We start from the raw sequence: 54,245 nt of genomic DNA on the forward strand, positions 1-54,245 counted from the left end.
GTGTTGCGCGCCACTTCGGCCAGCTGGGCATCGACGTAGGCGCCGTCCACCGTCACCGTGCTGCCCATCCGATCCTCGGCGTTGAAGCTGACCTCTTCGAGCAGCTTTTCCATTACCGTCGAAAGCCGGCGAGCGCCGATATTCTCGATGCTGGCGTTCACTTCGGCGGCGATGCGCGCGATGGCGGCGATGCCGTCTTCGGTGAAGCCGATCTCGACGCCCTCGGTGGCGATCAGCGCGCGATATTGCTCGGTGAGGCTGGCGCGCGTGTCCGAGAGGATGCGGACGAAATCCGCCTCGGTCAGCGCCTGTAGCTCGACGCGGATCGGCAGGCGGCCCTGCAACTCGGGCAGCAGGTCGCTCGGCTTGGCGACGTGGAACGCGCCTGATGCGATGAACAGGATATGGTCGGTCTTGAGCGGGCCATATTTGGTGGCGACGGTGGTGCCTTCGATCAGCGGCAACAGATCGCGCTGGACGCCTTCGCGCGAGACGGAGCCGCCGCGCACATCGGAGACCGCGATCTTGTCGATCTCATCGAGGAAGACGATGCCGTTGCTCTCGGCATCGGCCAAAGCGACGCGCGCGACATCCTCCTGATCGAGGCGCTTGTCGGCCTCCTCCTCGACCAATTTGGTCCAGGCCGAACGTACCGGCAGCTTGCGCTTCTTGGTGCGCCCGCCGCCCAGCTTGCCCATGATCTCGGTAAGGTTGATCATGCCGACGCCGCCGGGCATGCCCGGGATCTCCATCGGCATGCCGCCGGTGTCCTCGACCTCGATCTCGATCTCCTTGTCATCGAGATGGCCGTCCTCGAAGCGCTGGCGGAAGGAGGTGCGGGTGGCTTCGCTGGCGTCCTTGCCGACGAGCGCATCGATCAGCCGCGCCATCGCCGCTTCCTCGGCCTTATCCTTCACGGCGGCGCGGCGGCGCTCCTTCTCGAGCCGGATCGCCTCCTCGACCAGATCGCGGGCGATCTGCTCGACGTCGCGGCCGACATAGCCGACCTCGGTGAACTTGGTCGCCTCCACCTTGACGAAAGGCGCATCGGCGAGCTTGGCGAGGCGGCGGCTGATCTCGGTTTTGCCGCAGCCGGTTGGCCCGATCATCAGGATGTTCTTGGGGCTGACCTCATCGCGCAGGTCGGGCGCGAGCTTCTGGCGGCGCCAGCGGTTGCGCAGCGCGACGGCGACAGCGCGCTTGGCGTCATCCTGGCCGACGATGTGGGCATCGAGGGCGGCAACGATGGCTTTGGGAGTGAGGGCGTCGTTCATTAATGTCCGTTCATAAACTCAGTAAGGTCGCCCATATCGCGACAGTGAAGTTGAAACGTAACGGGTCGGAAACGATCAGGCGGCGGCCGCGTCGTCGATCGTCTCGAGGGTGAGGTTGCCGTTGGTAAAGACGCAGACGTCGGCGGCGATCGCCATCGCCTTGCGGCAGATCGTCTCGGGATCATCTTCATAGTCGACCAACGCGCGGGCGGCGGCGAGCGCGTAATTGCCGCCCGATCCGATCGCGGCGACGCCCGCCACCGGCTCCAGCACATCGCCGTTGCCCGTCAGGATCAGGGTGATATCCTTATCGGCGACGATCATCAGCGCTTCGAGATTGCGGAGATATTTGTCCGTCCGCCAATCCTTGGCGAGCTCGACTGCGGCGCGCAGTAATTGGCCGCGATGCTGCTCCAGCTTGCGCTCCAGCCGCTCGAACAAGGTGAAGGCGTCGGCGGTGGCGCCGGCGAAGCCCGCCATCACCGATCCGTCGCCGATGCGGCGCACCTTGCGGGCGTTGGGCTTCATAACGGTGTTGCCCATCGAAACCTGGCCATCGCCCGCGATCACCACCTTGCCGCCTTTGCGCACGGACAGGATCGTCGTCCCGTGCCAGCCGATCTTGTCTTCGCTCATCTGCATCCCGCTCGTTGAGCCGGCGATATGGGGAGGGGGCGGGGGGTGTGCAATCTGTTGATAGGGTTCGCCGCTTTCGGTCCGTTGCGGTTTTCCGTCGATGGCCTTTAATAAGCGACCACGGTGCTCTCGCGCTTCGCTAGACCTAGTGGCATCTGAAGCCGAACCTGTCGCCGCAACGAAGCTGTTGCCCAGAAAAGAAGACGGTGGAAATCACCGGCATTAGGATTAAGCGGGCGATAGCAGCCGCTCTAAGATATAGGTAACTTGCTCGCGGATCAGCGGCGCATTGCGCTCAAAGAATTTGGTCAGCGAATAGCCAATTACGGTTTCAAAGAATGCGTAAGTACTTCGCGTATCGTCCTTGGTTAAATTACCTGTTAGGACAAGTAGCTTATTTTGACGATAACGTTCTATTACGACGGAGCTGACTTGGGTTGAAATCACAAGGATGACAGGCAAATACGCTTCATCGTAAGCGGCCAATCCAAAGCGAAGGTCGGCATTTTGGCGTTTGGAATCAGCACTTTTATACCCTTGCCTGACTTCGAATACGGCGCCCCTCGTGTCACGGTGCTGATTCACGTACTCGCTGGATCGTTTCAGCCAGGCCTTCAGCCGTTCGACGGCTTGGGGGTCGCCCAAGTGATCGCTGTCGATGCGGGCATCCAACGTCAGCCGTTGTTGGCGTCCATCCGATCGCAAGGAATCGTAACCCCAACGCACCTGCGTATCATCCAGCGATAACGAGTCCTGAATGACCCCCCGAACCAGGCGTTCGCAGCCGATGCCAATTTGCCGATAGATTGAAGTCATGCCACCGGCCGCTTTGTGGGCAGCGTACATCAACGGCGAATTGAGGCCCAACCAGCTATAGAGCGGGTCCGCGTCAAACAGACGGCGGAATCCGTCGAGCGTGATTTCCTCTTCGCCTCTGGCGGTGCCGAAGGCCGGTCGATAATTCGCGCAGACCCTGACGGGCTCCAACAAAAGTTCGCGATATCGCGCATCCGCCTCCGTCGCTCTGCTCACGATGCAAACCGTAACTTCGGCAACGCTTGCTCTCTGACACTTTCGAGAAAATTGACGATCGACTTTGTTACAGCATGCCCCACAATGGGGGGCACCGCATTACCAATAAGGATGACGTTCGGTCCTGCTGCGAACGGGAAAACAAACTCGTCGGGAAATGACTGTAAACGAGCCAGCTCGCGGACCGTCAAGCGCCGTTCCAACTCATAGTGAAAATGGATGCGGGCTTTGGCATTTGCGCGAACCGCATAGCCTACCTTACCGCGTTCCGAAGTCTGATCGCCTTGGCCTGCGCCAGCCGTCGCCTTGGTCGCGACAAAATATTGCGATTGGTTGGGAACGGATTCATCGGTGATGTCAATCAGATCATCAATCGCTTCATCAATCGATACATGCCGCATCACATGCGATGCCTGCGGTGCGGCAGGAAACCCGGGGATATCGTTCCGCACACAAATGATGAAGATGCGGCGGCGTGACGCTGGCAAGCCGTAATCGGGACAGTTCAGAAACCAATACTTCACCCGATACCCAACGTTCGTAAGATCACGAACGATCTGGTCAAGCAGAGCGCCTTCCTTCATACCCTTCAAAAGAGGCACATTCTCGCCGACAACGATCTTCGGCTGATGGATTTTCATGTAATCCACCATCTTCTGATACAGCATCCCGCGAGGTCCGGCGAAGCCTTGCTTATGGCCGCAACTGGAAAAATCCTGGCACGGGAAACCGCCGAACAAAATGTCTGCGGCCGGAACTTTCCTCATGTCGACCTTTGTTAGATCAGCGACATGGGCGTGATCTGAGATGTTGAGCTTGTAGGCTGCAACGGCCTTCGGATCGTTGTCGTATGCCGCCAAGATGTTAAACGGTTGCGGCTCGTAATATCGGTTGTGGTAAGTAAAGCCACCCAATGCCCCAAGATCCAAACCGCCGCATCCCGCGAAGAAGCTGACAACCGAATATGTGTCGGCAGGGAAGCCTTGCAGCGTGAGCATCGGATTCAGTTGATTGAATAGCGCCGGGTTATTGCGCATCCCATATGTGAAGTCCGGCATCCTGCGAAGCGACTTGCGTTTCGGCAGTCCAGATTTCGGCCGCATTCACCATCCCTTTGCTTTGACACCAGACCTATGGCCCCAACGGCCACCTCGCCGCAACCGCGCGGCCAAGCAGTCATACCCCATTAAGCCGTGAATCCCTAAGTCGCCCTCCGCATCCTGCGTGTGTATACTTAGGCTCGGCCGCTTTCGGTCCGTTGCGGTTTTCCGTCGATGGCCCTTAATAAGCGACCACAGTCATCGGCGAGGTAGGTGATGCAGGGGAAATATACTGCGTGGGGTCTCTACCGCGACCCCGACGATCCGCGCCTGATCGTGCCCAAGCCCATTCCGGCGATGGGCTGGACGATCAACGTCGGGCATCGGTTTGGCCCCCTCGTCCTGCTGGCGACCGGCGTTGGCGCCGTCGCTGCCGTCGGCATGACAATGCTTTACGGGTGATGCGTCCGAGGTGGCGGCGGCCGACCCGTTCGGATTTCCGTGACGGAGGATTGTTCTCGAAAAACGACAAAAAAGCCGCTGGCCATTCGACCAGCGGCTTCCCCCCCCCCCAACCCTCTGTAATCGCTACGCTAACTCATACTCTATTTTGTGTTGGTATTCCTTATAGCGCGCCCCCGGCGGCTATGACGGTGCTTTACCGCGCGATTAAGGCCCCGTCGATGACGAATCCGTACAAAAGGCCTGAGATTCCGCCATATCGGCATAGGAACCAGCGCGTACGATCCCGCTGACGGCCCCAGCCCTTTCGTGGCGGTCGCCATGTGGCGATCCGTTCGCTAATCCGGCCTGATGATCAGAAGCGGCAGCCTCGTCCCCGGCACCGATCCGGCCGCCTTTGGTCTGCCCGCCGGCACCGCTTTGCGGTACGAGCGCCCTGACCCGGTTCTGCAGCCGTTGTTGCCGAGCTATGCCGTGCTCGATTCCGATCCCGCCGTCTGGAAGGGGCCCGACGCTTGGGTGCTTCCGGGCTGGGGGCAGCTGTGGATCGTGCTGACCAGCGGCACCGTGACCGTCCGGACCCGCAAACGCCAGCCCACCCGGCTCGGCTCTGTCGTGCTGTACGGCAACAGCAGCCGCGCGATGCCGGTTACGTCTCAGGGCGGGGTGACGGTGGTCGTCGATCTTAGCCCTGCGGGATGGGCGCGTTTGATCGATCGGCCCGCGGACGACTTCCGCGATCAGATCGTGCCGCTCGATCGGTTTTGGCCCCCTGATCGTGTTCAGGACCTGCTGAGCCGCCTGCATGCCTCCGATCGGGGCGAAGGCGTCAAGGCGATCCTCGATGATTTCTTCCTATCGCAATTGCCCGAGCCGCATCGCGATGAGCCGGCGCTGGCGGATATCAGCCGGTGGGTGAGGGAGGTCGATACGCCGCCGGTCAGCGCGATGGTGAAACAGCTCGGCATATCGCAGAGCGCGCTGCTGCGTGTTGCCAACCGTCATCTCGGCTATCCGCCGAAGTTATTGATGCGCCGAACGCGCTTCCTGCGCGCGCTCACCGGGATGATGATGGCCGAGAGCCCCCCAGCCCAGGCGGGCATCCCGTCAGGCTATCACGATGTTCCGCATTTCCTGCGCGATGCGAACGAATTCCTTGGGACGACGCCCCGCCGCTTTCTCGCGCTGCCCATGCCCTATCTTCGATCGGTTTTGCGCGCGAGAGCGATGGTCATCGGCGCGCCATTACCGTTGCTTGATCCAGCGGATGCCCGGCGGAATCGTTAACCGAAAGCCGCCGTTCGGCTTCGGAAAGCAGGATCGCCACCCGCGCTTGCCGCGCGGCAGGAAGCGGCGATGGCCATTGCCGCCGTCTTGAACAGGTCCGAACAGAACGGCAGGAGCGGGCCATCGCCGCGCCCGCTTTATCCGATCGTGCGCTTGAACAGCGCGATCAGTTCGCGCCAGTGGCGATCGTCGGCTTCTTTGTTGTAGATCGGGAAATCGGTCTGGGTCCAGCCATGGCCCGCGCCTTCATAAAGCTCGTGCGTATAGGTCACGCCCGCCGCATCGGCGGCCTGCTTGAAGCGCTCCTGCATTTCGAACGGATAGCTGTGATCCTTCTCCGCGGCACCGACGTAAAGTTCGGCATCGATCCGGGGCAGAAGGAGGTGGGGGCTATCGGCATCGTCGGTGGCGAGATTGCCTGCATGAAACGCGCCGGCCGCGCCGATGCGATCGGGATAGGTGCCCGCCGCGACGATCGCGACGCCGCCGCCGAAACAATAGCCGGTGACGCCGATCTTGCCCGGCTTGACGTCGGCGCGCGCGGTCAGCGCATCGAGGTAGAAAAGCGTATCGTCGGCAGCCTGCTGCTTGTTCACCGCAGCGCGCATCGGCGCCGCCACTTCGGCGAAATTGCCGGAGGCGAAGGCGGGCTTGGGATCGATCGGGGCGTAGGGGCCGCGGCGATAGAAGAGATCGGGCAGCAGCACGACATAGCCATAAGAGGCGAGCCGCTCGGCAAATTCGATCGTCGCGGGCCGCATGCCCAAAATGTCGGTATAGATGATCGCGCCGGGCCAGGGGCCGGTGCCATCCGGCGCAAAGACATGGGCCGGGCAGGTGCCGTCGTTGGTTTTGATATCGAGCGTTTCGTGAGTCATGGGGGTCTCCTCGCCGCGCCTATTTAGGCAGTACGGGAACGAGGTCCAGCGCGGAACCGCGCACGCGGGCATACGCTTGGCAGGGATGACGGTGCGCATCTTCCATGTCTCGGACCTGCATTTCGGCCGGGAGGACGCGGCGGCGATCGCGGGTTTCGCCGAGATCGTCCGCGCGGAACGGCCCGACGTCGTCGTCTGCACCGGCGATCTGACGATGCGCGCGCGCCGGCGGGAGTTCGCCGCGGCGGGGGCGTGGCTGAAAAGCCTGGGCGTGCCAGTGACGATCGAGCCGGGCAATCATGATCTGCCCTATTTCAATCCGGTCCAGCGGCTGCTCGACCCCTATAAGCGCTATGGCCGGATCGAGCGCGCGATCGAGCGGCCGATCGCCTTGCCCGGCGTGCTGCTCGTGCCGCTCAGGACCACCGCGCGGATCCAGTTGCGCAGCCTGGCCTGGGGGCGGGTTTCCCAATCCGGGCTGAAGGCGGCGCAGGCGGCGATCTGCGCCCGCCCGCCCGGCACGCTGGCGATCGTCACCTGCCACCACCCGCTTGCCCGCGCGGGGTTCGAGGGGCATGGCGATACCGCCGGCGGTTCGGAGGCACTGCGGGCGTTGGCGGAAGCGGGGGCCAGCGCCGTGCTGAGCGGGCATGTCCACGATGCCTTCGATGTCGTATGGCCGACCGCGGCTGGGCCGATCCGGCTGATCGGCGCGGGCACGCTTTCGGAGCGGACGCGCGAAACGCCGCCATCGTTCAACGAACTGCACGACGCCGACGGTAAATTATCGTTACGGATACGATCCATTAATCACCGTGAGAAGCCGACAGCAACAAACTGAAAATAGGCGAAATTCCAAACTGAGGAGCCGTCGCAATTCTGTGTCTTTGAGGTGACATAGCTGGCTATATCACTCCGAAATACCATCCATTTTGCTTTACACCGCCGGAACGCGCCAACATTAACCATCAGTGCACAGCAAGCGCTGATGCGGTGGGTCGACAATCGGCCACGGGGCAAAGTGGGGCTTGGAATGACGAACATCGGTATCGCCACACGCGCCGCGCTCCTGTTGACGGGCGTCGTGGTGCCCGGACTGGCAGCCTTCGGGGCGGCTTCCGCCCAGGCCTTGCCAACCGCGCCTTCCCCCATGACGACCCCCGCCGCCGTTCCGGACGACAAATCGACGGAGATCGTCGTCACCGGCACGCGGATCGCCGTTCCAAACGCGGTTTCCGATGCACCGATCACCACGGTTACCGCCGACAGTCTGCTCCGCGCGACGGGATCGGTATCGGTCGGCGACAAGCTCAACGATCTGCCCCAGATCCGATCGACCTACAGCCAGCAGAATTCGACGCGCGGCATCGGATCGCACGGTATAAATCTCGTCGATCTCTACGGCCTCGGTACGCAGCGGACCTTGGTGTTGGTCAACGGCCGACGGTACGTCGGTTCGGACATCAATAACAACGGCGTCTCGGTCGACATCAACGATATCCCGCTTTCGCTGCTGGAGAGGGTGGATGTTCTGACCGGGGGCGCCTCGTCGGTCTATGGCTCGGATGCGATCGCTGGGGTCGTGAACTTCCGGCTCAAGGATCATTTCAGCGGGATCACCGCCAACGTGCGCAGCGGCGTCAGCAGCTATGGCGATGCCGGGTCTTATCTGGCCAACATCACCGCCGGCAGAAATTTCGCCGAAGGCCGCGGCAATATCGCCGCTTCGATCGATTATGCGCATCAGACCGACTTCTATGCTTCGGATCGCCCGACAATGCGCAGCCAGGGCGCCTTCGTGGTGGTCGGCACCGATCCGGCGGGTTCGCCGAATGGCGCGGCAGGCGGGCCAGACCGCTATTTCTTGAACGATGTCCGCAGCGCCACGATCTCGAACGGCGGGCTGGTGTCGTTCAACACCGGCCAGTGCGGGCGCGACGGCAACACGGGGGCGGCCTTTGCCTGCAAATATGTCTTCCAGCCGGACGGCTCCCTGGTTCCCGAGACCGGCACGCGCGTCGGCGTGGCGCCCAACGGCAATTTCATCGGCGGCAACGGCAGCAATTTGCGCGAAGGCAAACTGGTCGTTCTGCAACCGCGCCAGGACCGGCTGAACGCCAACCTGCTCGGCCATTTCGAGATTTCGCCCGCGCTGGTGCCCTTTTTCGAGGGCAGCTATATGCGTGCCCACACGCTTGGTTCGCAGGTCGGCCCGGCCTTCGTTCAGGGTGCGACGCTCAGCGCCTTCAAATATAACACCACCTACGAGCAACCCCGCCTCGACAATCCCTTCCTGTCGGATCAGGCACGCGCGCTGATCACTCAGCAACTCGCGCTGAGCGGAGTTACCGCAACGGGCGCGACGCGCTTTGCACTGTCACGCAACCTCGTCGATCTCGGCGTGCGCGACGAGGATGACGTGCGCCAGACCTTCCGCATCGTCGGGGGTGTCCGCGGCGATTTCGCGGAGACGTTCCACTACGAAATCTCGGCCAACTATGGCGAGATGAAGGAGCGGACCAAGGTCATCGGCAACCTCAACGGGCAGCGCTTCTTGCTGGCGATGGATTCGGCGCGCAATGCCGCGGGCCAGATCGTCTGCCGCTCCCAGATCGATCCCTCAACTGCGGCGCTCGCCCAACTGCCGGGCAGCAGCGCCGCGACATTGGCCGCCGACGTCGCGGCCTGCGTGCCGCTCAATCCGTTTGGCCAGGGCAGCATCAGCCAGGCCGCCCGAAATTATGTCACGCAGGATACGGTCTCGATCGGCAGGATCCGGCAGACCGACATCAGCGGCTTCGTATCGGGGGACAGCAGCCAGTGGTTTCAGCTTCCCGGCGGCCCGATCGGCTTTTCGATCGGCGCGGAACATCGCCGCGAGACCAACCTCTACCGTCAGGATCCGCTGATCTCGTCCGGCTACACTTTCTATAATGCGATTCCGGCGCTCTCCGCGCCCGCGTTTGAAGTGACCGAGGGCTTCGGCGAGGTGCGCGTGCCGCTGCTCAAGGATCTTCCGCTCATCAAGGAATTCACCGTCGCGGGATCGGCGCGTTATTCTTCCTACAAGGGATCGGCGGGCAAGGTCTGGACCTACAACGGCAATGCCGATTGGGCGCCGATCAGCGATATTCGCTTCCGCAGCACTTACTCACGATCGGTGCGCGCGCCGAACATTACCGAGCTGTACTCGCAGCAGAGCGCCAATTTTGCGACCTTCACCGATCCCTGCTCGGCGCGCAACATCGCCGCGGGCAGCGCGACGCGCGCGGCGAATTGCGCGGCGGCGGGCATCCCCGCGAGTTATGATTACGTCTACATCCAATCGCTGGCCTATCGCTCCGGCGGCAACCCCAACCTGAAGCCGGAAAAATCGGATAGCTTCACCGTCGGCGGCTTGCTGACGCCGCACTGGATCCGGGGCTTTGCGCTCTCGATCGATTATTACAACATCCGCGTCCGCAACGTGATCTCGACGGTCGCGGCGCAAACGGCGGTCAATCAATGTTACGACAGCGCCACGCTCGCAAACCCCTTCTGCGGTACGTTTCAGCGGGTCGCGGCCGGCCAGACCGGGCCTAACGGCGAGCAACAATATCGGATCATCGAGAACAGCCTCCTCGCTTCAGCGCTCAATTATGCCAGCCTGAAGGTGCAGGGCATCAATCTTGATGCCTCCTACAACCATCGCTTTGGCTTCGGGCTGTTCACGATGCACGGCGTCTATACGCACGTCATCCAGCGCGATCAGTTCCTGAATCCCAGCGATCCGAACCGCGCCGATCGCATCCGGGGCGAATTGGGGGATCCGATCGACTCCTTCAATCTGGACCTGGATGTGCAGCAGGGGAAAGTCACCGTCGGCTATACGCTGCGCATGATCGGCCACATGGTATTGAACGCCTGGGAGGATACCCACAGCGTACAGGGCCGCGCGCCCGAAAATGCGGATTATGCCGACATCCAATATTATCCGAACGTCTTCTATCACAGCGTCCGCGCGTCGGTGGATGTGACGCCGCACGTCAACATGTTCGCCGGCATCGAGAATCTGCTCAACCGCCTGCCGCCGTTCGGCCTGACGGGCGTGAGTTCGGGCGGCGCGATTTATGACGTGCGCGGCCGCTATCTCTACATGGGGGCACACTTCACGTTTTAAGCCGGCGCCGCCCAAGCAAAAGGGCCGGCCAGGGTAATCCCCGGCCGGCCCTCCCTTTTGTTCCCGACGCTTAGCGGACGGTGCCGCGACGAACCAGATTGACGATCGCGAGCAGCACAACCGCGCCGACCAGCGAGATCAGGAAGGTGTAGAGCGTCAGCGGTGCATTGTTGATGTTGCCGCCCGAAAAGATCAGGCCGCCGATGAAGGCGCCGACGATGCCGACGACGATGTTGAGCAAAATACCCTGCTGGGCATCGGTGCGCATCAGGATCGAAGCGAGCCAGCCGACAACGCCGCCGATCACGAGCCAAAGAATAAGTCCCATATCCGTTCTCCCAATTCTCTGCCGCGCCCCCTGTTGCTGAGCGGACGGCGGTCGTGAGCAAAGACGCTCCTGTCCCGAAACGGTTCCAAAAAGCCCGGATTGGCGCGGTGGCTGCAACAGCAAAAGGCCCGGCCCAGCACATGCTGGACCGGGCCAAAGGGGGCTACGATGTGGATGAAAGGTCTGTCGTCAGTATCGCTGCTGGCGTTCGTAGAGCGATTTGTAATGCTGGATCCGCGTCACGCGCAGCCCCGGCATCCCCGATCGCTCCACCGCGCGCTTCCAGCCGGCGAACTCTTCCATGCTGAGCCCGTAGCGATCACACACCTCTTCATAGCTCAGCAGTCCGCCGTCGACCGCGGCCACGACTTCGGCCTTGCGGCGCACCACCCAGCGCGTGGTGCCGACCGGGGGGAGTGAATCCAGTGTGAGCGGTTCACCGAGCGGACCGATCACCTGGGCTGGCTTTATCTTCTGATTTTCCAACATTTGTATCCTCCTACTCGTACCGGCCGGGCGCTGCCCTGGGGGGCGCCGCTGACATGGACGAGTTAGATGAACCGCCTTCAAAGAAGCCTGAAACGGGAGGGTAAACGGCGCGCTCACCATCTTTGCCACGGGCCTCGGTGCGCGCGGTTTCGGGAAAGAGGGCGTCGATCGGGGAGACGGCGTGCGCGTCCGCATCGCCGCCCGCGCAGGCGCGTGCCGTGGGCGTCGCGGCCTGCGAGGCGAGCAGCGCCTGCATCAGTTGCGCATATTCCGCCGGGGTGGCCTCGCGTCCCTCGATTTTGAATTCTGGCTTCATCCGCGCGATCGCTCCCTACCGCCCTGTTCACGGCACGAAGCGGCGCTTGTTTAGGCGGCGGACATTGCTTCGGTGCTTTTGCAGACGCCACGAACCGCCTATGGGGCGGCGATGATTTCGCCCGATTTCCAGCTCGATGGCCTCGGCCGCCGCCCGCGGATCGTCGTCGCCATGTCGGGCGGCGTCGATAGCAGCGTCGTGGCGGCGCTGGCGGCGCAGAGCGGGGCGGAGGTGATCGGCATCACGCTGCAGCTCTACGATCATGGCGCCGCCGTCGGCCGCGCGGGGAGCTGCTGCGCGGGGCGGGATATTCGTGACGCGCGCGCAGTCGCCGATCGGCTGGGCATCGCGCATTATGTCATCGATAAGGAAAGCAGCTTCCGCGAAACCGTCATCGATCGCTTCGCCGACGAATATGTCGCGGGCCGCACGCCGATCCCCTGCGTCCGCTGTAACATGGGGGTGAAGTTCACCGATCTGCTGGGGCTTTCGCGCGAGCTGGGCGGCGATTGCCTCGCGACCGGCCATTATGTCCGCCGCGTGATGGGGGAGGACGGGGCGGAACTGCATCGCGCGATCGATCCCGCGCGCGACCAGAGCTATTTTCTGTTCGCCACCACGCGCGCGCAGCTCGATTATCTGCGCTTCCCGCTCGGCGGCCTGCCCAAGGCTGAGGTACGCGCGCTGGCGGCGGATCTCGGCCTCGGTGTCGCCGCCAAGCCGGACAGCCAGGACATCTGTTTCGTGCCAGATGGCGATTATGCCGGGCTGGTGGCGCGGATGCGGCCCGAGGCGGACGTGCCGGGCGATATCGTCGATCTCCAGGGCCGGGTGATCGGGCGGCATCGCGGCATTTTGCGCTATACGGTCGGCCAGCGGCGCGGGATCGAGATCGGGGGATCGCCCGAGCCGCTCTACGTGATCCGCGTCGATGCCGAAGCGCACCGGCTGGTGGTCGGCCCGCGCGCGGCGCTGGCGGTGGGATCGGCGGCGCTGTCCGAGGTCAACTGGCTGGGCGGGGCGATCCGGCCCGGCGCGCCACTAACGGCCAAGGTGCGCTCGCTGGCCAAGCCGGTGCCGGCGACCTTCGATGGCACGCGCGTCTTCTTCGCATCGCCCGAATATGGTGTCGCGCCGGGGCAGGCCGCCGTGCTCTATGACGGCGATCGCGTACTGGGCGGCGGCTGGATCGAGTCGGCGGCGCCGGCGCTCGCCGAGGCCGCCTGACCGCGCCGATCTGCCGCAAAAAGGGGCAGATGGGGGTGACTTTGCCAAGGGATTGGGCAGCTTTGGCGGCTCATGCGGCTAGTTGCTGCACCGCACTTGCTTGGACATGATTGGCACGCTTATTGAAGGCCGAGGCACGCTGCCGGGGAGCGCCGTAAGACATGAAAAAGATCGAGGCCATCATCAAGCCGTTCAAGCTGGATGAGGTGAAGGAGGCGCTGCACGATGTCGGCGTTTCGGGCATCACGGTGACCGAGGCCAAGGGCTTCGGCCGCCAGAAGGGCCATACCGAGCTTTATCGCGGTGCCGAATATGTCGTCGATTTCCTGCCCAAGGTGAAGCTTGAGGTGGTGGTCGATGATCCGCTGGCCGATCGCGTGGTCGAGGCGATCATGCAGGCCGCGCAGACGGGCCGCATCGGTGACGGCAAGATTTTCGTGAGTACGATCGATACGGCGGTGCGTATCCGCACCGGGGAGAGAGATGCCGACGCGGTGTAAGGGGCTGCGGAGCAAAGGCAAAAGGCGGCCAGCGTGCCGCAATTTCAGTTTCACGGGGAAGGGCATTTCCAATGGCGAATAAAGCGTCCGACGTTCTCAAGATGATCAAGGACAAGGAGATCGAATGGGTCGATCTTCGTTTCACCGATCCCAAGGGTAAGTGGCAGCATTTGACCATGGTCTCGGGCGTGGTCGGCGAGGACGAGCTGACCGACGGTTTCATGTTCGACGGTAGCTCGATCGAGGGCTGGAAGGCGATCAACGAATCCGACATGATCCTGAAGCCGGATCTGGATGCGGTGTGGATCGATCCCTTCTCGGCGACCCCGATGCTGATCCTGGTCTGCGACATCGTCGAGCCTTCGACCGGCGATCTCTACAGCCGCGATCCGCGCTCCACCGCGAAGCGCGCCGAGGCCTTCCTGAAGAGCACCGGCATCGGCGATACGGTCTATGTCGGCCCCGAAGCCGAATTCTTCATGTTCGATAACGTCCAGTTCGATAACACCTACGACAGCAGCTATTACAAGATCGACGACATCGAGTTGCCGACCAACACCGGCAAGGAATATGAGCAGGGCAATCTGGCGCACCGTCCGCGCGCCAAGGGCGGCTATTTCCCGGTCGCCCCGGTCGATAGCGCCGTCGATATCCGCGCCGAGATGGTTTCGACCATGCTCGAAATGGGCCTGCCCTGCGACAAGCACCACCATGAGGTGGCCGCCGCGCAGCACGAGCTCGGCCTCACCTTCGGCACGCTCGTCACCACCGCCGATCGCATGCAGATCTATAAGTATGTCGTTCACCAGGTGGCGCAGGCTTATGGCAAGACCGTCACCTTCATGCCGAAGCCGATCGCCAAGGATAACGGTTCGGGCATGCACACCCACATGTCGATCTGGGACAAGGGCAATCCGCTGTTCGCGGGCAACGGCTATGCGGGCCTGTCGGATACCTGCCTCTATTTCATCGGCGGCGTGATCAAGCATGCCAAGGCGCTCAACGCCTTCACCAACCCGACCACCAACAGCTACAAGCGGCTGGTGCCGGGCTATGAGGCGCCGGTGCTGCTGGCCTATTCGGCGCGCAACCGCTCGGCTTCGTGCCGCATTCCTTACGGCGCGGGCGCCAAGGCGAAGCGCGTCGAGTTCCGCTTCCCCGATGCGATGGCCAATCCGTATCTCTGCTATGCGGCGCTGCTGATGGCCGGGCTCGACGGCATCGAGAACAAGATCCATCCCGGCGAGGCGATGGACAAGAACCTCTATGATCTGCCGCCGGAAGAGCTGAAGGAGATCCCGACGGTCTGCGGTTCGCTGCGCGAGGCATTGAACGCGCTCGAGGCCGATCACGCCTTCCTCACCAAGGGCGGCGTGTTCACCGAGGACCAGATCGAGAGCTACATGGAGCTCAAGTGGCCCGACGTCGCCCGCTGGGAAATGGCGCCGAGCCCGGTCGAGTTCGACATGTATTATTCTTACTGAGCTTTACGAAAGCTTGAGAGGAAGGCGCTCGGGGAAACCCGGGCGCCTTTTTCTTTTGGTCCTCTCCCGCATTCGCGGGAGAGGAGGGCCCCGCGCGGAGCGTGGGAGGTGAGGGTCTTCTTCTTTTCGAGCAGTTAGAAGAAGACCCTCACCCCACCCTCTCTCGCGAAGGCGGGAGAGGGCTAAAGTCCAGCGCCTCGATCCGCGGGATCAGGCGCCACGCCAACGTCCCCGCCAGCGACACGGCAGCGGCAACCCCGAACGCCCAGCCGAATCCGCCGGTCGTATCCACCAGACGGCCGGTGATGATCGGGGCGACGATGCCGGCGATGTTGCCGAGGCAGTTCTGGACGCCGATCCAGCGGCCTGCGGCGATCGGCCCGCCGAGGGTCTGCCCGATCGGGTAGAGCGTCGCGGTCGCCATGCCGAAGAACAGGCCGGCGGTGAGCAGCGCTGCCAGCGACAGGATCGCGGGCGCGACGGCGCAGAGCAGCATGCAGGCGGCCATCCCGATGTGCGCCATGATCATCAGCGCCTTGCGCACCCGGCTGTTGTCCGCGCCCTTGGCGACGCGGGCGTCGGCGATCAGGCCGCTCGCCTGCACGCTCACCGCATAGATGAGGTAGAGCAGGCCACCGACGATCGACATTTCGGTGATCGAGAAGCCGCGCGCCTTGACCAGATACAGCGGCAGCCAGCTGATCACGAAATAGAAGCCGTAATTGAAGGCGAAATGGCCGAGCCCCGCGCCCCAAAGCTCGCGCCGGGCGAGGATCGCGCGCAGCGTCGGCATCGTCTGCGCCTGCCGGTCCCACGCCGCCGTCCCGCGCGTCGCGCGCAGCCAGGGGATCAGCCACAGCGCCGAGGCGAGGCCGAACAGCAGGAACACCGGCCGCCAGCCGAACCCCGCGATCAGTAGGCCGCCGCCGAAGGTGCCCACCGCCGGGCCTAGCGCCTGGCCGATGCCGATCGTGCCGTTGGCCGCGCCCAGCTTTTCGGGCGGCAGGTTGCTGGCGAGGATCTTGGCGTTGCAGGGATAGGTCGCGCTCTCGCCGATGCCGAGCAGCAGGCGCAGCAGCAGCAGGCCGACGAAGCCGCCTGCGAGGCCGCTGGCGAAAGTAGCGACGCTCCACAGCGCCACGCCCATCGCCAGCGTGCGATAGGGGCCGATCCGCTCGGCCAGCCAGCCCGCGACCAATTGGAAGGGCACATAGGTCCAGAAGAAGGCGCTGAGCAGCACGCCCGCCTGCGTGTTGCTGAGGTGGAGCTGATCCTTGATCAGCGGCGCCGCGGTCGCGAGATTGCCGCGATCGACATAGTTGATGAACATGCCCACCGCGAGCAGCGCGATCAGGCCGCGGCCCATGCCCGGGGCGCTGCTTTCCGTCATACTGCGCTCTCCCGTGCGTTGCTCGCTCGCAGAGCGGTATCAGGCTTACCGGCGCGGCGAAACGCGGGCTGTTTGCTTCAGCCGTGCTCCGGCGAAGGCCGGAGCGTTAAAGCATCGTCCCGGCCAAAGTTCAGCGCTCCGGCTTGCGCCGGAGCACGGCGCTATTCGGATTTGGCGGAAAGCTCGTTCCACGCCTCCCAATCGGCGAAGCGGCTTTCGTAATCCCGGCGGATCAATTGCAGGGCCGTTGAGCCGAGGAAGAAGCGCAGCGGCGGATTTTCGGCATCTACGATCTGCAGGATGGCGTCACCCGTGTTGTGCGGATCGCCCGCCTTCATCTTTGCCCTTTGCTCGTTGCGAAGCGCGCGCAAGGGCTCATAGGCGGCGATCGGCGTGGCGTGCGCGGCAGAAGGGCCGCTCCAGTCAGTCGAATAGCCCGCGGGTTCGATCGCTGTGACCTTGACGCCGAAGTCGGCAACCTCACGTGCGAGCGACTGGCTCAACGCTTCGAGCGCCCATTTCGAGGCGTTGTAGATGCCGATGTTCGCCATGGCGGTCAGGCCGCCGATGCTGGTGACGTTGAGCAGGTGGCCGGAGCCCTGCGCGCGGAGCACCGGCACCGCCGCCTGCAGCACCCAAAGCGCGCCGAACAGATTGGTTTCGATCTGCGCCCGCGCCTCGTCCTCGCTCAACTCCTCGATCATGCCGAACTGGCCGTAGCCGGCGTTGTTGACCACCACATCGATGCGGCCGAAATGCGCGTTGGCCTGCTCCACCGCCGCGAACACCGCCGCGCGATCGGTGACGTCGAGCGTCAGGGGCAGGACGAGGTCGCCGTAGGTTTCGGCCAGATCCTGCACATCGGCGGGTTTGCGCGCGGTCGCCGCGACCTTGTCGCCGCGCTTCAGCGCCGCCTCGCTCCAGATGCGGCCAAAGCCCTTCGACGCGCCGGTGACGAACCAGATCTTGCTCATACTATCCCTCCGGATGGATTTGCTTTGGAGACGCACGGGCGCGCCGAATGTTCAGCGGTCAGCCTTTTTCACCCCTCCCCTTCAGGGGAGGGGCTTGCACGTACGTTTCTTAGAACAATCCATCGATCTGCCCACGCTCATCGATGCGGATCGCTTCGGCGGCGGGGGTGCGGGGCAGGCCGGGCATGGTCATCAGATCGCCGCAGATCGCCACGACGAAGCCCGCGCCCGCCGCCAGCCGCACCTCGCGCACCGGAATGACATGGCCGTGCGGCGCGCCGAGCAAGGTGGGATCGACCGAGAAACTGTATTGCGTCTTGGCCATGCAGACGGGGAGGGCGCCGAAGCCCTCGGACTCCCACCGCGCGAGCTGGCGTTCGCTGTGCGGATCGAGCGCGATCGCCGATGCGCGGTAGATGCGCGTCGCCACGGTCTCGATCTTGTCGCGCAGCGGCAGGTTGTCGGCGTAGAGCGGCGCGAAGCTGGCGCCGCCGCGATCGGCGATCTCGGCGACTGCCTCGGCCAGCTCGACCGCGCCCGCGCCGCCCTCGGCCCAGTGGCGGCAGAGGATCGCGCGCGTCCCCTGGCGTTCGGCGGCCTCGAACACCGCTGCATATTCGGCCGGAGTGTCGCCGGCGAACGCATTGACCGCGACGATCGCGGGGACGCCGAACTGGCGGACATTCTCGATGTGCCGCTCCAGATTGGCCACACCGCGCGCCACCGCTGCGGCATCTTCCGCGCCGAGATCGGCCTTGGCGACGCCGCCATTCATCTTGAGCGCGCGCACGGTGGTGACGATTACCGCAGCATCGGGCGCAAGGCCCGCCTGGCGGCATTTGATATCGAAGAATTTCTCCGCGCCGAGGTCCGCGCCGAAGCCCGCTTCAGTCACGACATAATCGGCCAGGCCGAGCGCGGTTTCGGTGGCGATCAGAGAGTTGCAGCCATGCGCGATATTGGCGAACGGCCCGCCGTGGATCAGCGCCGGATTGCCCTCCAGCGTCTGTACCAGATTGGGCTTGATCGCGTCCTTCAGCAGCACGGTCATCGCGCCATCGGCCTTGAGATCGCGCGCGGTGATCGCGCGGCCGTCGCGGGTGCGCGCGACGATGATGCGGCCGAGGCGCGCCTGGAGATCCTCGATATCGCGCGCCAGGCAGAAGATCGCCATCACTTCGGAGGCGACCGTGATGTCGAAGCCGGTTTCGCGCGCGAAGCCATTGGCCGCGCCGCCGAGCCCGGCGGCGACCGAACGCAGCGCGCGATCGTTGACATCCAGCACCCGCCGCCAGCTCACGCGGCGCGTATCGATGCCGAGCGCGTTGCCCCAATAGACATGGTTGTCGATCATTGCCGCGAGCAGATTGTGCGCGGCGGTGATGGCGTGGAAATCGCCGGTGAAGTGAAGGTTGATCTCCTCCATCGGCACGACCTGCGCATAGCCGCCGCCGGTCGCCCCGCCCTTGGTGCCGAAGCAGGGGCCGAGCGAAGGCTCGCGCAGCGCCAGCATCGTCTTGCGCCCGATAAGGTTGAGCGCATCGTCGAGGCCGACCGAGGTCGTCGTCTTGCCCTCGCCAGCGGGCGTGGGATTGGTGGCGGTAACGAGGATCAGCTTGCCGCGCCGGGTGCCGCGATCGGGCAGCGCGGCAAGATCGATCTTGGCCTTGAAGCGCCCGTGAGGTTCCAGCGCCGCTTCATCGATCCCTGCGCGCCGGGCGATCTCGCCGATGGGCAGCAGGGTGGCGGCGCGCGAAATTGCGATGTCGCTGAGCATGGAATCCTGCGGGGTTACAGTTTGGCGCCGGCCATCAGCAGGCGATCGGTCACGCGCGAGTCGGTCGGCGGCAAGGGCTGGAAGCCGCCGCATTCGAGGCAGCGCGCCTGCACCGCCGATCCCTGCAACAGCGTCATCACCTCACTCAGCGCGCCGCCGATCGCGTCTTGCGGCTGGCGGGCGATGCGCGTCATCGGATCGAGCGCGGCGCTGGAGGGCTCATCCCCGCCGGCGTGGAAGAGGCTCTTCAACAGCGCCTTCAGGCTGTTCGGCTCGCGTTCGATCCAGCGCGGCCTGCTCTCGGCCTCCGAAAGGCCTGCGCGGCCCGCGGCGAAGGCGATGGCGTCATCCAGGCCGCCGAACTGATCGACGAGGCCCAACTGCCGCGAAGTGCCGCCCGCCCAGACCCGGCCTTGCGCGATATCGTCGACCTTGGCCTGCGGCAGGTGGCGCGATTGTGCGACGAGGCCGGTGAAGCGGCGATAGATATCGTCGATGCTTGCCTGCATCAGCCGCGCGAATTGCGGGCTGACGCCGCGATAGACATCGGGCTGCCCGGACAGCGGCGTGGTGCCGACCCCGTCCGCCGAAAGCCCGAGCTTGGCGAGGCTGCCCTCGAAGGTTGGCAGGATGCCGAAGACGCCGATCGATCCGGTGATCGTCTGCGGCTCGGCGTAGATCTTCTCGGCGGGCGTCGCCACCCAATAGCCGCCCGACGCTGCGACCGATCCCATCGAGACGACCACCGGCAGGCCCCGCGCCTTGGCCTCGAGGATTGCCGAGCGGATGCGCTCCGAAGCGGTGACCGAGCCGCCGGGGCTGTCGATGCGGACGACGAGCGCCTTGATATCCTTCTTCTGCAGCTCATCGAGCAGCAGCCGCGCGATCGTATCGCCGCCTGCCGTGCCCGGACCCCGCTCGCCATCGACGATATCGCCCGCGATGGTCAGCACGCCGACCGCACCGGCGGCAGGCTCCGCGTGGGCGGCGAGATAATTGGCGATCGGCATCGCGGCATAATCGCCGGGGCGGGGTTTGGCGGCGTCGCCCGAAAGCTCGGCGACGCGCTTGCCGAAAGCGATGCGGTCCCCGATCTTATCGACCAGCCCGGCCTTGAGCGCGCCCGCGGCATTGCTGCCCGCCGGCACGATCACCGAGGCGGGATCGGCGAGATAATCGGTGAGCTTGGCCTGTGGCCGGGCGCGTTTCACGTTGTCCAGCCACACCGTCCACAGGCTATCGACCAGCGCCTGATCGGCTTCCTTCGCCTCGGGCGAGGCGTGGGTGAGGATATAGGGCTCGCCGTAAGACTTGTACTTGCCCGCGCGGTAAAGGTGCGCGGTGACGCCGAGCTTATCGAGCAGGCCCTTATAATAGAGCTGGGGCCGGCCATAGCCTTCCAGCAGCACCGCCCCCATCGGATCGAGCCACACTTCGCTGGCGTGGGCGGCGATCAGATAATCGCTGTCGATATAGCCGGTCGCATAGGCGAGCACCGGCTTGTTGGCGCGGCGCACGCCATCGATCGCCTCGGCCACCGCCGCCGTCGCCGCGGGCGCGCCGCCCGCATAGCGATCGAGATCGAGCACGACGCTCTTCACCGCACTATCGGTCGCCGCCGAATGCAGTGCGCGGATCACGTCGCGGAGGCGAAGCTCCTTGTCGGCAGGGGCGCTGCCGGACACCAGGCTCAACGTATCGGCGTCGGCGGGTTGTTCGACCAGCGCGCCTTCGAATTTGATGACCAGCGCGCCGCTCCGTGCCAGCGCCGGATTGGGCCGCGTGTTCAGCGCCGCGAACAGCAGGCCGAAGAAGCAAAGCAACAGGAGCAGTACCAGCGCATCCTTGATGCCGACCAGCAATTTCCAGATCCAGCGTAAGACGCGCATTCAACCCTCTCTCCCGCGGGCACTGCTGTTTGGAGGCAGGGCGTAGATCAGGCCGCGCGTCAGACGCTGTGGAGCGGGTGAAGGGAATCGAACCCTCGTCGTAAGCTTGGGAAGCTTCTGCTCTGCCATTGAGCTACACCCGCCCGGTGAGCGCGCCAATTGCCACGATGCCGCCGCCGCGGTCAATGCATTGCCGGAGCGATTTGTGCCCGGGCGTCTGGCAGGGAGCCGATTGCGGAATCGATGCGTTACGCCCCCGAACCTATCGGGAGAACAAGCATGCTTTTTACCATCGCCGCCATTCTGTTCGTTCTCTGGCTGCTCGGCTTCTTGGTTTTCCATATCGCGGGCGGGCTGATCCATATCCTGCTGGTGATCGCGATCATCGTCGGCCTGTTTCAGCTTTTCACCGGCCGCCGCGTCTAGTCGGCGCGTGACAAATCGGGCGGCTTGCCGGCGATCCATGTGAGGAACGCCGCAAGCCGCTCGTTTTGTTTGATCAGCCGCCGAGCTGGCCCAGCACTTCATAAGTGACAACGGCGCAGGCGACGGCGGCGTTGAGGCTGTCGGCCTTGCCCTTCATCGGGATGCGCACGCGCAGATCGCAGGCTGCGGCATAGTCGGCGGGCAGGCCCTGTGCTTCATTGCCGATCAGGATGAAGGTGGGGGCGCTGTAGCGCGCCGCGCGATAATCCTCGCTGGCGGCGAGGTGGGTGCCGATCAGCTGACCCTCGCCTGCACGCAGCCAGGGCAGGAATTCCCCCCACCGCGCCTGCGCGATCCGCTGGGTGAATAGCGCGCCCATGCTGGCGCGCACCGCTTCCACCGAGAAGGGATCGACGCAATCGTCGATCAGGATCAGCCCGCCCGCGCCGACCGCATCGCCGGTGCGCAGGATCGTGCCGAGGTTGCCGGGATCTCGGAGGGCCTGGGCGACCAACCAGATCGGCGCGATGGTGCGATCGATATCGGCGAGATCGGTGGCGGGTTGGCGGTAGACGCCGAGCACGGTCTGCGGATTTTCCTTGCCGGAAAGCTTGTGGAGGATGTCGCGGCTGGTCTCGATCGCCTCGCCGCCCTCGGCCTCGACCTTGGCGATCAAGCGCTGCGCGATCGGATGGCCGGCGCCATCGGTGGCGAAGAAGAGAATTTCGGGGAGCACGCCCATCTCCTCCGCCTCAGCGAGGATGCGCAGGCCTTCCGCGAGGAATTGGCCGGATTCGCGGCGGTGGCGCTTCTCGCGCAGCGTGCGGATCTGCTTGATCAGCGGGTTTGAGAAAGCGGTGATCGCGCGGGGCATTAGCGGCTCTTAGGCCCTCTCCCATTTTCATGGGAGAGGGTTGGGTGAGGTCTTTTTCTTTTTGAGGCGGCGGCAGTCGAAGGCAGAAGGAAGACCCTCACCTTCCCACAAATCTCGCTGCACTCGATTTGCGGGCCCCTCCCTCTCCCGCGAAAGCGGGAGAGGGGTTGAGCTTATTCCTCGCCGAACTTGTTCTCGACCAGGCCGCACAGCGCGTCCAGCGCGCCCTGGGCGCCGTCGCCGGTAGCGCTGATCTTCACCGTATCGCCCATCGCCGCGCCCAGCATCATCAGCCCCATGATCGAGGTGCCGGCGACCGTGGAGCCGTCCTTCTCCACCGCCACCGCCGCGGTCTGCGTGCTGGCGAGGGTGACGAATTTGGCGCTGGCGCGGGCGTGGAGGCCGCGCTTGTTGGAGATGAGGACGGTGCGTTCGGCCGCGCCGCTCATGCCGCGGCCTCGCCCAGCACTTCGGAGGCGACCGAAATATATTTGCGCCCCGCCTCGCGCGCGGCGGCAACGGCAGCTTGGACCTTCATCATCTTCCGTGCTCCAGCCAAACGAATCAGCATCGGAAGGTTGACCCCGGCGATCACTTCGACCCGGCCGGGCTCCATCAGCGAAATGGCGAGATTGGAGGGCGTGCCTCCGAACAAATCGGTCAACAGAATGACGCCGCGCCCTTCGTCGACCGATTTGATGGCGGCAGCGATATCGGCACGCCGCGCCTCCATATCGTCGTCAGGCCCGATGCAGATGCCGGCCACGCCTCCTTGAGGGCCCACAACATGCTCCATCGCACGAACGAATTCCTGCGCGAGCTGGCCATGGGTTACCAGCACCATTCCAATCATTCAGTTCACCGTCACGCCTTGCTTTCCGCCAGCCTCCGGTCTTCCTTCCAGCGCGTCCAGCGTCTGCCTGGCTAGATCGCGATGCGTGATCGTGGGGGAAAAACCTTCCGTGCGCAACCTCTCCCCGATGCGCGCCGCGACATGGACCGAACGGTGCCGCCCACCGGTGCAGCCGAACGCGATCGTGACGTAGGATTTTCCTTCGGCTTCGTAGCGCGGCAGCAGCAGCAGCAGCAGCTCCTCGATCCGCTGCATCGCCTCGGGATAGGCCTCGTCCTCGGCGATATAGGCCGAAACGTCCGCATCAAGGCCGGTGCCGGGGCGCAGTTCGGGCACCCAGTGCGGATTGCGCAGAAAGCGAAGGTCGAACACCAGATCGGCGTCGTTGGGCAGGCCGCGCGAGAAGCCGAATGAGGTGATCGACAGCGTCGATCCACCCGAGGGCACCGCGAAGAGGCCGCGCAACTGCTGCTGCATCGCGTTGGTGGTGAGATCGCTGGTGTCGATCAGGAAATCCGCCCCGGTCCGTAGCGGGCCGAGCAGTTCGCGCTCGCGGGCGATGCCGACCTTGGCGGGGCGGTCCTGCGCCAGCGGGTGCCGGCGGCGGGTGGCGGAGAAGCGGCGCTGGAGCACTTCGCCCGAACAATCGAAGAATATGATCTCGATCGGAATGCCGCGATCGCTGCGCAGTTTCTGGATGCGCTTGAGGATCGCCTGCGCATCGAAGCCGCGCGTGCGCGTGTCAATACCAACCGCGAAGGGGCGATCGTCCTCGGCCGCGCCCTCCGGCGGCGGGCTGGCGAGCAGACGATCGACCAGCGCCAGCGGCAGGTTGTCGGCGGTCTCCCAGCCGATATCCTCCAGTGTCTTGAGCGCGGTGGTGCGCCCGGCGCCCGACATGCCGGTGACGAGAAGGATGCGGCGCGGATCGCTCATGGGACGAGCCCATACAGCAGCAAAGCTTTCTCCAGCTTCAACGGAGCGGACGATTCGAACGCGGCCAGCGCGATCTTGGGGATGGCGAGGCCTTCTATTGCGATCGTCGGCAGCGGATCGGGCGGCATGCGTTCGGGTGACTCGTCAAGGCTGACGCACAGCGCGATCTCGGTAGCGGCGAGGGTGGGGAGGGTGACGATGCCGACACCCCGTATCTCGATCTGTCCGGCGATCGTCGCGGGGCAGGTGACGCGCAGGCGGCCATCGATCGCCTCCACAGTCGTGCTGTCGTCCGCCACCAGCACCGCGCCCCGATCGATCAGCCGGAACGCGAGATCGGATTTGCCCGATCCGGGCCTGCCCATCAGCAGCACGCCCCGCCCGCCGATCGCGATGCAGGTTGCGTGCAGCATCGCCATCAGCGCTGGGCCGCGGGCAGGCGGATGATGAAGCGCGCGCCCGATTGGTCCTCGTCGCGATCGGTCACGAGGATCGATCCGCTATGCCCTTCGACGATCGCCTTGGCGATGGCGAGGCCGAGGCCGCTGTGCCGCCCGAACGCCTCGCCCTCGGGCCGGTCCGAATGGAAGCGGTTGAAGATATCCTCGCGCGCGTCGAGCGCGACGCCGGGGCCCTCATCCTCGACGCGGATCACCACCTCATTCTGGTCGCGCGTCGCCGCCACCTGCACCAGGCCACCGTGCGGCGAGAAGCTGATGGCGTTGTCGATCAGATTTTCGATCACCCGCGCCAGCCGCGATCCTTCGCCGAAAAGCACCGCGCTACCGCGGTTGGGCCGCGCGAAGGCGAGGCGGATATCGTTGGGGATGCCGCGCGCCTCACGGGCGTCGATCAACTGTTCGATCATATTGCCGATATCGACCGTCTCGAACCGCGCCCGTGAAAGCTCGGCATCCATGCGCGAGGCTTCGGAAACATCGGTGATAAGCCGATCAAGCCGCGCGACATCGTCGCGGATGATCGCGATCAGTTTCTCCCGCAGCTCGGGATCGTTGACCAGATCGAGGCTGTCCACCGCGGAACGCAGCGAGGCGAGGGGGTTCTTGATCTCATGCGCGACGTCGGCGGCGAACGCTTCGGTGGCATCGATCCGCTTACGGAGCGCCTGGCTCATGTCCGAAAGCGCGCGGGCGAGCGTGCCGATCTCGTCATGGCGGCTGGGCAGGCGCGGCAATTGCACCTCGCGCGCGCGGCCGAGGCGGACGCGGTGCGCGGCCAGCGCCAGCCGCCGGAGCGGCCGCGCGATCGTCCGCGCGAGGAAGAAGGACAGCAGCATCGACAGCGCGCCGGTGCCGAGCAGGATGATCCCCAGCCAGAACCGCTCGGCGCGGACACTACGCACGATCTCGCGCTGGTTGTTGGTCAGCAGCAGCACCCCGGCATCGCCCGCGCGCGTGGCCGAGGAGATCACCGGCGTGCGCTCCGGCGCCCTGCGCAGACGGGTTACGACCGTGGAGCTGCGGGACGCCGCTACGGCTTCGGGCCAGGCGGCGAGGCGGTCCCGCGCGGGCTCGACGAATTCCTCGGGCCGTTCGGCACCGACGACGATATCGATCATCCGATCCATCGCGCGCGCCAGGCGCTTGCGCCAGGGATCCGCCTTGGGATCGCGCAGCTCATAGGTCGGCGGCCCATAGTCCCAACTATCGATCGGCGCGGAGGAAGCGTCGGGATAGAGCCGCAGCCGGCTCTGGTCGCTGGCGCCGAGCCTTGCCATCAACTGCGGCCGCGCGGCCGCCGGGGCCGCCGCCACCGCCGCCGCGGCCATGCGGACCTCGATCGAGGCCTGCGCCATGCGATCGTCGACCAGCTTGCTGCGGTAGCCATCGATATACAGGAAGCTGCCCGCCAACACGCCGAGCGCGAAGACGTTGACGGCCAGGATGCGGCCGGTGAGCGTCAGCCGGCCGAACCAGCCGACCGGCTCCAGCTCACCCCTCCGCGAAACGGTAGCCAACGCCATAAAGCGTTTCGATCGCCTTGAACGCAGGATCGAGCTGGCGGAATTTGCGGCGGAGCCGCTTGATATGGCTGTCGATCGTCCGATCATCGACATAAACGTCGTCTTGATACGCGGTATCCATCAATTGATCGCGGGTCTTTACCACGCCGGGGCGCTGCGCCAACGCTTCGAGGATCATGAATTCGGTGACGGTGAGCGTTACGTCGCGCCCTTCCCATTTCACCTGATAACGCGCGGGATCCATTTCGAGCCGTCCGCGCATCACCGTTTCGGCCTGGGGCTCGTCCGTCGCACCTTCAGGGGCATCACGCAGTTCGGCGCGACGGAGGATCGCGCGGATGCGGGCGATCAGCAGCCGCTGCGAGAAAGGCTTGGAGATATAATCGTCCGCGCCCATCGCCAGGCCCAGCGCCTCGTCCAGTTCATCGTCCTTGGAGGTGAGGAAGATCACCGGCAGCGCGCTTTTCTCACGCAGGCGGCGGAGCAGCTCCATGCCGTCGAGCCGGGGCATCTTGATATCCAGCACCGCCAGATCGGGGGGATTGTCGACCAGCGCCTTCAATGCGCTCTCGCCGTCCGAATAGACGCGCACGATAAAACCCTCGGCCTGCAGCGCGATGGAGACGGAGGTGAGGATGTTGCGGTCGTCATCGACGAGCGCGATTGCAGGCGTCATGCTTTCTCGCGGTTCGGTTATCGCGGCTCTCCTATAGCAGCGAGGGGCGCCACCTCAACCGGAGGTGACGATCGTGTTCGGGTTGGTTTTGCGGCTTAATCTAACGCAAGTCCGGTCGTTCTTGGGCCTGTGTATCATGATCCGCATCTTGCGACACCGCAAACAGGCCGAAGGGAGCAGCGAGGCTGGCTGCGCCGGCTGATCTTCGGCAAGGGGGACGAACAGCCTCAGCCGGCGATATCCTGGCCCGATGCCCAGCCTGGGCCACTACCGATGGTCAACGCACTGGCCGACGCGCTGGCGCAGCTGGTGACGGCTGCGCGCGAGCAGCTGGATGACGCCAGCGAGATCGTCGATCGGTCGGCGGATGAAGCGCGCGATTACGGCAGCGTGCTCGCCCAAGGGGCCAAGACGATCAACGAAGCGGCACTGCCCGATGCCGTCGCGGCGGCGGTGATCGAGGCGACCCAGACCATGCTGGCGCGCACACGGCGGGCGGAAGAGCGGCTGCGCGGGATGAGCGCTGATCTGGCCAAGCTGCGCCACGATCTGCAGGAAGCTCAGTCTCAGGCCGAGCACGATCCCTTGACGGGCCTTCCCAACCGCCGCGCGCTCGATAATGCGCTGCAGGCGGCGGTCATCGGGGCGGCGGCGGCACAGAAGGCGTTGAGCCTGGCCTTCTGCGATATCGACAATTTCAAGATCCTCAACGATCGCCACGGCCATGCTGTCGGGGATCGGGTGCTGCGGCTGGTGGCCGATTGCCTGGCGGATGGCGGCGGGGAGGATGTCTTCGTCGGGCGGCACGGCGGCGAGGAATTCGTCCTGCTGTTCGATGGCGTGGGAGCGGAGCAAGCAGCGCTCAAGATCGATATGATCCGCGCGCAGCTGGCGACGCGCACCTTGCGCTCCAAGACGGACGACAGCCCGATCGGCAATGTTACCTTCTCGGCCGGCGTGGCGATGCTGCGCGAGGAGGAAGAAGCCAACGATCTGCTCCATCGCGCCGATCGCGCGCTGTATCGCGCCAAATATAACGGCCGGAACCGGGTGGAGATCGATCGGGAGGGGTGAGGCAAATCCTCCCTCTGGCGGGGGAGGATGTGTTTGGGTCAGCCGACCGCCGCGAGCAAACTCTCAAACATCCGTCGCCCGTCGGTGCGGCCATGCGCGGGCTCGATCACGCGCTCGGGATGCGGCATCAGCCCAAGCACATTGCCGGCATCGTTGATGATCCCGGCAATATTGCGGGCCGATCCGTTGACGGATTCGGCATACCGAAGCGCCACGCGGCCTTCGCCTTCCAGGCGATCCAGCACGTCCGTATCGGCGACATAATTGCCATCATGATGCGCCACGGGAATCGCGATTTCCTCGCCCGCTTCATAGCCGCTGGTGAAGATCGATTGATTGTTGGCGACTTCCAGCGCGACGCTGCGGCAGACGAACGCCAGCCCGGCATTGCGCATCAGCGCGCCCGGCAGCAGCCCGACCTCGGTCAACACCTGAAAGCCGTTGCACACGCCCAGCACCGCGACGCCGCGCCCGGCGGCATCGGCCACCGCGCGCATCACCGGCGATCGCGCCGCCATCGCGCCCGATCGAAGATAATCGCCATAGGAAAAGCCACCCGGCACCGCGATAAGATCGACGCCGTCCGGCACTTCGGTCTCGCGATGCCAGAGCATCACCGGCGCCGTACCGCTCACCTCTTCGATCGCCACCGCCAGATCGCGATCGCAGTTGGAACCTGGGAAAACGACGACCGCGGCCTTCATGCGCTTACCCCCGCTCGATCCGGTAATTTTCGATCACGGTGTTGGCGAGCAGCTTGCGGCACATCGCATCGCAATCCTCGTCCGAAAGATCGGCGCCATGCTCCAGTTCGATCAGCTTGCCCTGGCGGACGCCTTCGATGCCATCGAAGCCCAACCCCTCCAGCGCATTGTGGATGGCGCGCCCCTGGGGATCGAGCACCCCGGGCTTCAACGTCACGTAGATGCGGGTCTTCAAGGGTATCATCCCGGGCCGGTGGCGGATGCCGGGGCCTATGCCGCCCCAAAGCCGAAGCCGCAACCCGCCGCGATCAATTGACGCCCGGCTTTTCACCAGCCTAGCATCGTTTCGGCGGCGCACGACCGCTCAAACAGGGGAAACAGGATGAAGATGTTCGTGGGCGGCGGTTTCGCCGCGCTGTTGGTGCCTTCATCGGCTTTGGCCGTAAGCCCGTTCGACGGCACGTGGAAAGCCGATCTCAAGACCGCGCAATTGCCGCAGAAGCCGCAGACCATCCTGCTCAAGGACGGCGTCTTCACCTGCAGCACTTGCAAGCCCGTCTTCACCGTCAAGGCCGATGGCGCGTTCCACCCGATCACCAACCAGCCCTATACCGATGAGGCCAAGATGGAGGTGGTCGACGAGCATACGATCGTCGAGACCGACAAGCTGAAGGGCAAGGTTACCAATGTGGCCAGGCAGACCGTCTCCACCGATGGCAAGACGATGACGGCAAGCTGGACCGATACCAGCGCGCCGGATGGCAAGGCGACGACCGGCAGCGGCACGATGACGCGCGTCGGCATGGCACCGGCGGGAGCCCATGCCATTTCCGGTTCGTGGCGTCAGGCAAGCGTCGCAAACATCTCTGATGCCGCGCTGACCGAGACCCTCGCCCTGAATGGCGACTGGCTCTCGCTGACCACGCCTAATGGCTACAGCTACAAGGCCAAGCTTGGCGGCCAGAAGGTGCCGCTGGTCGGCGATACGGCGGAAACAATGGTTGCGGTCAAGCGCACCGGCGCGATGACGTTGTTCGAGGAGGACAGCCGCAAGGGCGAAGTCGTCAACACCTACACGATGACGCTTCTGCCCGGCGGCAAGACGATGAAGGTCGTGTCTCGCAACGCGAAGCAGGGCACCGACACCATCTATGTGATGAAGAAGCTCTAAGGCCGATAGATGCCGCGTGGCGGCCGGGCTTAGGTTCGGCCGTCATGTGTTGCCATCGGCGCCGTCTCGTCTGACAAGAGTAGGCATGGGCTGGTTTTCGCGCTTCACTGTCACACGTTCCGCCGAGGCGGCGGCGCGCGACCGCGAATGGGAAGCGGCGCTGGAGCGGGACACCCTGCCGGCCCAGGTCGAAAAGCGGCTGCGCGATGCCGGCGCGGGGCGGACGCCGTGGGTTGCGTCAATGACGCCCGCCGAACTGCTGATCGCCAAGAGCCATGGCTGCCGCCCGATCGCCACCGTCTCGGGCACCTGCTGGTATAGCTTCGGGCGGAGCTGGACCGAGGGTCACGCCGAAGGCTGGAGCCGCGCGCTCAACCGGATCGGTGAGGAGGCCTATGCCTGCGGCGCCAACGCGGTGGTCGATGTCCAGCTGCGCCGTATCCAGCATGGCTTCGGCAGCGGCATGGATTTCACGCTGATCGGCACCGCGGTGAAGATCGACGGGCTCAAGCCCAGCGCACGCCCGGTGATCGCCACGGTGCCCGCGCTGGAATTCGTGCGCTTACTGGAGATGGGGATTGTGCCCGTCGGCCTGGCGATCGGCGCGCGATACGAATGGCTGGGTGGGTTCGGCACGTGGAACGGCTGGGGATCGGCGGCGAGCCGCACACAGTGGCAGCTGAACGCGCTTTCGCCGAGCCAGCCGCTCGGCGATCTTTCCGATTTCTGGGAGCGTATCCGGCGCGAGGCGATCTGGGACTTGCGCGATCATGCCGCCGCCCAAGGCAACGGCGTGCTCGCCCACACCCATTTCAGCCAGCTGATCCGGCAGGAGCGGGACAAGGCCCCGCCCGCCTATCTCGGCCGCTATATCGTGCTCGGCACGGTGGTCGATACGCCGGCCAATGCGCCGGTGCCGCACCATATTCGGCGCGTTGCCGACATGCGCGATCCGTCACCGCTGGATGGGACGTTCGGGCGGCGCAACGATGTTTACTCCGGCGAAATGGGCGAAGGCGAGGGAGCGATATGAGCGACGGACAGCAGATGCCGCAACATGCGCTGGAGCGGTTGGAAGGCCTGCGCCGCGAAGGCCATCCGGACGGCATCTTCACATCGGACTTCACGGTCAACGAATTCCTGCTGGTGCGCAAAGCCGGGTTCGAGCCGATCGGGCTGTGCATCGGTTCGTGCATCTATCATCTCGGCTTCCAGTTCGCGGGCTGGACCAGCAATGTCGAACTCGAGACGCTGAGCCTCGCGATGTACGAAGCGCGCGCGCTGGCGATGGAGCGGATGCGGGCCGAGGCGGCGCGGATGGGCGCGGACGGCATCGTCGGCGTGCGGCTGACCGTAAAGCGGATGGAGTGGGACAAGCATGTCCTGGAATTCGTCGCGATCGGCACGGGCATCGTCCACGCCAGCGGCCACACCGGATTCAAGGGACCGGGCGGCCAGCCCTTCACCTCGGCGCTGACCGGCCAGGATTTCTGGACGCTGCTGCAGGCGGGCTACCGGCCGCTGGAGATGGTGATGGGCAGCTGCGTCTATCATGTCGCGCGGCGCGGGCCCTTGTCGACGATCGGCAGCGTCGGCCAGAATGTCGAGCTTACCAACTTCAGCCTGGCGCTCTACGAAGCGCGTGAAATCGCGATGGAGCGGATGCAGCTGGAGGCGACCAAGGCGGGCGCCGAGGGCGTCGTCGGCGCCGATCTCCACGAAGGGAGCCACAATTGGCAGACGCATGTCATCGAATTCTTCGCCATCGGCACGGCGGTGCTGCCGATCGAGGGCCATTCGGGCGAAATCCCCGATCCGCAATTGGTGCTTTCGGTCAACGGCTAGGTAGCCCGCACTCCGGCGAAGGCCGGAGCGCTGGAGTTTCGGGCATAGCGCTTGCCATCCTGCGCTCCGGCCTTCGCCGGAGCACGGCGTTGTTTTTGGCTGCGGGGTTACTGAGCATTCCCGCGATGGCCCAGGCTCCAACCGAGCATCAAAAGCTCTTCGCGCTGTTCCACGACAGCGACGAGGCGACCCTCAAGCGCCAGCCGCTCGCGGCGCTGTTCCGCGGCGACATGCGCTACCCTGACCGCATCGGTGACCTGTTCACCAACAGCGGCGATCAGGCCGAGCTGCAGGCCGGGGAGGCCGATCTCAAGGCGCTGCACGGCATAGATCGCGCCAAGCTCGATGGCGACGACCGCATCGCCTATGATGTGTTCGAGAATCAGACGCAGATCGGCCTCAAGGCGCTGCGCGATCCCGATCTGCGCACATCCTTCGCCGTCCGCCCGATCAACCATTTCGGTGGCGCACAGCTGACCTTCGCCGATCTGGGATCGGGCGAGGGGCCGGCGCCGTTCAATACGGTCGCCGACTATGAGAACAATCTCAAGCGCAACCGGCTGTGGGCCAAGGCGATCGACCAGATCATCGTCCGCTTCCGGCAGGGCATGCAGCTCGGCATCGTCGAGACCAAGCTGACCACGCGCAACATGATCGATCAGTTCGATCAGGAGCTGGGCAAGGGCGTCGAGGGATCGACCTATTATCAGCCGATCGCCAAGCTGCCCGCGGGCTTCCCGGCGGCGGACAAGGCGAGACTCAAGGGCGAATATGCCGCGCTGGTGCGCGATGACCTCCGTCCGGCCTTCACGCGGCTGCGCGACTTCCTCAAAAACGACTATCTGCCCGCTGCGCGCGAGGGGGTCGGCCTCAAATATATGAAGGGCGGCGACAAGGTTTACGCTTATGATATCGAGGCGAACACGACGCTGCCCTTGAGCGCGAAGGAGGTTCACGAACTCGGTCTGTCCGAGGTCGCGCGAATCCTCGGCGAGATGCGGACGGCGGCGGCGCAGGCGGGGTTCAAGGGCACGTTGCCCGAGCTTTTCACGTATATGCGCACCGACAAGCGCTTCCAGCGGGCGAGCGTCGATCAGCTGCGCGATGGCTATTTGGCGATCCGCAAGCGCGTCGAGGCGCGCATCCCCGAGCAATTCTCGACCCTGCCCAAGACCGGTCTCGAGATCCGCCCGACGCCGGATTTCAAGGCCAAGACCGCGGCCGGCGGCGAGTATGAGCAGGGCACGGCAGACGGCAAGCGGCCCGGCGTTTTCTATTACAACGGCTACGATCTGCCCTCGCGGTACATGTGGGAGATGGAGACATTGTTCCTCCACGAGGCCGAACCGGGCCACCATTTCCAGATCAGCCTTGCGCAGGAGAATACCGGGCTCCCTGCCTTCATGCGCTACGGCGGCAATACCGCTTATGCCGAAGGCTGGGCGCTTTATTCCGAAAGCCTGTGGAAGGATCTCGGCATGGAGACCGATCCCTGGCAGCGGCTCGGCGGGCTCAATGATGAGATGCTGCGCGCGATGCGGCTGGTCGTCGACAGCGGCATCCACGCTTACGGCTGGAGCCGCGCGCAATCGATCCAGTACATGCTCGACAATTCGCCCGAGAGCGTGACCGACGCCACCGCAGAGGTGGAACGCTACATCGCCATTCCCGGCCAGGCGCTGGCCTACAAGATCGGGCAGCTCACCATCCAGCGCTGCAAGGAAAAAGCGATGCGCGCGCTTGGCGCCAAGTTCGATCCGCGCGCCTTCCATGCGCAGGTGCTGATGACCGGATCGCTGCCGATGCCCGTGCTGGAAAAGAAAATCGACGACTGGATCGCCGCGGAGAAGGCGAAGGGTTGAAAACAGCGGATGGCGCCGGGCAGGGAACAGCGCCATTCACAAGCTGTTCAAAGCGTTCGCTTTAAGGGACGCGGCATGCTGATGGTCCGTTTCGCTCTTGCCGCGCTGGCGGCGTCCGTCGCCGTACCCGGCGCGGCGCAGCAATTGCGGCGCGATCAGGATCAGGCCTGGGCCGCGCGGCGGGCCGGTCAGGTGATGCCGCTGCGCGAGATCGAGGCGCGCGTGCTGCCACGGATGCGCGGGGCGGACTATCTCGGCCCGGAATTCGATCCGGCCTCCAACACCTATCGGCTGAAGTTCATGCGTGGCCAGTCGGTGATCTGGCTGGATGTCGATGCGCGCAACGGCCAGATCGTCGGGAAATCGGGCGATTGAGCGCCGAGAGTGACGGGGGCGAAACGAAAGCTTAAGCTGGTCGTTCATCTTTCGCACAGCGGCCCCGCGCGATGAGGGCCTCGAACAACGCTATAGGGAGCAATCGATGCGCGTTTTGATCGTCGAGGACGAGCCCAATCTCGGCCGCCAGCTGCGGGCGACCTTGGAAGGCGCGGGCTATGCCATCGATCTCGCCACCGATGGCGAGGACGGCCATTATCTCGGCTCGACCGAGAATTACGATGCGGTAATCCTCGATCTCGGCCTGCCCGAAGTGGACGGGCTGACCGTGCTCGATCGTTGGCGCAAAGAGGGCAAGGATACGCCCGTGCTGGTGCTGACCGCGCGCGATAGCTGGAGCGACAAGGTCGCGGGTCTCGACGCGGGCGCCGACGATTATCTCGCCAAGCCCTTCCAGACCGAAGAATTGATCGCCCGGCTGCGCGCACTGATCCGCCGCGCATCGGGCAATGCCTCGTCCGAGCTGATCGCCGGCGACATCCGTCTCGATACGCGCAGCGGCAAGGTGAGCAAAGGCGGCGAGCCGGTGAAGCTGACCGCGCAGGAGTATAAATTGCTCTCCTACCTGATGCATCACAAGGGCAAGGTGGTGAGCCGTACCGAGCTGATCGAACATATTTACGATCAAGACTTCGATCGCGATTCCAATACGATCGAGGTGTTCGTTACCAGAATCCGCAAGAAACTGGGCGCCGATGTGATCACCACGATCCGCGGGCTCGGCTATTCGCTGGACGAAACCGCGGCCTGATCATGCCATTCCGCGACGGACGCGCGCCGCCGCGCGGATGGCGATGGATCGAAATCCCCTATAATTTCCTGCGCGTGGTGATGATCGGCCGGCCCGCGCTCGTGTCGGGCGGCGGGGATCAGCCGCTGCGCCAGGCACAGCGCACCACCGGATCGCTGACGCGGCGGATGATCGGCATCGCGGCCATCTGGATCATGATCCTGCTGGCCGGCGGCGGCTTCGCGCTCGATCGCGTGCTCAATATCGCGCTGACCCGCAATTTCGATGCCGAACTGCAATATACGCTGACCGCGATGATCGCCTCGGCAGAGATCGATCCCGATGGCGAGGTCCGCTACACTCGGCCACTCGGCGATCAGCGCTTCAACGAACCGGCGTCAGGCCTTTATGACCAGGTTTCGGGGGAAGGGCATGAACCGTTCCGATCGCGATCGCTGTGGGACCGCGAATTGCAGCACGCGCACAACCACCGCGATCTTGCGATCCATATCTACGACAGCAAGCAGTTCCCCGATGAACCGCTGCGCATCATGGAGCGCGACGTCGTCCTGCCGGGATCGCCGACGCTGTGGCGCTTCCAGGTCGCGCAGGCGCGATCGGGGCTCGATGAGCAGATCGCGGTGCTGCGCAAGACGCTGATCCGCTCGTTCGCGATCCTGGGACTCGGCCTCATCATCATGTCGGCGCTGCAGGCGACCTTCGGGCTGTGGCCGCTGCGCAGGGTGCGGCGCGAGATCAATGCGGTGCGCACCGGCCAGAGCGCGCGCGTCGACGCGCGGCTGCCGATCGAGATCGCGCCGATGGTCGAGGAATTGAACGATCTGCTGGCACACAATGAGCGCCAGGCCGAGGAAGCGCGCACCCATGCCGGCAATCTTGCGCATGCGCTCAAGACGCCGCTGACGGTGATCATGAACGAGGCGACCGCGGGCAGCCCGGACCTCAACAAGACCGTGATCCGCGAGGCGACGACGATGCGCCGCCAGGTCGATCACCACCTCGCCCGCGCCCGCGCGGTGGGGCGCCGTGGCGCCGCCCAGAGCGTCGCGTCTTTATGGTCATCGGTAGAGGCGGTGGAGCGCGCTGTCAGCCGCCTCTATCCCGATGTGACGATCGATATGGCGGGCAGCCGGGCGGCGCGGGCCCGCGTCGAGCGGCAGGATCTCGACGAAATGCTCGGCAATCTGATCGAGAATGCCGCGAAATATGGCGGCGGCCGGGTGTTTGTCACGATCGGCGGCGATGCCCAGTTCGCCGAGGCGATCGTGGAGGATGACGGCCCCGGCATTCCCGAAGGCCAGCGCGCGGCGATCTTCGAGCGTGGCGTGCGGCTGGATAGCGGCAAGCCGGGCACGGGTCTTGGCCTCGCCATCGTCCGGGACGTCGCCGAAATCTACGGCGGATCGGTCGAGCTGCACGAGAGCGAGGATTTGGGCGGGCTGTGCGTGTGCCTGCGGCTGCCGGCGGCGCCATGACGTCTTTGCTCGACAAGCTTGATCGGATCGAGGGCGAGGCGGGTCTCGGCGCGATTCTCCTGCTTTTGTTGCTCACGATGTTCGTTGTCTCGCCCGCGGTCGCGACGGGGGCGCTGCCGCTGACCTTCGTCGAATATCTGCGCTTCGCCCTGGCGGCGATCACCGTCATCGTCGTGGCGCAGACGGCCCGTGTTCGGCTGCTGGTGGCAATCGCCTTTATCGGCACCGTGCTCGCATCGATGCACTGGCGCGTCGGCGAACCGCCGGCGACGGTCTGGGCGATCAAGCTCGGCCTTGGTCTGATGTTCGATGTCGTGGTGGCGGGCACGGTCGCGGTCGTCGCCTTCGGGCCGGGGCGGGTGACGGTCTTCCGCATCCTCGGCGCGGTGATCCTCTACCTTTATGTCGCGCTGATCTTCGCGGGCCTGTTCCGGATCGAGGCGCAATTCCTCGCCAATGCCTTCAGCAATCTGCCGGAAAGCGCCAGCCAGCGTTTTTCGTCGCTGCTCGCGTTCAGCCTGGGCGCGCTGACCACCAACGGCGGCGGTGACATCAGCGCGCTGCATCCGCTGGCGCGGAGCCTGGCCAATCTGGAAGCGGTGATCGGCCAGCTCTTTCCCGCGACCCTCCTTGCGCGGTTGGTGACACTTCACGCGGCGGGCAACACAGAAAGCGACTGAGCCTTATTTGCGCCGGTAGCGGAAATACCAGACCTCATGCCCCAGCCGCCGCGCCTTGGCTTCGTAGCGCGTCTGCGGCCAATCATCGGGGCGAGTGAGGAAATCAGCCGGGCCTTGAGCAAGCCATTCGAATTCAGGCCGCTGGCCCATCACCATCATTGCCCACCGACAGTAAACCGGATGATCGGTGCCGAAGCGGAATTCGCCGCCGGGCTTCAATTTGGCGGCGAGCAGCCCGATCGGCCCGGCGTTCATGAAGCGGCGCTTGGCATGGCGCGCCTTGGGCCAGGGATCGGGGTGGAGCAGATAGGCGCGGGTCAGGCTCGCATCGGGCAGTCGATCGATCACCTCCAGCGCATCGCCCATATGCAGCCGGACATTGTCGAGACCGCCGTCCCGAACATGCACCAGCGCGCCGACGACGCCGTTGAGGAAGGGCTCGCAGCCGATGAAGCCGTGGCCCGGCCGCATCGCGGCTTGGCCGGCGAGATGTTCGCCCGCGCCGAAGCCGATCTCCAGTTCCAACGGTCGATCATCGCCGAACAGCGCCGTGGCATCGATCGGCCCGGCCGGCACCTCGAAGCGGGGCAGCAGGCTCTCGACCAGTTCGGCCTGGCCGGCGCGGAGCTTATGGCCCTGGCGGCGGCCATACAGACGGCGGATCGTGGCAGGGTCGTTCACGACGTGCCGGTCAGGCGGGGCGGCGCTGGATCAGCAGATTGGCGATCTGGCGCATCACCGGCTGATCGTGCTGGTTGAAGACAATGGTCCGCACCTTGAGGACGCCGAGATCGGGCAGCGAGGTCAGCGGACGGGCCTCCAGCACTTCGGCCTCGGCGCGCAGCGTGTCGCCGGGATAGGTCGGCTTCGGCCAGCTGAGCTCCTCCAGCCCGGCGGCGCCGCGGCTTTGCACGCCGATAGTGGACCAGTGATCGATCGCCATGCGCATCGTCATCGCCGCCGTGTGCCAGCCGCTGGCGGCAAGGCGGCCGAAGATCGGATTGGCCGCGCCGCCCTCGTCGCTCAGGTGGAAGGCCTGCGGATCATAGGCCGTGGCGAAGGCGATCACCTCATCGCGGTCGACGGTGATGCTGCCGAAGCTGTCTGTGTAGCCGACGAGCAGATCCTCGAAATAGAGCGCCATCGGCCGTCTCAGACGTTGAAGCGGAAGAGCATGACGTCACCGTCCTTGACGACATACTCCTTGCCTTCCGAGCGCAGCTTGCCCGCGTCACGCGCGCCGGCCTCACCTTTGAATGTGACATAATCCTCGAAGGCGATGGTCTCGGCGCGGATGAAGCCGCGTTCGAAATCCGTGTGGATCGCGCCCGCCGCCTGTGGCGCCTTGGACCCCATCGGGATCGTCCAGGCGCGCGATTCCTTGGGGCCGGCAGTGAAGAAGGTCAGCAAATGGAGCAGCTCGTAGCCGGCACGGATCACCCGGGCGAGGCCGGTCTCCTTGAGACCGAGGTCAGCGAGGAAATCGGCGCGGTCGGCGGGATCGAGCGTGACGATGTCAGCCTCGATCGCGGCGGAGACGACCACAGCCATCGCGCCTTCGGCCTTGGCTTTCTCGGCGACCCTGGCGGAAAGCGCATTGCCCTCGGCGGCGGCGCCTTCATCGACGTTGCAGACGTAGAGGACGGGTTTGGCGGTGAGCAGTTGCGCCTGATCGAACAGCCGCTTCTCATCCTCGTCCTTCGGCTGGGTGAGGCGCGCGGGCTTGCCATCGCGCAGCAGCTCCAGCGCCTGGCCGAGCACCGAAGCGGCCGCCTTGCTCTCCTTGTCGCCCTGCGCGGCCTTCTTGGCGAGGTTGGGGACGCGCTTCTCGAGGCTTTCGAGATCGGCGAGCATGAGCTCGGTCTCGACCGTCTCGGCGTCCGCGATCGGATCGACCTTGCCTTCGACATGCGTCACCTCGCCTTCGAAGCAGCGCAGGACGTGAATGATCGCATCGGTTTCGCGGATGTTGGCCAGGAATTGGTTGCCCAGCCCCTCGCCCTTGCTCGCACCGCGCACCAGCCCGGCGATATCGACGAACGCGAGCTGGGTTTCGATCTTCTTGGCGGAGCCCGCGATCTCGGCCAGCTTATCGAGGCGCGGATCGGGAACCGCGACTTGGCCGACGTTGGGCTCGATCGTGCAGAACGGATAATTGGCCGCCTGCGCCGCCGCCGTTTCGGTCAGCGCGTTGAAAAGGGTCGACTTGCCTACGTTGGGAAGGCCGACGATGCCGCAGCGAAAGCCCATGATACTCCTCGGGTGATCTGATCGGCGGGCCTTAGAGACTGCGGCGGGCTTATACCAGTTTTGCCTTGGCTAAACGAAAGCTGACTAAAGTTCCTCGACTCATCGACAAAAAAGCACGTTCCATCGCGACTACGTAATCTTGCGTATGTGTAGATAACCGTCGGGCTCCGTCTCACCTGCAACAGGGCGGCGGGGGCCGTTTCACACGAACATCCGGGGCGTATCATGCGGACGTATCAGTGGGTTGCGGCAGTAGCGGTTATCGCGGTTCAGAGCGTTGCTGCACTTGGGGAAGTGCCGGCGACCCCCGGGCCGGATGGTGTGCAACTGACCGGGGGCAACGGGTCAGATGTAGACATCCGGCCCGGGATGCGCATGATGTCCAAGCTGGAACATGTGCTCGGCATCAAGCCGATCAATCTGCGCGAAGCCTTCAACCGCGACGATGCGCTGACCGGATTGCGGTATCGCAAGCTCAGCAATCTCTCGATGGTCGATTTCTATCCGATCGGAAATCTTCACCTTTCCTACGGTTTCCATAGCTGGAAGGGCAAGCTCGCCAAACCCGGCTTTGCGATGCCCGGCTCGGTCGGCTGCCTGAACCTGAACGAGGTCGCGCCGCTGCTGCCGGTCCGCAGCACCCATGCCAACATCTCGCCGATGGCGACGATCGGCTATCAGCGCAAGCTGGCGCAGTTCACGCAGGTCGGCTTCGAGGCCGGCATGTTGAGCGATCACGGCAGCAACCGCGGCAACGTACTGCCCGGCGAGCGCCGCGAGCGCTGGGCGAGCACCGGCGCGATCGCGCAGGCCTCGTTCAAGATGCGCTTCTTCTAAGCGAGAACATCGAAGGCATGGATGGCGAGGCCGACGAGGCCGCCGACCAGAGTGCCGTTCACCCGGATATATTGCAGATCGCGGCCGACGGCATTCTCCAGCCGTGAGGTGACCGTGCCCGTATCCCAGCGGCGCACGGTCTCGGACACCAGCGAGACGATCGCATCGCCATAATTGACCGCGATCGAGGCGACCGCGCGGCGCGCGAAGCGGTTGATCGATCGGCGCAATGATTCGTCGCGCTGCAACGTATCGCCGAAATTGCGCAACGCCTCGCCCAGCCGCCCCGCCATCACCTCATCGGGATCGTGGACCGCATTGAGCAGGGCGCCGCGCGCGCTCTCCCATAGGCCGTCCAGCCAGGCGCCGAGCGCGGGATTTTCGAGCGCGGAATCGCGGAACCGCGCCACGCGGGCCTGCATCTCAGGATCGTGCTGGAGACGCCAGGCCAGCCTCGCCAGCCCCTCCTCGGCCTTGTCGCGCAGGGGATGGTGGGGATCGTCGGCGACGTCAGCCAGCATCTTGAACAGGCCTTCCAGCACCTTGGTGGCGACGGTCTCATCGAGGCCCGTCCAGCGCAGGATCGATCCGGCACGCTCGGAGATCATCTTGCGGAACATCCCCTGATTGGCGTCCAGCGTGCGGCCGATCCAATCGATTGCGCCATCAATCACCGGGCGGTGGCGCTGCTCGGCGATGGCGGCGTCGAGCAATTGACCGAGCAGCGGGCCGATCTCGACCGCGCCGATCTGCCGGACGGCCGCGCTTTTCACCATATTGGCCAGCCGTTCGTCGGCCGCGCCTTCCAGCAGCGCGGCGACCAGCTTGCCGCTGCGCTTCCGCCCTTCCAGCGGCGGCCGCGCGAGCAGACGGCCTAAGCCCGCCGCCAGATCGATCCGGCCCATCCGCCGCGCGACAATCTGCGGCACGAGGAAATTGGAGCGGAGGAAGGCGGCCAGGCTGTCGCCGATGCGATCCTTATTGCGCGGGATGATCGCGGTATGCGGGATCGGCAGACCGAGCGGATGGCGAAACAGGGCCGTTACCGCGAACCAATCCGCCAGCCCGCCGACCATCGCCGCCTCGGCAAAGGCGCGCAAATAGCCCCAGCCGGAATGGCGATGCTCCAGCAGCCGCGCCGCCAAGTAGACCGCCGCCATGACGAGCAGCAGGCCGGTGGCGATGATCCGCATCCCCCGCACCGTGCCGCGGCGATCGTGCGGCCGGGCCGGGAGGGGGGCGGGCGAGGGCATTGGCGCTACAATCACCGCCGCGCCGAATGGTTCAAGCGATAACCGCGCTGCAGCGGCGGCTCACTCGGCCGGAAGGGCGTGGCGGGGCGCGTTTTCTTCGCTGGTGCTGATGAACCGGCCAAGCTTGCGGCCGATCCATTTCTCGAATTCGTCGGCAAGGCTGAAGCCCGCGGGCACGATCAGCAGGGTGAGCAGCGTCGAAAGCGTGAGGCCGCCGATCACGGTGATCGCCATCGGCTGATTGAACGATCCGTCCCCGCCGAGCGAGAGCGCGGTCGGCAACATGCCGGCGACCATCGCCACCGTCGTCATCACGATCGGCTGGGCGCGCTTGTGCCCGGCATCGAGGATCGCATCATAGACCGGCACGCCGTGCCGCATCTCCTCGATCGCGAAATCGATCAGCAGGATGGAGTTTTTGGCGACGATGCCGAACAGCATCAGCACGCCGATCAGCACCGGCATCGACAGCGGCAGCCCGAACAGCTTGAGCATGAGCACCCCGCCCAGCGGCGCCAGCAGCAGCGAGCTCATATTGACGAACGGCGGCATCACACGGCGGTAGAGCAGCACCAGCACCGCGAAGACAAGCAGCACGCCCGCGACCAGCGCGACCATAAAGTTGGTGATCATCTCGGCCTGCCATTTGGCGCTGCCCGCGGAGGCATAATGCACGCCGGGCGGCAGATTCTTCATCTCGGGCAGGGCCAGCACCTTGGCATGCTGCTCGCCGGAGATCCCGCCCGGGCCGAGATCGGCGCTGATCACCACGCGCCGCTCCTGCATGTAGCGCTGGATCTGCGACGGGCTGGCGCCGAAGCCGATATCCGCCACGACGGAGAGCGGAACGCTGCCGCCGCGCGAGGTCTGCACCGGAAGGTTGGCGATCGTATCGAGGCTGCGGCGGCTGTTTTCGTCCAGCATCACGCGGATCGGAATCTGGCGATCGCTGAGCGAGAATTTGGCGACGTTCTGATCGATATCGCCGAGCGTGGCGATGCGGATCGTCTGGCTGAGCGCCTGGGTCGTCACGCCGAGATCGGCGGCCAATGCAAAGCGCGGGCGGATCGTGATCTCGGGCCGCGGCAGATCGCCTTCGATGCGTGGCGCGCGCAGCCCGGGCAGGCGGCCCATCGCCTCGACGATCTTGTTGGCGGCGACGGCGAGTTGGGCGGGATCGTCCCCCGCCAGCATGACCGATACGTCCCGCGAGCTGGAATTGTCGCCGTTCTGCGATGCGAAGCTGATCCGCGCATCGGGAATCGTGTTGAGCATCGGCCCCACCGCGCGTTCAAATTCAAAGCTCTTGCGTTTGCGGTCCTCGCGCAGCTGCAGGATGACGGTCGCCGTGCCGACGTCGATATATTCGAGCGCGGTCGCCACCTCAGGCTGCCGCTTCATCATCGCGGCGACACGATCGGCTATCGCTTCGGTCTGCTGCAGCGTCGTGCCCGGCGCCATCGTTATGTTGACCCGGCTTGTGTCCGAATTTTGCGGCGGCTGGAAGGTCGAGGGCATGGTCATGATGACGAGGATCGTCAGCAGGAAGGCGGCCAGGCCGAACATCATCACCAGCTTGCGATTGTCGCGCAGGAACAGCCGTTGCCAACGGCGCGGGCCTTCGTTGCGGGACAGGGTCCAGGCGAGCAGCCTTTGATAGAAGGCCTGCGCCTTGCCGCCGCCATGCTCCTGCACGCCGGAGGATTTGAGGAAATACGCGGCGATCATCGGCGTGATCAGGCGCGCGACCAAAAGGCTCATCAGCACCGAGACGACAACGGTGATGCCGAAATTCTTGAAGAACTGCCCGGCGATGCCGGGCATCAGGCCCACCGGCAGGAAGACGGCGACGATCGAGAAAGTGGTGCCGACCACGGCGAGGCCGATCTCGTCGGCGGCGTCGATCGCGGCCTGATAGGCGGTTTTGCCCATGCGCATGTGGCGGACGATATTCTCGATCTCCACGATCGCGTCATCGACCAGCACGCCCGCCACCAGGCTCAGCGCGAGCAGGGTCATGAAATTGAGCGTGAAGCCCATCAGGCTCATGATCCAGAAGGTCGGGATCGCAGAGAGCGGGATCGCCAGCGCTGAAATGATCGTCGCGCGGCGATCGCGCAGGAACAGGAAGACCACCGCGACGGCCAGCACCGCGCCCTCGATCATCGCGCGCATCGCCGATCGATAGTTTTGCGTGGTATATTTCACATTGTTGGCGCGCTGGATGAAGTGAACCTTCGGATTCTCCTTTTCCAGCTGCGCGAGCACCTTGGTGGCCGCATCATAGACCGTGACGTCGGATGCCCCGCGCGAACGGTAGAGGCCGAAGCTGACGACGGGCTTGCCCTCCATCTTGGCGATCGAACGCTGCTCGCCGAAGCTGTCGCGCACGGTAGCAATATCGCCGAGCTTGACGGATCGGCCATCGGCGAGCTGCAGCTGCGTCTGGCTGAGCGTATAGGCGTTCTGGCTGTTGCCCAGCACGCGCACCGATTGCTCGGCGCTGGCGACTTCCGCGCGGCCTCCGGCGGCGTTGGTGTTGATCAGGCGGAGCTGGGAATTGACCTGGCTGGCGGTGACGCCCTGCGCCTGCATCCGCGCCGGATCGAGGACCACGCGGATTTCACGCGAGACCGCACCCTTGTTCCCCACGCTCTGCATGCCATCGATCGCGAGCAGGCGCCGCGAAACCGTGTCTTTCACATACCAGGACAGCTGTTCCATCGTCATGTCGGTGGCGAGCGCGACATAATTGGCGAGCGAGTTCTGGTTGATGATCACACGGGTGATCTGCGGCTCGATAATGCCGTCGGGCAGTTGGGCGCGGATTTGGGAGACGGCGTCGCGCACGTCGGTCGTCGCGCGATCGACCGGGGTTTCGATGCTGAACTGGACGAAGGTTTCGGACTCACCCTCGCTCACCGTCGAGCTGATATCCTCGACGCCCTCCAGATTGCGCACCGCGGCCTCGACGCGCTGCGTGACCTGCGTTTCGAGCTCGGTCGGCGCTGCGCCCGGCTGGGCGACGTCGATCACCACGGCCGGGAAACTGATTTCCGGGCTCTGGTTGATGCTCATCCGCATGAACGAGACGAACCCTGCCAGCGAAAGCGCTGCGAACAGGACGATCGAGACGATCGGGTTGCGGATCGACCAGGCAGAAATGTTGCGCATGAAAGCCGCTTATTGGCCCGCGGGGGCGGTGGTGAGTTCGGGCTGGATCTTTTCGCCGGCCGTCAGGAAGGCACCGGCGCTGACCACCACCTTTTCGCGGCCCGAAAGCCCGTCGATGATGCTCACGCCGACATCGCTGACGTCGCCGATCTTCACCGCGCGGCGGACAACGGCATTGTCCCGGCCGACAACATAGACGAAATTGCCCTTGTCATCGCTCAGCACCGCCGATTGCGGCAGCAGCGGCATCTCTGCCTTGCCGCTCGAAATGGAAGCCTCGGCGAAGCCGCCGGGGCGCAGCGATGTATCATAGGGCAGCGCTATGCGCGCGAAGCCCTGGCGCGTCGTGGGATCGATCACGGGCGAGATCTGCCAGATCTGTCCGGAAATTGCCTTGGCGCTGCCGATCGGGATGACGCTGGCAGGCGTGCCGATCGCCATGCGCGCAAGCTCCTGTTCGGGAATGCGCGCCTGCATTTCCATATTGCCGTCCTCGGCGATGCGGAACAGCGTGCCCTGGCCGGACATCACGATCTGGCCGGGCTCGACCGCGCGGGTTAATACCAGGCCGCCCTTGGGCGCGCGGATGACAAGGCGGGCGTTACGCGCCGATTGCTCACCCAACTGGGCGCGGGCCACCGCGACGCGGGCGACCGCCTGATCGCGCGCCGCGACCTTGGCATCGATATCCGCCTTGGAGATGAAGCCGTTCTTGACCAAAGCCTTGGCGCGATCGAGATTCGATTGGGCCAGCGCGGCATCGGCCGCGGCAACCTTGATTGAGGCGGCAAGGCTGGCGGCCTGCTGGGCCTGCACCGATCGCTCGATAATCGCCAGCGGCTGGCCCGCCTTCACCCAATCACCGGGATTGACCAGCACTTGGACGACCTGGCCGCCTTCACCGACGACGCCGACTTGCATATCATGCTTGGCGGCGATGACGCCGTTGGCGACGACAGTCGCGGCGACGAGGCGGCGGCCCGGCTCGACCACCGTGACCCGCTGCAACGCGGAGGGCGTGGCCGCCGGCTTGCCGCCGCGCCCGAAAATGCTCCAGCCGATCAGCAGGATCACGATTACGGCCGCGCCCAGCGCGATCCACCGCCGCCGACGCCGTGCGGGATCGCCGAGCGCTTCTTCGTCGCTCACCAAAACAGTTTCCATATTCATCCGCAGCCAAATCCTGCTGACGCCCCCCAGGGCGACCTTCCGCTGTGTTATCTTAATAATGCACCGACGGCAAGGCCGCCGGCCGACAATTAAGGCGCGCGCCGCAACGCCAGGATCGGCCAATCACCATGTTGCAGACGGGCGCGAATGTCCAATCCATAAGCGGCGAAAGCCTCCAGAACGGCCCGTTCCTGCGTGGCCAGCAGCCCGGCGAGGATGATGGTCGCGCCCGGCGCGATCACCGCCGCGAAGCTGGGCGCGAGCGCGATCAGCGGACCGGCGAGGATATTGGCGATGAGCAGATCGAACGGCGCCTGATCGGCGATGGCCGGCGCGGCGACGCCATCGGCGACGGCGAGCGTGATCGAATCGGCGGGGATGCCGTTCACCGCCATATTCTCAGCCGTGACGGCGATGGAAATCGGATCGATGTCGGCGGCCAGAATTTGCGCCCGTGGCCAAAGCGCGCGGGATGCGAAAGCGAGCAGACCGGTGCCTGCGCCGATATCGGCGATGTTGGCGAAATCCGCACCTTCGCGCTCCAGCCTATCGAGCATTTCCAGGCACCCGGTCGTCGTCTCATGATGCCCGGTGCCGAACGCGCGGCTCGCCTCGATCTGGAAGCGGATCGCATCGGCGGGGATGCCATCGCTGTGCGCGGCGGTGTGGACGTGGAAGCGGCCGATGCGCAGCGGCTCCAGATAAGCCTGGCTGATCGTCACCCAATCGGCATCCTCGATCCGCTCGATCACGGGTTCGCCGCCACCCGGGGCAAGCGTCTTGAGCGTGGCGATCAAAGCGTCCGAAGGCGGCCCTTCCACATAGGCCTCAATCCGCCAATCGTCGGGCCGGGCGGGATCGGGTTCGTTGGCGACGAGCAGGGGCGGGGGATCGAACGCCTCCAGCGCGGGCACCTCCCCCGTAATCGCTTCGGCCTCCTGCTTCGTGCAGGTGAAGCTGATCTTCCAGCTCTCGCTCGCCTGCGGCTGCCACTCAGCGGACATAGCTGGCTCCGTTGACGTCGAGTACCGCGCCGGTCATCGACGGCGGCGCATCGAGGCAACAGAAGCGCACCAGCTCCGCGACCTCCGCCGGATCGGCGACGCGGCCGAGCGGGATATCGGCCAGCAAGGCGTCCCCGCCGCGGCTGGTGAGATAGTCCTCGGCCATGCCGGTCATGGTGAAGCCCGGGCAGATGGCGAAGGCGAGGATATTTTCCGCCGCATACGCCCGCGCGATCGTCTTGGTCATCGCCACCATGCCGGCTTTGGACGCTGCATAATGCCAATGCGACGGACTATCGCCGCGATGCGCGGCGCGGCTGGCGACATTGACGATCCGGCCGCCGCCCGTCCCCTGGAAGTGGCGAACGGCGAGGCGGCTGAGTTCGGCGGCGGCGGTCAGATTGATCCGCATCGTCCGTTCCCAACTCGCGAGCCAATCGGCATCGGGCAGATCGATCGGCGCGGCCTCGAAGATGCCGGCGTTGTTGACGAGCACGTCGATCCGGCCGTCCAGTCGTGCAAGCGCCTCATTCCAGAGCGCAAGCGCAGCGCCGAGCTCATCGAGGTCGGCGGGAATCGTGTCGGCCTGGTCCGACCGGGTTGCATGCCCCACGATCCGCGCATGGGGGGAAAGAGCGGCGGTGATCGCGGCGCCGATGCCCCGGCTTGTGCCGGTGGCGAGGATATGAACAGTCATGCCGCGCGCCTAGCCCATCGGCCCGGCCCACGGCACCCCCGATATGTCCGCGATCGTCAGGCCGCGAAGCGCTGAACGAACTCGCCCGTCGTCTGATCGAGTTTGCTAAGGCTTTGGTCGACCGCGCGAAAGCCTGTCTCGAGCTCGTCGATATCGCGTGCCACCTGCTCGGTCTCGGTGCGGATCGCGGCGATCGTGTTCGACATGGCATCGGCAGCCAGCGCGGTCTCGTCGACCGCGGCGGTGATCATCGTCACGGTCTGTGCCTGCGTTTCCATCGCGCGGCGGATGCGCTCGGCGGAGCTCTGGACGTCGCCGATCGTGGCGCGGATGATGCTGTTGGCATCCACGGTCTGCCGGGCTGCCCCCTGGATCGCGCCGATCTTGGTGGCGATGTCATCGGTGGCGCGCGCGGTCTGGCTGGCGAGGCTCTTCACTTCCTGCGCCACCACCGCGAAGCCGCGGCCTGCATCGCCCGCCCGCGCCGCCTCGATCGTGGCGTTGAGCGCGAGCAGGTTGGTCTGCCCGGCGATGTCGCGGATCAGCCCGAGAATCGATTCGATTGCCTGGGTATGATCGGAAAGCGCGCGGCTGACCGCCACGGCCTGATCGGATTGCTCACCCGCCCGCGTCGCGACCCCAGCCGCGACTTCGACCTCGCCGCGCGCCTCTTCGATCGCGCGGATCAGCCCGGCCGCGGTCTGCGCTGCTTCGCGCATCGCCACCGCCGATTGTTCGGATGCAGCGGCGACTTCCGAGGTCTTGCCGAGCATGCCGCGGGTTGATCCCGCAGTTGTCGCGGTGCGCTCCTGCAAAGTCGCGGCGTCCGAGACGGTGCTCTGCAGGATCTCGACGACGGTCTGTTTAAAGGTTTCGCCCGCGGCGACATTCGCCGCGGCAGTGTGGCGCCTCTCGAGCAGGGAAACCTGTCGGAAAACGATATCGGTCTCGATCAGGGAAATGCGCTGCAGCGTGGTAACTAAGCGGCGCAACATATCGCGATCGTTGAAGAACTTCGTCCTGATCTTCTCCAGCAGCGCCGCAAATTCATGGCTTGTCTGCGCGACGACCATAGGCAGCGGGATCTTGATATGGAAGAGTTCGCGGCCGCTCAGCGCGAGCTGCAGGATCCAGTCGCGCGAGATCGGCATGGTATATTTGTTGGTGACGTGCGCGCGGTAACGCTCGATGATCATCGATTCAGGCGTATTGCCGATATGCTTCCTGTTTGCCGCGATCTTGCGCGCCATGATATCCGCGGATTCCATGATGATCTCGCTCGCATGCTCCCACACGAACGCCAGATCCGCCGCCAGCCTGCCATCGCCGTTATAGGTTTCGAGGCGAATCGCGATGTCTTCTTCGGGCAGATCGATCATCACCTCCGGGGGAAGCTCGATCAGCAAATAATCCTGGACCATCGAACTACTCTCCATGACGGCGTTTCTAGCGCCTCTTAGACTCGATCTGGTAAACAGGCCGTTAGCCCCGCGCGGCGCCATTATCCCGCGTTGCAACAACGGCACTTTGGGCTAAAGGGCTCTCCATCCGTCACTTTGGGGACTTGTCTAAACGACATGGCGCGCAATCCCGCCCGGCCACTCTCGCCGCATCTCACGATCTGGAAATGGGGGCCGCACATGCTGGTCTCTATCCTCCACCGCGCCACCGGCTCGGCCCTTGCCATTGCGGGGGGCGTCCTGTTCATCTGGTGGCTGACGGCGCTGGCGGGCGGCGAGGCAAGCTACGCACACTTCATCGATCTGATGACCTCGGATCGCACTGGCAAACTCAACCTGATCCCGGCGATCGTGCTGATCGGGCTGACCTGGTCGTTCTTCCAGCACATGTGTTCGGGCATCCGCCACCTGCTGCTTGATACCGGCGCGGGCTATGAGCTCAAGCTCAACAAAATGGGTTCGATCGCGACGATCGTAATCTCGGTGACGCTGACGATCCTCGTCTGGTTCGCCATTTTCGCGCGGGGGATCTGATGGGTACGGGAACGGGGATCGGCCGGGTTCGCGGCCTCGGATCGGCCAAGCACGGCTCTCATCATTGGTGGCAGCAGCGGCTGACCGCGGCCAGCAACCTGCTGCTGCTCGTATGGCTCGTGGTGTCGCTGCTGCGCCTGCCGCTGTATGACTATCGCGCGCTGGTGCTGTGGCTATCGAGCCCTTGGGCGAGCGTGCCGCTGATCCTGGCGACAATCTCGGTCTTCTATCACCTCCGCCTCGGCCTGCAGGTGGTGATCGAGGATTATCAGCATGATTTCAGCCGCGTCATCGCGCTGGTGCTGCTCAACTTCTACGCGATCGCGGGCGCCGCGCTCGCCATCTTCGCCATCCTCAAAGTCGCTTTCTCCGGAGCCGTCGCCTGATGCCTGCTGCCTACCAGATCATCGACCATGTCTATGACGCGGTCGTCGTCGGCGCGGGCGGCTCGGGCCTGCGTGCCACGATGGGCTGCGCCGAGAAGGGGCTGAAGACCGCGTGCATCACCAAGGTCTTTCCGACGCGCTCGCACACCGTTGCGGCGCAGGGCGGGATTGCGGCGAGCCTCGGCAACAACACGCCCGATCACTGGACCTGGCACATGTACGATACCGTCAAGGGATCGGACTGGCTGGGCGACCAGGACGCGATCGAATATATGGTCCGCGAGGCGCCGGCGGCGGTGATCGAGCTGGAACATGCCGGCGTGCCGTTCAGCCGCAACGATAACGGCACGATCTACCAGCGCCCGTTCGGCGGCCACATGCAGAATATGGGCGCCGGCCCGCCGGTGCAGCGCACTTGCGCCGCTGCCGACCGCACCGGCCACGCCATGCTCCACGCGCTCTACCAGCAGAGCCTGAAGTATGACGCCGATTTCTTCATCGAATATTTCGCGCTCGATCTCATCATGGAGGGCGGCGAGTGCAAGGGCGTGATCGCGCTCTGCATGGAGGATGGATCGATCCACCGCTTCCGCAGCCACGCCACCGTGCTGGCGACGGGCGGCGGCGGCCGGATGTATTTCTCGGCGACTTCGGCGCACACCTGCACCGGCGACGGCAACGGCATGGTGCTGCGCGCCGGCCTGCCGTTGCAGGACATGGAATTCGTCCAGTTCCACCCGACCGGCATTTACGGCGCGGGCGTGCTGATCACCGAGGGCGCGCGCGGCGAGGGCGGCTATCTCACCAATAGCGAGGGCGAGCGCTTCATGGAGCGCTATGCGCCGTCGGCGAAGGATCTTGCCAGCCGTGACGTCGTCGCGCGGTCGATGGCAGCGGAGATGCGCGAGGGGCGCGGTGTCGGCCCCAACGGCGACTATATTTACCTCCATCTCGATCATATCGATCCCAAGGTGCTGCATGAGCGGCTGCCCGGCATCACCGAGACGGGCAAGATCTTCGCGGGTGTCGATCTCACCCGCCAGCCGCTGCCGGTGACGCCGACGGTCCATTACAACATGGGCGGCGTACCCTGTAATTTCCACGGCGAAGTCGTGACGCTCAGGGACGGCAACCCGGATTCGGTGGTGCCCGGCCTGTTCGCGGTGGGCGAGGCGGCCTGCGTTTCGGTGCATGGCGCCAACCGCCTCGGCTCTAACTCGCTGATCGATCTCGTGGTGTTCGGCCGCGCAACCGGCTTCCGCATTGCGGAACTCGTCCAGCCGATGAGCAAGCACGGCAGCGTGGTGGCAGAGGCTGATGACAAGGCGATCAGCCGCCTCGATCATTTCCGCAATGCCAGCGGCGCGACGCCGACCGCCAAGATCCGTCTCGATATGCAGCGCACGATGCAGAAGCATTGCGCGGTGTTCCGCGATACGGCGCTGCTGCGCGAGGGTGTCGAGAAGGTCGATACGATCGTCGCCAGCATCCAGGATGTCGGCATCAAGGATCGCTCGCTGATCTGGAATACCGATCTGGTCGAGACGCTGGAGCTGGATAACCTCCTGCCTCAGGCGGCGGTGACGATCCATGGCGCGCATAACCGCCACGAAAGCCGCGGCGCGCACATGCACGAGGATTATCCCAATCGGGACGACGCGAACTGGATGAAGCACACGATCAGCTGGTTCGAAAAGGGCCGCGTGACGCTCGATACCCGCCCGGTCCACGAATATACGCTCACCGACGATGTGGAGTATATCAAGCCCAAGGCGCGGGTTTATTGAGACAACAAAAATCCCGGCTCCATCGGAAGCCGGGCTTTTTGTTCGGATCGGGGTTTCGCTTTAGTAGCAGTAGCGGACGGGAAAGTAGCGCCCGCGATAGCCATCCCAGCGCCAATCGGTCCGGCACTCGCCGTACCCATAGGCATAGGGGTCATCATAATAATAGCCCGGGGCGTACCCCTTATAGCCGCCATAATAAGGCCGCGAGGCAATCGCTGCGCCGACGCCCAGACCGATGATCCCGGCCGCGACCGCACCGCCGCCCCAACCGCCACGGTAGCCGCCGTGCCAGCCACCGCGATACCCGCCGCCGCCGTGAAAGCGTTGCGCATCCGCAGGAGCGGCTACGCCGATCGCGCTGCTCGCCAGCGCCAGACCCGCGAGGGCCGATGTAATGAACTTACGCATACGAGGTCTCCATTCTCTGGCCGGTAAAACGCGCGAGCGTTGGATTGGCTCCTGCCTCCGCCCTGCTGAACCGCGTGAAAATCGAGCATTTATCGGGCGTTAAGCCAACACTTTAAACCTCTTGGCCGGGCCTGGTGCCATCGTTACGGAACCGTGTAGAGATCAAGCGGTTGAGAGCGCGACACCTTTACAGCCGGAGACCATCACGATGGCCGATACACCTTCCGACAGCACGCCCGAAACTGCCACTCCTCCGCCCCGACGCCGGCGCGCGCGTGCGGAACCGACGGTAGCAAAGCCCAAGCGTGCCGCCGCTGCCAAACCCGCCCGCCGCGCCACCACGCGCCGTACGCCGAGCGTGAGCGAGTCTGTGGCAGCGCCGAAGCGGACCGTTAAGAAGGCGGCTGCGGCCGCAACGACCGCCACCACCAAGGCCGTCCGCAAAGCCAAGCCGAAAGTTAAGGCCGTCGCGAACAAGGTGGTTGAGGCCGAGCAGTCCGTCACCAAGAGCAAGGTCGGTCGCGGCTTCCTGATCGGCGGCGCGCTTGCCGCGATCGCTGCGACGGTGGCCGGCATCTTCGGCCGCAAGAAGATCGCCGAAGCTACGACAAAATCGATAGACAAGGTCATGGGCGAACCGGAGCGGGAGCCCGGACAGCCCACCATGTCGGCTGATTGATTCCACGCGAGGCGCGGCGCGACGTCTCGCGCCCGCCTTGCCGTTCAGTCCATATCGACGTGGATCTGTTCGCGCTCGTGATCACGGCACGAACGGTCCAGCCGCCAGGCGAGCCCTGCGGTGAAGATGCACATCACCGCCACGCTCATCAGCACGCCGACGATCGACACGCCGATCTGGGTCAGCCCGGCGGCAAGAAGTGCGCCCACCACCATCGCCCCGGAATTGACGATGTTGTTCGCCGCGACGGTGCGTGCGGTCTGCTCGATCTCGACGGTCGTCGTCAGGAAGGCATAGAGCGGGACGACGAACATGCCGCCCGTCACCGCGATCCCCAACAACGACAGGTTCGCCAATGCCGAATGGTGGTGCGTCAGGAACTCGCGGAGCGTGAACAAGGTGCCCGGCGGGGCCGGGGTCCAATTCTCCGCGGCGATGCTCATCAGCACCACGAACAGCGCCATCGCTGCGACCGATCCGGCGGCGTAGCGCGCGGAAACCCGGCCGCCGAGCAGCCGGTTGATCAGCACCGATCCGATCGCGACGCCGACCGAGAAGATCGCCAGGAAGATGCTCGCCACCTCCTTGTCCGCGGTAAAGACGTTTTTCACGAGCGGCGGGAATTCGATGATCAGGATCGATCCGATCATCCAGAAGCAGCTGATCGCCAGGATCGCGTTGAACAGGCGCGGGATGTGCATCGTCGCCGCGATCAGCCGTCCCGAGGATCGAATGAGGTGCCAATCGAGCTTCTTATGCTCGCCGGTGGGCGGGGCAGGGGGGACCGCCCGTGCCGTGATCCAGCCGAGGATCGCGACAACGATCGCCAGTACGGCGGCTGCCTGGGCGTTGATCTTGCCCGCCAGGATCGTCCCCGCGAGGATCGCGCAATAGGTGCTCGCCTCGACCAGGCCGGTGCCGCCCAGCACTTCGTCGCCCTCCAGATGCTGGGGCAGCAGGGCATATTTGATCGGGCCGAAAAAGGTGGAGTGGACACCCAGCGCCAGCACCGCCGCCAGCATCAGCGGGATCGATTGCATCAGCAGGCCCGCGCTGCCCGCCACCATGATGCCGATTTCGATGGTTTTGACGATGCGGATGATCCGCGTCTTGTCCATACTGTCGGCCAGTTGGCCCGACAGCGCCGAAAACAGGAAGAAGGGAAGAATGAACAGGCCCGTGGCGATGGCCGAAAAGGTCGCTTCGGCGCGGGCGTTCGAATAAATTTCATAGGTGGCGATCAGGATCATCGCCTGCTTGAAGAGATTGTCGTTGAAGGCCCCGAGGAACTGGGTTGCGAACAAGGGAAGGAATCGCCGCGTCGTGAGCAGCCGGAAGGAAGCCTTCATCGGGAGGCGTGTCGCAGCGGGGGCCAGCTCATCGTTGCACGGCCCCTTAGCCCAAGCTTCGCGCCGGTTCCAACCCTTCGGAGCATCATGCCGATGAAATCGCCCGTGATCGAAACCGCGCGCCTGCGCCTGCGGCTTCACGCCCCGGTTGACCTCGAACCGCGCACCGCCATGCTGCTGGAGGAGGAAACGATGCGTCATATCGGCGGCGCCGCTGCTGATTATGGCGCGGCGCGCGAGGATTGTTGGGCGCGAATTCAGCGTTACGTCGGCCATTGGGCGCTGTTCGGCTGGGGGATTTTTGCGGTAGAAGACAAAGCGACGAGCCAATTTGTCGGTGAAGCGGGAATCGCCGATTTCCATCGCGGCCTCGGCCCGGATTTCGATGCCACACCAGAAGGCGCCTGG

At 64.8% G+C, this 54,245-nt stretch carries 55 protein-coding genes and 1 tRNA gene (2 of these 56 cut by a window edge); 23 read left to right on the forward strand and 33 right to left on the reverse strand.

Annotated features, from left to right (window positions below; translation table 11 throughout):
* The 4 genes from hslU to FHS31_RS11930 all read right to left on the reverse strand — a co-directional run.
* Positions 1-1,274, reverse strand: partial view of an ATP-dependent protease ATPase subunit HslU gene (hslU, locus tag FHS31_RS11915; protein WP_167073798.1) — the 5' portion only. It extends 25 nt beyond the left edge of the window; 1,274 of the gene's 1,299 nt are visible here — the first part of the coding sequence; the start codon lies at positions 1,272-1,274; its stop codon lies beyond the left edge, outside the window.
* Positions 1,275-1,349: 75 nt separating this feature from the next.
* The gene (gene hslV / locus FHS31_RS11920) at positions 1,350-1,910 is read right to left on the reverse strand and encodes an ATP-dependent protease subunit HslV (protein WP_167073800.1); all 561 of its coding nucleotides are present in this window, start codon (positions 1,908-1,910) and stop codon (positions 1,350-1,352) included.
* Positions 1,911-2,138: 228 nt separating this feature from the next.
* Positions 2,139-2,942, reverse strand: a complete 804-nt coding sequence (locus tag FHS31_RS11925; protein ID WP_167073802.1) for a hypothetical protein — start codon at positions 2,940-2,942, stop codon at positions 2,139-2,141.
* Positions 2,939-4,045 (reverse strand): DNA cytosine methyltransferase, encoded by a 1,107-nt coding sequence (locus FHS31_RS11930; RefSeq protein ID WP_167073804.1) that lies wholly within the window; start codon positions 4,043-4,045, stop codon positions 2,939-2,941. The genes FHS31_RS11925 and FHS31_RS11930 overlap by 4 nt, the downstream gene beginning before the upstream one ends.
* 213 nt (positions 4,046-4,258) lie before the next feature.
* On the opposite strand from FHS31_RS11930, the gene FHS31_RS11935 reads away from it, so the two are divergent.
* Complete coding sequence (locus FHS31_RS11935) at positions 4,259-4,444, forward strand: DUF5808 domain-containing protein (protein WP_243843446.1); 186 nt, start codon at positions 4,259-4,261, stop codon at positions 4,442-4,444.
* Between the two features lie 351 nt (positions 4,445-4,795).
* The gene (locus tag FHS31_RS11940) at positions 4,796-5,731 is read left to right on the forward strand and encodes a helix-turn-helix domain-containing protein (protein WP_167073808.1); all 936 of its coding nucleotides are present in this window, start codon (positions 4,796-4,798) and stop codon (positions 5,729-5,731) included.
* 137 nt (positions 5,732-5,868) lie between these two features.
* Here the strand turns inward: FHS31_RS11940 and FHS31_RS11945 are convergent, their stop codons facing one another.
* Positions 5,869-6,609 carry a dienelactone hydrolase family protein gene (locus tag FHS31_RS11945; protein ID WP_167073810.1) on the reverse strand — a complete coding sequence of 247 codons (741 nt, stop codon included), beginning with the start codon at positions 6,607-6,609 and terminating at the stop codon, positions 5,869-5,871.
* A gap of 85 nt (positions 6,610-6,694) precedes the next feature.
* Here FHS31_RS11945 and FHS31_RS11950 point away from each other — a divergent pair, with 85 nt between their 5' ends.
* Positions 6,695-7,450 carry a metallophosphoesterase family protein gene (locus FHS31_RS11950; RefSeq protein ID WP_167073812.1) on the forward strand — a complete coding sequence of 252 codons (756 nt, stop codon included), beginning with the start codon at positions 6,695-6,697 and terminating at the stop codon, positions 7,448-7,450.
* A gap of 192 nt (positions 7,451-7,642) precedes the next feature.
* Entirely contained in the window at positions 7,643-10,768 is a 3,126-nt protein-coding gene (locus FHS31_RS11955; protein WP_243843437.1) for a TonB-dependent receptor domain-containing protein, read from the forward strand.
* A gap of 70 nt (positions 10,769-10,838) precedes the next feature.
* Here FHS31_RS11955 and FHS31_RS11960 read toward each other — a convergent pair whose 3' ends face one another.
* The 3 genes from FHS31_RS11960 to FHS31_RS11970 form a co-directional block, all read right to left on the reverse strand.
* Positions 10,839-11,096 (reverse strand): GlsB/YeaQ/YmgE family stress response membrane protein, encoded by a 258-nt coding sequence (locus FHS31_RS11960; protein ID WP_167073814.1) that lies wholly within the window; start codon positions 11,094-11,096, stop codon positions 10,839-10,841.
* 189 nt (positions 11,097-11,285) lie between these two features.
* Entirely contained in the window at positions 11,286-11,585 is a 300-nt protein-coding gene (gene sciP, locus FHS31_RS11965) for a CtrA inhibitor SciP (protein ID WP_167073816.1), read from the reverse strand.
* Between the two features lie 10 nt (positions 11,586-11,595).
* On the reverse strand, positions 11,596-11,901 hold the full coding sequence (locus tag FHS31_RS11970) for a hypothetical protein (protein WP_167073818.1): 306 nt from the start codon (positions 11,899-11,901) through the stop codon (positions 11,596-11,598).
* Positions 11,902-12,012: 111 nt separating this feature from the next.
* On the opposite strand from FHS31_RS11970, the gene mnmA reads away from it, so the two are divergent.
* From mnmA to glnA, 3 genes are all read left to right on the forward strand, one after another.
* Complete coding sequence (gene mnmA, locus FHS31_RS11975) at positions 12,013-13,128, forward strand: tRNA 2-thiouridine(34) synthase MnmA (protein WP_167073820.1); 1,116 nt, start codon at positions 12,013-12,015, stop codon at positions 13,126-13,128.
* 161 nt (positions 13,129-13,289) lie between these two features.
* A complete protein-coding gene (locus FHS31_RS11980) occupies positions 13,290-13,628 on the forward strand; it encodes a P-II family nitrogen regulator (protein ID WP_167073822.1) in 339 nt (112 codons plus the stop codon).
* A gap of 71 nt (positions 13,629-13,699) precedes the next feature.
* Complete coding sequence (glnA, locus tag FHS31_RS11985; RefSeq protein ID WP_167073824.1) at positions 13,700-15,112, forward strand: type I glutamate--ammonia ligase; 1,413 nt, start codon at positions 13,700-13,702, stop codon at positions 15,110-15,112.
* Between the two features lie 148 nt (positions 15,113-15,260).
* Here glnA and FHS31_RS11990 read toward each other — a convergent pair whose 3' ends face one another.
* From FHS31_RS11990 to FHS31_RS12010, 5 genes are all read right to left on the reverse strand, one after another.
* Entirely contained in the window at positions 15,261-16,502 is a 1,242-nt protein-coding gene (locus tag FHS31_RS11990; RefSeq protein WP_167073826.1) for an MFS transporter, read from the reverse strand.
* Positions 16,503-16,663: 161 nt separating this feature from the next.
* Complete coding sequence (locus FHS31_RS11995) at positions 16,664-17,476, reverse strand: SDR family oxidoreductase (protein WP_167073828.1); 813 nt, start codon at positions 17,474-17,476, stop codon at positions 16,664-16,666.
* Between the two features lie 109 nt (positions 17,477-17,585).
* Positions 17,586-19,253, reverse strand: coding sequence for a formate--tetrahydrofolate ligase (locus FHS31_RS12000; RefSeq protein WP_167073830.1), 1,668 nt, complete (start codon positions 19,251-19,253; stop codon positions 17,586-17,588).
* A gap of 14 nt (positions 19,254-19,267) precedes the next feature.
* Positions 19,268-21,142: a signal peptide peptidase SppA gene (gene sppA, locus FHS31_RS12005; RefSeq protein ID WP_167073832.1), complete on the reverse strand. Its 1,875-nt coding sequence runs from the start codon at positions 21,140-21,142 to the stop codon at positions 19,268-19,270.
* A 69-nt stretch (positions 21,143-21,211) separates the two neighbouring features.
* Positions 21,212-21,285: transfer RNA gene (locus FHS31_RS12010), tRNA-Gly, on the reverse strand.
* A 136-nt stretch (positions 21,286-21,421) separates the two neighbouring features.
* Here FHS31_RS12010 and FHS31_RS12015 point away from each other — a divergent pair.
* Entirely contained in the window at positions 21,422-21,568 is a 147-nt protein-coding gene (locus tag FHS31_RS12015; RefSeq protein WP_167073834.1) for a lmo0937 family membrane protein, read from the forward strand.
* 73 nt (positions 21,569-21,641) lie between these two features.
* Here FHS31_RS12015 and FHS31_RS12020 read toward each other — a convergent pair whose 3' ends face one another.
* The 7 genes from FHS31_RS12020 to FHS31_RS12050 form a co-directional block, all read right to left on the reverse strand.
* On the reverse strand, positions 21,642-22,442 hold the full coding sequence (locus FHS31_RS12020) for a TrmH family RNA methyltransferase (protein ID WP_167073836.1): 801 nt from the start codon (positions 22,440-22,442) through the stop codon (positions 21,642-21,644).
* Between the two features lie 173 nt (positions 22,443-22,615).
* Complete coding sequence (locus FHS31_RS12025; RefSeq protein ID WP_167073838.1) at positions 22,616-22,891, reverse strand: HPr family phosphocarrier protein; 276 nt, start codon at positions 22,889-22,891, stop codon at positions 22,616-22,618.
* Complete coding sequence (locus tag FHS31_RS12030; RefSeq protein WP_167073840.1) at positions 22,888-23,295, reverse strand: PTS sugar transporter subunit IIA; 408 nt, start codon at positions 23,293-23,295, stop codon at positions 22,888-22,890. The genes FHS31_RS12025 and FHS31_RS12030 overlap by 4 nt, the downstream gene beginning before the upstream one ends.
* Positions 23,296-24,231, reverse strand: a complete 936-nt coding sequence (gene rapZ, locus FHS31_RS12035) for an RNase adapter RapZ (protein WP_167073842.1) — start codon at positions 24,229-24,231, stop codon at positions 23,296-23,298. It lies immediately after the preceding gene.
* Entirely contained in the window at positions 24,228-24,650 is a 423-nt protein-coding gene (locus tag FHS31_RS12040) for an HPr kinase/phosphorylase (RefSeq protein ID WP_167073844.1), read from the reverse strand. The genes rapZ and FHS31_RS12040 overlap by 4 nt, the downstream gene beginning before the upstream one ends.
* Positions 24,650-26,215, reverse strand: a complete 1,566-nt coding sequence (locus tag FHS31_RS12045) for a sensor histidine kinase (RefSeq protein WP_167073846.1) — start codon at positions 26,213-26,215, stop codon at positions 24,650-24,652. The genes FHS31_RS12040 and FHS31_RS12045 overlap by 1 nt, the downstream gene beginning before the upstream one ends.
* On the reverse strand, positions 26,184-26,891 hold the full coding sequence (locus FHS31_RS12050; RefSeq protein WP_167073848.1) for a response regulator transcription factor: 708 nt from the start codon (positions 26,889-26,891) through the stop codon (positions 26,184-26,186). The genes FHS31_RS12045 and FHS31_RS12050 overlap by 32 nt, the downstream gene beginning before the upstream one ends.
* 273 nt (positions 26,892-27,164) lie before the next feature.
* On the opposite strand from FHS31_RS12050, the gene FHS31_RS12055 reads away from it, so the two are divergent.
* Positions 27,165-27,965 carry a GGDEF domain-containing protein gene (locus FHS31_RS12055; RefSeq protein ID WP_167073850.1) on the forward strand — a complete coding sequence of 267 codons (801 nt, stop codon included), beginning with the start codon at positions 27,165-27,167 and terminating at the stop codon, positions 27,963-27,965.
* A 38-nt stretch (positions 27,966-28,003) separates the two neighbouring features.
* Here the strand turns inward: FHS31_RS12055 and purQ are convergent, their stop codons facing one another.
* Positions 28,004-28,669 (reverse strand): phosphoribosylformylglycinamidine synthase subunit PurQ, encoded by a 666-nt coding sequence (gene purQ / locus FHS31_RS12060; protein ID WP_167073852.1) that lies wholly within the window; start codon positions 28,667-28,669, stop codon positions 28,004-28,006.
* A gap of 4 nt (positions 28,670-28,673) precedes the next feature.
* Positions 28,674-28,904 carry a phosphoribosylformylglycinamidine synthase subunit PurS gene (purS, locus tag FHS31_RS12065; RefSeq protein WP_167073854.1) on the reverse strand — a complete coding sequence of 77 codons (231 nt, stop codon included), beginning with the start codon at positions 28,902-28,904 and terminating at the stop codon, positions 28,674-28,676.
* A gap of 147 nt (positions 28,905-29,051) precedes the next feature.
* On the opposite strand from purS, the gene FHS31_RS12070 reads away from it, so the two are divergent.
* The 8 genes from FHS31_RS12070 (at position 29,052) to FHS31_RS12105 (ending at position 36,849) form a co-directional block, all read left to right on the forward strand.
* Entirely contained in the window at positions 29,052-29,840 is a 789-nt protein-coding gene (locus FHS31_RS12070) for a hypothetical protein (protein WP_167073856.1), read from the forward strand.
* An 85-nt stretch (positions 29,841-29,925) separates the two neighbouring features.
* Positions 29,926-30,873, forward strand: coding sequence for a heavy metal-binding domain-containing protein (locus FHS31_RS12075; protein WP_167073858.1), 948 nt, complete (start codon positions 29,926-29,928; stop codon positions 30,871-30,873).
* Positions 30,870-31,685 carry a heavy metal-binding domain-containing protein gene (locus FHS31_RS12080; RefSeq protein ID WP_167073860.1) on the forward strand — a complete coding sequence of 272 codons (816 nt, stop codon included), beginning with the start codon at positions 30,870-30,872 and terminating at the stop codon, positions 31,683-31,685. The genes FHS31_RS12075 and FHS31_RS12080 overlap by 4 nt, the downstream gene beginning before the upstream one ends.
* Before the next feature lie 125 nt (positions 31,686-31,810).
* Positions 31,811-33,547, forward strand: a complete 1,737-nt coding sequence (locus tag FHS31_RS12085) for a DUF885 domain-containing protein (protein WP_167073862.1) — start codon at positions 31,811-31,813, stop codon at positions 33,545-33,547.
* A gap of 75 nt (positions 33,548-33,622) precedes the next feature.
* Complete coding sequence (locus FHS31_RS12090) at positions 33,623-33,922, forward strand: hypothetical protein (RefSeq protein ID WP_167073864.1); 300 nt, start codon at positions 33,623-33,625, stop codon at positions 33,920-33,922.
* A gap of 106 nt (positions 33,923-34,028) precedes the next feature.
* Entirely contained in the window at positions 34,029-34,694 is a 666-nt protein-coding gene (locus FHS31_RS12095; RefSeq protein WP_167073866.1) for a response regulator transcription factor, read from the forward strand.
* Positions 34,695-34,861: 167 nt separating this feature from the next.
* Positions 34,862-36,169: an ATP-binding protein gene (locus tag FHS31_RS12100; RefSeq protein WP_167074042.1), complete on the forward strand. Its 1,308-nt coding sequence runs from the start codon at positions 34,862-34,864 to the stop codon at positions 36,167-36,169.
* Positions 36,166-36,849, forward strand: coding sequence for a hypothetical protein (locus FHS31_RS12105; RefSeq protein ID WP_167073868.1), 684 nt, complete (start codon positions 36,166-36,168; stop codon positions 36,847-36,849). The genes FHS31_RS12100 and FHS31_RS12105 overlap by 4 nt, the downstream gene beginning before the upstream one ends.
* A 3-nt stretch (positions 36,850-36,852) precedes the next feature.
* On the opposite strand, the gene trmB is transcribed toward FHS31_RS12105, so the two are convergent.
* Genes trmB through ychF form a run of 3 tightly spaced genes read right to left on the reverse strand, consistent with a single transcriptional unit; the run spans position 36,853 to position 39,099 of the window.
* A complete protein-coding gene (gene trmB, locus FHS31_RS12110; RefSeq protein WP_167073870.1) occupies positions 36,853-37,530 on the reverse strand; it encodes a class I SAM-dependent methyltransferase in 678 nt (225 codons plus the stop codon).
* Positions 37,531-37,540: 10 nt separating this feature from the next.
* A complete protein-coding gene (locus tag FHS31_RS12115) occupies positions 37,541-37,993 on the reverse strand; it encodes a MaoC family dehydratase (protein ID WP_167073872.1) in 453 nt (150 codons plus the stop codon).
* Positions 37,994-38,001: 8 nt separating this feature from the next.
* Positions 38,002-39,099 (reverse strand): redox-regulated ATPase YchF, encoded by a 1,098-nt coding sequence (gene ychF, locus FHS31_RS12120; protein ID WP_167073874.1) that lies wholly within the window; start codon positions 39,097-39,099, stop codon positions 38,002-38,004.
* 375 nt (positions 39,100-39,474) lie between these two features.
* Here ychF and FHS31_RS12125 point away from each other — a divergent pair, with 375 nt between their 5' ends.
* Positions 39,475-39,936: a hypothetical protein gene (locus tag FHS31_RS12125; protein WP_167073876.1), complete on the forward strand. Its 462-nt coding sequence runs from the start codon at positions 39,475-39,477 to the stop codon at positions 39,934-39,936.
* On the opposite strand, the gene FHS31_RS12130 is transcribed toward FHS31_RS12125, so the two are convergent.
* From FHS31_RS12130 to FHS31_RS12155, 6 genes are all read right to left on the reverse strand, one after another.
* Positions 39,933-41,189: a DUF445 domain-containing protein gene (locus FHS31_RS12130; protein WP_243843438.1), complete on the reverse strand. Its 1,257-nt coding sequence runs from the start codon at positions 41,187-41,189 to the stop codon at positions 39,933-39,935. The two genes, FHS31_RS12125 and FHS31_RS12130, sit on opposite strands and share 4 nt — an antisense overlap.
* Before the next feature lie 60 nt (positions 41,190-41,249).
* On the reverse strand, positions 41,250-44,363 hold the full coding sequence (locus FHS31_RS12135; protein WP_167073878.1) for an efflux RND transporter permease subunit: 3,114 nt from the start codon (positions 44,361-44,363) through the stop codon (positions 41,250-41,252).
* A 9-nt stretch (positions 44,364-44,372) separates the two neighbouring features.
* Positions 44,373-45,533, reverse strand: coding sequence for an efflux RND transporter periplasmic adaptor subunit (locus FHS31_RS12140; RefSeq protein ID WP_167073880.1), 1,161 nt, complete (start codon positions 45,531-45,533; stop codon positions 44,373-44,375).
* A gap of 89 nt (positions 45,534-45,622) precedes the next feature.
* On the reverse strand, positions 45,623-46,537 hold the full coding sequence (locus FHS31_RS12145; protein WP_167073882.1) for a 50S ribosomal protein L11 methyltransferase: 915 nt from the start codon (positions 46,535-46,537) through the stop codon (positions 45,623-45,625).
* The gene (locus tag FHS31_RS12150) at positions 46,527-47,234 is read right to left on the reverse strand and encodes an SDR family NAD(P)-dependent oxidoreductase (RefSeq protein ID WP_167073884.1); all 708 of its coding nucleotides are present in this window, start codon (positions 47,232-47,234) and stop codon (positions 46,527-46,529) included. Before FHS31_RS12150 ends, FHS31_RS12145 begins: the two co-directional genes overlap by 11 nt.
* Before the next feature lie 56 nt (positions 47,235-47,290).
* The gene (locus tag FHS31_RS12155; RefSeq protein ID WP_243843439.1) at positions 47,291-48,670 is read right to left on the reverse strand and encodes a methyl-accepting chemotaxis protein; all 1,380 of its coding nucleotides are present in this window, start codon (positions 48,668-48,670) and stop codon (positions 47,291-47,293) included.
* A gap of 141 nt (positions 48,671-48,811) precedes the next feature.
* Here FHS31_RS12155 and sdhC point away from each other — a divergent pair, with 141 nt between their 5' ends.
* From sdhC to sdhA, 3 genes are read left to right on the forward strand one after another with little or no spacing between them, the layout of a single operon-like run.
* Complete coding sequence (sdhC, locus tag FHS31_RS12160; protein ID WP_167073886.1) at positions 48,812-49,228, forward strand: succinate dehydrogenase, cytochrome b556 subunit; 417 nt, start codon at positions 48,812-48,814, stop codon at positions 49,226-49,228.
* Positions 49,228-49,614: a succinate dehydrogenase, hydrophobic membrane anchor protein gene (gene sdhD, locus FHS31_RS12165; RefSeq protein ID WP_167073888.1), complete on the forward strand. Its 387-nt coding sequence runs from the start codon at positions 49,228-49,230 to the stop codon at positions 49,612-49,614. The genes sdhC and sdhD overlap by 1 nt, the downstream gene beginning before the upstream one ends.
* On the forward strand, positions 49,614-51,401 hold the full coding sequence (gene sdhA, locus FHS31_RS12170) for a succinate dehydrogenase flavoprotein subunit (RefSeq protein WP_167073890.1): 1,788 nt from the start codon (positions 49,614-49,616) through the stop codon (positions 51,399-51,401). The genes sdhD and sdhA overlap by 1 nt, the downstream gene beginning before the upstream one ends.
* 60 nt (positions 51,402-51,461) lie before the next feature.
* Here the strand turns inward: sdhA and FHS31_RS12175 are convergent, their stop codons facing one another.
* The gene (locus FHS31_RS12175; RefSeq protein WP_167073892.1) at positions 51,462-51,809 is read right to left on the reverse strand and encodes a hypothetical protein; all 348 of its coding nucleotides are present in this window, start codon (positions 51,807-51,809) and stop codon (positions 51,462-51,464) included.
* A 208-nt stretch (positions 51,810-52,017) separates the two neighbouring features.
* Here FHS31_RS12175 and FHS31_RS12180 point away from each other — a divergent pair, with 208 nt between their 5' ends.
* Positions 52,018-52,488, forward strand: coding sequence for a hypothetical protein (locus FHS31_RS12180; protein ID WP_167073894.1), 471 nt, complete (start codon positions 52,018-52,020; stop codon positions 52,486-52,488).
* A gap of 44 nt (positions 52,489-52,532) precedes the next feature.
* On the opposite strand, the gene FHS31_RS12185 is transcribed toward FHS31_RS12180, so the two are convergent.
* The gene (locus tag FHS31_RS12185; protein WP_167073896.1) at positions 52,533-53,837 is read right to left on the reverse strand and encodes an MFS transporter; all 1,305 of its coding nucleotides are present in this window, start codon (positions 53,835-53,837) and stop codon (positions 52,533-52,535) included.
* A gap of 93 nt (positions 53,838-53,930) precedes the next feature.
* Between FHS31_RS12185 and FHS31_RS12190 the strand changes: the two genes are divergently transcribed.
* A protein-coding gene (locus tag FHS31_RS12190; RefSeq protein WP_167073898.1) for a GNAT family N-acetyltransferase crosses the window boundary here: on the forward strand, positions 53,931-54,245 show its 5' portion. It continues 219 nt past the right edge of the window; 315 of the gene's 534 nt are visible here — the first part of the coding sequence; the start codon lies at positions 53,931-53,933; the stop codon falls past the right edge of the window.

The organism is Sphingomonas vulcanisoli, assembly GCF_011761305.1.
In the GTDB taxonomy this organism is placed as follows: domain Bacteria; phylum Pseudomonadota; class Alphaproteobacteria; order Sphingomonadales; family Sphingomonadaceae; genus Sphingomonas_I; species Sphingomonas_I vulcanisoli.

Bases quoted from the DNA above. Each gene is read 5' to 3' on its own strand.
- hslV (WP_167073800.1), bottom strand. From the start codon at position 1,910: ATGAGCGAAGACAAGATCGGCTGGCACGGGACGACGATCCTGTCCGTG.
- FHS31_RS11930 (WP_167073804.1), bottom strand. From the start codon at position 4,045: ATGCGGCCGAAATCTGGACTGCCGAAACGCAAGTCGCTTCGCAGGATG.
- FHS31_RS11935 (WP_243843446.1), top strand. From the start codon at position 4,259: ATGCAGGGGAAATATACTGCGTGGGGTCTCTACCGCGACCCCGACGAT.
- FHS31_RS11940 (WP_167073808.1), top strand. From the start codon at position 4,796: ATGATCAGAAGCGGCAGCCTCGTCCCCGGCACCGATCCGGCCGCCTTT.
- FHS31_RS11945 (WP_167073810.1), bottom strand. From the start codon at position 6,609: ATGACTCACGAAACGCTCGATATCAAAACCAACGACGGCACCTGCCCG.
- FHS31_RS11950 (WP_167073812.1), top strand. From the start codon at position 6,695: ATGACGGTGCGCATCTTCCATGTCTCGGACCTGCATTTCGGCCGGGAG.
- FHS31_RS11955 (WP_243843437.1), top strand. From the start codon at position 7,643: ATGACGAACATCGGTATCGCCACACGCGCCGCGCTCCTGTTGACGGGC.
- FHS31_RS11960 (WP_167073814.1), bottom strand. From the start codon at position 11,096: ATGGGACTTATTCTTTGGCTCGTGATCGGCGGCGTTGTCGGCTGGCTC.
- sciP (WP_167073816.1), bottom strand. From the start codon at position 11,585: ATGTTGGAAAATCAGAAGATAAAGCCAGCCCAGGTGATCGGTCCGCTC.
- FHS31_RS11970 (WP_167073818.1), bottom strand. From the start codon at position 11,901: ATGAAGCCAGAATTCAAAATCGAGGGACGCGAGGCCACCCCGGCGGAA.
- mnmA (WP_167073820.1), top strand. From the start codon at position 12,013: ATGATTTCGCCCGATTTCCAGCTCGATGGCCTCGGCCGCCGCCCGCGG.
- FHS31_RS11980 (WP_167073822.1), top strand. From the start codon at position 13,290: ATGAAAAAGATCGAGGCCATCATCAAGCCGTTCAAGCTGGATGAGGTG.
- glnA (WP_167073824.1), top strand. From the start codon at position 13,700: ATGGCGAATAAAGCGTCCGACGTTCTCAAGATGATCAAGGACAAGGAG.
- FHS31_RS11990 (WP_167073826.1), bottom strand. From the start codon at position 16,502: ATGACGGAAAGCAGCGCCCCGGGCATGGGCCGCGGCCTGATCGCGCTG.
- FHS31_RS11995 (WP_167073828.1), bottom strand. From the start codon at position 17,476: ATGAGCAAGATCTGGTTCGTCACCGGCGCGTCGAAGGGCTTTGGCCGC.
- FHS31_RS12000 (WP_167073830.1), bottom strand. From the start codon at position 19,253: ATGCTCAGCGACATCGCAATTTCGCGCGCCGCCACCCTGCTGCCCATC.
- sppA (WP_167073832.1), bottom strand. From the start codon at position 21,142: ATGCGCGTCTTACGCTGGATCTGGAAATTGCTGGTCGGCATCAAGGAT.
- FHS31_RS12015 (WP_167073834.1), top strand. From the start codon at position 21,422: ATGCTTTTTACCATCGCCGCCATTCTGTTCGTTCTCTGGCTGCTCGGC.
- FHS31_RS12020 (WP_167073836.1), bottom strand. From the start codon at position 22,442: ATGCCCCGCGCGATCACCGCTTTCTCAAACCCGCTGATCAAGCAGATC.
- FHS31_RS12025 (WP_167073838.1), bottom strand. From the start codon at position 22,891: ATGAGCGGCGCGGCCGAACGCACCGTCCTCATCTCCAACAAGCGCGGC.
- FHS31_RS12030 (WP_167073840.1), bottom strand. From the start codon at position 23,295: ATGATTGGAATGGTGCTGGTAACCCATGGCCAGCTCGCGCAGGAATTC.
- rapZ (WP_167073842.1), bottom strand. From the start codon at position 24,231: ATGAGCGATCCGCGCCGCATCCTTCTCGTCACCGGCATGTCGGGCGCC.
- FHS31_RS12040 (WP_167073844.1), bottom strand. From the start codon at position 24,650: ATGGCGATGCTGCACGCAACCTGCATCGCGATCGGCGGGCGGGGCGTG.
- FHS31_RS12045 (WP_167073846.1), bottom strand. From the start codon at position 26,215: ATGGCGTTGGCTACCGTTTCGCGGAGGGGTGAGCTGGAGCCGGTCGGC.
- FHS31_RS12050 (WP_167073848.1), bottom strand. From the start codon at position 26,891: ATGACGCCTGCAATCGCGCTCGTCGATGACGACCGCAACATCCTCACC.
- FHS31_RS12055 (WP_167073850.1), top strand. From the start codon at position 27,165: ATGGTCAACGCACTGGCCGACGCGCTGGCGCAGCTGGTGACGGCTGCG.
- purQ (WP_167073852.1), bottom strand. From the start codon at position 28,669: ATGAAGGCCGCGGTCGTCGTTTTCCCAGGTTCCAACTGCGATCGCGAT.
- FHS31_RS12070 (WP_167073856.1), top strand. From the start codon at position 29,052: ATGAAGATGTTCGTGGGCGGCGGTTTCGCCGCGCTGTTGGTGCCTTCA.
- FHS31_RS12075 (WP_167073858.1), top strand. From the start codon at position 29,926: ATGGGCTGGTTTTCGCGCTTCACTGTCACACGTTCCGCCGAGGCGGCG.
- FHS31_RS12080 (WP_167073860.1), top strand. From the start codon at position 30,870: ATGAGCGACGGACAGCAGATGCCGCAACATGCGCTGGAGCGGTTGGAA.
- FHS31_RS12085 (WP_167073862.1), top strand. From the start codon at position 31,811: ATGGCCCAGGCTCCAACCGAGCATCAAAAGCTCTTCGCGCTGTTCCAC.
- FHS31_RS12090 (WP_167073864.1), top strand. From the start codon at position 33,623: ATGCTGATGGTCCGTTTCGCTCTTGCCGCGCTGGCGGCGTCCGTCGCC.
- FHS31_RS12095 (WP_167073866.1), top strand. From the start codon at position 34,029: ATGCGCGTTTTGATCGTCGAGGACGAGCCCAATCTCGGCCGCCAGCTG.
- FHS31_RS12100 (WP_167074042.1), top strand. From the start codon at position 34,862: ATGATCGGCATCGCGGCCATCTGGATCATGATCCTGCTGGCCGGCGGC.
- FHS31_RS12105 (WP_167073868.1), top strand. From the start codon at position 36,166: ATGACGTCTTTGCTCGACAAGCTTGATCGGATCGAGGGCGAGGCGGGT.
- FHS31_RS12115 (WP_167073872.1), bottom strand. From the start codon at position 37,993: ATGGCGCTCTATTTCGAGGATCTGCTCGTCGGCTACACAGACAGCTTC.
- ychF (WP_167073874.1), bottom strand. From the start codon at position 39,099: ATGGGCTTTCGCTGCGGCATCGTCGGCCTTCCCAACGTAGGCAAGTCG.
- FHS31_RS12125 (WP_167073876.1), top strand. From the start codon at position 39,475: ATGATGTCCAAGCTGGAACATGTGCTCGGCATCAAGCCGATCAATCTG.
- FHS31_RS12130 (WP_243843438.1), bottom strand. From the start codon at position 41,189: ATGCCCTCGCCCGCCCCCCTCCCGGCCCGGCCGCACGATCGCCGCGGC.
- FHS31_RS12135 (WP_167073878.1), bottom strand. From the start codon at position 44,363: ATGCGCAACATTTCTGCCTGGTCGATCCGCAACCCGATCGTCTCGATC.
- FHS31_RS12140 (WP_167073880.1), bottom strand. From the start codon at position 45,533: ATGAATATGGAAACTGTTTTGGTGAGCGACGAAGAAGCGCTCGGCGAT.
- FHS31_RS12145 (WP_167073882.1), bottom strand. From the start codon at position 46,537: ATGTCCGCTGAGTGGCAGCCGCAGGCGAGCGAGAGCTGGAAGATCAGC.
- FHS31_RS12150 (WP_167073884.1), bottom strand. From the start codon at position 47,234: ATGACTGTTCATATCCTCGCCACCGGCACAAGCCGGGGCATCGGCGCC.
- FHS31_RS12155 (WP_243843439.1), bottom strand. From the start codon at position 48,670: ATGGAGAGTAGTTCGATGGTCCAGGATTATTTGCTGATCGAGCTTCCC.
- sdhC (WP_167073886.1), top strand. From the start codon at position 48,812: ATGGCGCGCAATCCCGCCCGGCCACTCTCGCCGCATCTCACGATCTGG.
- sdhD (WP_167073888.1), top strand. From the start codon at position 49,228: ATGGGTACGGGAACGGGGATCGGCCGGGTTCGCGGCCTCGGATCGGCC.
- sdhA (WP_167073890.1), top strand. From the start codon at position 49,614: ATGCCTGCTGCCTACCAGATCATCGACCATGTCTATGACGCGGTCGTC.
- FHS31_RS12175 (WP_167073892.1), bottom strand. From the start codon at position 51,809: ATGCGTAAGTTCATTACATCGGCCCTCGCGGGTCTGGCGCTGGCGAGC.
- FHS31_RS12180 (WP_167073894.1), top strand. From the start codon at position 52,018: ATGGCCGATACACCTTCCGACAGCACGCCCGAAACTGCCACTCCTCCG.
- FHS31_RS12185 (WP_167073896.1), bottom strand. From the start codon at position 53,837: ATGAAGGCTTCCTTCCGGCTGCTCACGACGCGGCGATTCCTTCCCTTG.